Source organism: Shewanella sp. SR43-4, from assembly GCF_014163845.1.
Lineage (GTDB): Bacteria > Pseudomonadota > Gammaproteobacteria > Enterobacterales > Shewanellaceae > Shewanella > Shewanella vesiculosa.
The window spans coordinates 193186-250856 of record NZ_JACJEB010000007.1 but is presented as its reverse complement, the minus strand read 5'-3'; the positions used below and the strand labels follow the sequence as shown (position 1 = coordinate 250856).

Below are 57671 nucleotides of genomic sequence, written 5' to 3'. Positions count from 1 at the left end.
CAAGTTAGGTAGCCCTGGTACTGTTGGCCATATGTTCGAACATCAAGCAGTATTTGTATTTGATGGTGATGACGATGAAGCTATTTTAGAACTGCTTATGATGGCTGACGTCGACGTTGCCGATGTAGAGCTTGAAGATGGCATCATCAGCGTATTTGCGCCAGTGTCAGAGTTTAACAATGCCCGCACAGTGTTAACTGAAGCCTTTCCAGAGATTGATTTTAAGGTAGAGAATTTAGCATTTGTGCCACAAACCATGACAGAACTTACTGGCGAAGACATTGAAAGTTTTGAAAAATTCTTAGCCGCTCTTGATGATTGTGACGACGTACAGAACGTTTATCACAACGCTGAGATTAACGAAGAATAAAACTCGCTGAAACGAGAAACGCTACAAGTCTAGGAACTAGATGACTTAGCCGCGAGCCAAACGTCATCTTCCCTAGCATTAGTGTTTTGAAGCATTAGTGTTTTGAGCAGACCAAACTAAAAAACGCAGCTTAGGCTGCGTTTTTTAATGTCGTTTAATCAACGAATGTACTTAACGTAAGTCCATTTCTTGAACTTTTTCGTAAGCAATTTCTGGTGCAGTTACATCTGGTTTTTCATGTAAATCTGCTTTCAATTGACCTTTACGATGCTTTAGTGCCGCATCGAGTTTTTTAGCAGCGCTTGTTATAGCGGGATACATGACTAAATCAGTACCTTTAGCAGCAATGCGAGTTCCTTCATAGTTAGTTCTAATTTCAACATCATATTCACCATGCTCTTTAGCAATGATGATATCTAGCGAGATAAGCGTGGGGAAATGGCTAGCTATTTTAGCGAATTTTTCATCTACGTGTTGTTTGACAGTGTCTGTAACATCAACATGGTGACCAGAAAGATTTATTTTCATAGATTGTCCTTAAAAGAATTTACTTGCCAAATTTATCGCGTGTCACAACTGCATGCTGACATAAATTATGGTGTTGCACAAATGCAGACTGACATATTTAGACATAGGGCATGTGCTTTGCGTCACAAATACTCAAGTCTATAATGTGTTTTATATCTCCTTGCGTACTTTATCACTGTGCCATTAATAAACGTGCATGGGGTATATCAAATTGACCTAACCCCTACATTGATTAAACATCAGATTACTGATTAAGTATAGACACAATAATGTCACAAAGGTTGCAACTTTTGGCTTGTTCTCACAAGTGATTACAAACCAAACAAATAACCACTAAAAGCAGTTACTTTGTAAGCAACTATACATTTTTTATCTGTTTAGACTTTAGTAAATGAAGTCGAATTAATTTTTTATAAAGGATCCCTATGGCAACGAATCAACTGCAAATCGATATTATTTCTGACGTAATGTGCCCATGGTGCATTGTTGGTTATCGCCGACTTGAACAAGCATTGAGTCAATTTGACGATTTAGAGGTTAAATTGCAGTGGCATCCGTTTGAGCTAAACCCCGCAATGGGGCCTGAAGGGCAACACTTAGGTGAACATATTGCCGAGAAGTACGGCTCAACACCGGAACAAAGTACACAAAATCGTCAACGATTAACCCAAATGGGTGCCGATTTAGGCTTTGAGTTTAACTTTTCTGACGCATCGCGAATTTATAACACGCTACAGGCCCACCAGCTACTTTATTGGGCGGCGGAGTCTGGCAAGCAAACTGAATTGAAACTGGCGTTGTTCAGCAGCTACTTTACTGATCAGAAAAACCCAGATGACATTGAAGTTCTCATTGAAGCAGCCACAAAGGTAGGCTTAGATGCTGATGAGGCACGAGCAGTGCTCACAGACAAACGCTTTGAAACTGCGGTAAAAGAGGAAGAGCAACTGTGGATCAGTCGCGGGATCCAAGCCGTCCCCGCCATTGTGTTTAATCAACAATATTTAGTCTCTGGCGCACAAGATCCCGACACTATTGCTGAATTAATTAGTAAACTGACGACAGAAGACGCTTAAACCGTTTCAATTAAACAAATAAAACCCAGCTTGCGCTGGGTTTTGTGTTTACTGGATAATCACTAAACCTAGTTCAACTTTGTCACTAACAAAGTAGGTGACTCAGAGCTTGGACCTGTTACCGTAAAGCGATAGGTACCGGCGCTTGTGGCATTAAAGTGCATGTTTGCGCCTTTTTTCGCTAAGGTTTTCAACAAACCTTCACTCACAGCGTCATCGCCTGCTATGGCACCAAAATCAATTGTCGACCAATCTGCTGTCGCGATTTTAAATTCATTATCACCGACAGCTAACGCAATATCGACTTGGTAAATAGATGATCCCTGATAGGCCAATGCATCTACTTCGCCCCAGCCATTCATGCCACCTCGAATGTAAACGGTATTACCGACAAACATGTCTGTTTTGTCGATGGTCAAAATAGGGGCATTGCGATTACTCATATCAAAGGTAAAACTGTACATCGCATCTGTTTCAATATTGATGCTTAAATTGCCACCTTTTACAGCCAGTGCCTTGCCAATACTCAGCTGCACTGTGCCATCTGCATCTAAGCTACCATAATCGACGCGATCCCAGTCGCTAGAGGCCATTTTAAAGCCTTTGATTCCAGCGGTAACCATGACTTCAGCACGATATATACTGCCACCTAAATAGACCATTTCATTATCGGTAGACCAGCCATTCATGTCACCGCGTAAATATACTGGGGTGTCTGCAAAAGGCTCTTGGTTATATACCGATAACACAGGGTTCTGCTTGTCTGCCGCATTTAATGAGAACACGTAGGTTGCGTCACGTGATGCTGTAAAGGTCATGTTAGCTCCTTTGGCAGCAAGCAATTCAGCCACGTTTTCATCAACAACGGCCACATCACTAGAAATTGCACCAAAATCAACTGTGTTCCAATCTGCTGATGCCAGTTTAAAATTATAACTATTTGCAGTTAAGGTAATCGCAATACGGTATTCGCCATTACCGACATAAGTGAGCTTATCAACCTCACCCCAGCCATTCATATCGCCACGCACAAATACATCTGTACTGCCAAAAGGGACGACATCTGGTGCGCCTGCTGTAGCATTTGCAGTTAAACCCTCGCCTTGCATTTCGCCTTGTACTTTAACAAACACAGCAGTGGTGTAAGCGGGTACGGTAAATGTGCCTTCACCATCTCCTTGAGTAAAGCTAGCGTTTTGCACCTCGTTGTCTATCGACACTTGCTGCTTTGCATGCAAGCTAAAACCGCTAGCGGTGGCAATGGTCTGAGTTTGCTCTTGGGCACTACCATTAACCATCACCACAATGGCATCAACGCTTGGATCGATATCGGTTAAGCCTGCACCGTCGTCAATGCTCATCACAATCACGCCCTGCTTTTGGTTTTTACCGATATTATGAAAGCCCACTCGGTCGATAATGTCTTGCGCTGTGGTTAAACGGAACAATTTACTTTGGTGACGGATGGCCAAGAACTCGTTGAATACCGATGATGCAAAATCGATTTCAGACATAGATGCAGCAGCATTGGGGTTAGCCGAAATCCCACTAATCACACTCCACTTAGTCTCGTTATCTTGTGCTAACGGTAAACCAACATTCCAATTATTGCTGTTTTTGGTAAAGTCGACCCAGTTAAACCAATCGCCGGCATCATAGGTGTTACGGTCCATCGATTTAGAGCGCAACATGTCGCCACCCATTTGTAAAAAGGGGATACCTTGGCTCATTAATGGAATGGTTGCGGCAATGTTTTGTACCCGAACGCGGTGTTCAAGTGATAAACCAACATCATGTTTGTATTGTAAAATATCCCATAATGTTTCGTTGTCGTGCTTGGACACATAGTTAATGCTGTCGGCAGGGTCTAACGCGTAAGCTGTTGGCTGGCTGTTCCAGCTAAAGCTACTGCCTTTAGCTGAGTTACCGTTAAAGTCTTTTAACACGTAGTTTTGTAAGTTACCTGCCATGGATAAACGTAAGGTGTCTTGATCACGTAAGTAATCATCTTTTTTGTCTGTAGCAAATAATGCCCCACCGCGCACAGCTTCACGGATACGATCGTTAAACGTTCCTACTTCAGAACCCGCCATATTCGCTTGTACAGCTTGCTCAAATAAGCGATTGTCGGCAACCTCACCAAAGTTCCAACCTTCGCCATAGAAATAGTTATCAGGATCAACCGCTTGCACAGCATCACGCGCGGCTAAAATACTGCTTTTGGGCATGTGACCCATCACATCAAAACGGAAGCCGTCGTAACCGTACTCTTTAGCTAAAATAACCAGAGAGTCGGTGACAAACTTATCCATCATACGGTGCTCGGTAGCAGTATTATCGCAACAGGTAGAGGTTTCTATTTTACCGCTGATTTCGTTATATCTGTGGTAGTAACCCGGTACAAGCTTATCAAATACTGAGTTATCCCATAGGCCCGATGCGCTAGTATGGTTATAGACCACATCGAGTACCACACGTAAGCCAAGTTCATGCAGCGCTTGGTTCATGGCGCGCAGTTCTTTAACTCGTGCAATACCCTCTGGGCTTGAGGCATAACTGCCTTCTGGTGCAATAAAGTGATGCGGATCGTAACCCCAGTTAAAACCGTCATAACTGCGTAGCGCGCCGACTAAATCTTGTGCGTCTGCAGAACCAGGTAAGAAGTCAGCTAAAATAGATGCGATTGTCGCGGCTTTATCTTGAGTTTTACAGGCGTTAGCTGTATCGCTAATTTGGGTGCACAATTTGCCGAGTGTATCGGTGATTTCAATGCGTTTTGTAACATCTTCATCGATAGTGGCAATATCCGTTGTTGGTAGCACATGAAAATGTGTTACCCCTGTTTCAGCCAATTGACGTAAATGCTCAACTGGCGCACTCCCCGTCTCGGTAAATGCTAGGTACTTACCACGGTTAGCTGCAGAAGTGCTTTCATCCCGAGCACTGAAGTCACGCACATGACCTTCGTATATCACGATATCTTCAGGATTTTCAACAGTCATTACCGTATGACCGTCCCACCCAGCGGGCTTGAGATCAGCATCGCTTAAATGAATAAACTGACTATAACGGCCATTAGTAGACACATTTAATGAGTAAGGATCGGTGCTTTCTAGGGTTTCTATTTTCTTCGAAATGGGGTGATATACCTTCAGCTCATAGCGATAGTATTGGCGGTCTAAGCTCATGTCACCGCTAAAGGACCAAATACCGCTTGCTGCATTTAAGGTCATTGCGTGGGTTTTAGTGAGTTTTTTAGCGCTGTCAAAAATCTTTACATTAACGGATATTGCCGTTGGTGCCCATACGTTGGCGCTGATATTGCTGCCGTCATAAATCACACCTAAATTAGCCTCGTCGGCGTCATTATCACCTTTGGTATACAAGTCATCGAGCACTTTAGCGACCTGCACATTTGTTGCTGCTATGGGTTTGTTATCACTATCGTAAGCCACCAGCACCAGCTGCTCTTTGGCCATGGCTTTCGCTTCATCGGCAGTAAAGCTAGCTTGGTAGGCTGGCCAACTTGCTAAATGTGGCACTAATACTTTTTGTGCATCACTGAGTTCAGTTTCAATTAACTCTAGTTGCGCCCCATTGATATTACCGTCGTTATCGACCTCAATACCCGCGGTGGCTGAGTGATGTAAGACAAACTTCGCCACGCCGTCGGCAGGCTCATTCCATACAAAAGTGTTTTGATCTAACCAATGCGCACTGGCACCGTCAATAGAAAACCCAACGTCTAAAATAGGATAATCATACACATCTCCTTCACCATGAATAGTGAAGTTAGCCCGATTAAACTGTGCTTCTGGCGCACTATCATCTTCATAGGCTTTAAGGTTCATGGTTAAGTCAGTGTCACCCAGCGCTTTACCCGAACCTTCGGTCCCAACATGGATAATAAAGTTGCCGCAGTCGCTATAGCCATCTTTTAGGTTAATTAGCCAATAAGCACCATAGTTGGGATCGATACCATCGAACGAGTGACCATTGGCCCAGTCGCTTGAGTCATATGGAGGCGCATAGGCATCACAGGTGTCGTTATTCCAAGTGTGGAGTTTATAACCGGGATAATTTGGATTACTGCTGCTGTTATCTTTGTCTTTGATACGGTTGTAATACAACACAGCCTGATTTGGCCCTGCCAACACAACAGGCATAGGTAGTTCAGAATTGTAGCCAACGATACAACTCTCATTTTTAGCATCTGGAAATTTAGGTGCTGGGCAGCTTAGTGGCGGCGGCGCCACACATTCAGTCCCCGCGGCATTAGGCACATTGGGTACATTACAAGTTAATAATACTTCCCCTGGTGCTGACGAATCACCACCACACCCCATCAGTGTGGCCATACTTAGCGCAAATACACTGATCGTCGACATTATTGATTTAGTCATCATGACTTACTTCTCCCTATCGCATGTTGCCCATTGGCAATCGGATAATTTTTATTTGTTTTTATAAGTAACCTGAACTCGAGATAATAAACGCCTTTCAAACAGCCCTTTGTCTTGCTAACTGCGTTGAATTAATTTGCCATAGGCTCGCTATTGACGCGTTAATTTGCCTTGTGAGTAAAACAAATGACAAGTTTGACAGTGAAATCTAGTTAAGGTTTTGATTATTATCGTTATAAATACACACTTCATCCCGAGTTCAGATTAAGCAATAAACCCGCTTGTTGGTTACATGGCATAAGTGAACCCCAAATAAAATTCGCGGCCAAAGTACTGTAAAGTGCCGGTTTTATTTTGGTTACCGAAATAACTTTTAGTCGGTTCATCGGTGAGGTTATTGACTTGAAACAGCAGGCCTAAGCCGTCATTCACTTGATACGATGCTTGATAGTCGATGACGGTTTCTGCGTCAAAGTTCACCACTTGCTCATTAATGGCCACTTGCTCAGACACAAATTCGTCGCGAAAACGCGCACTGACACGAGTTTCAAACCCTTCATAGGAATAAAACAAGGTTGCACTGACCACGTTATTAGACAAGCCAGGTAGGTCTTGAGTTGTGGTGTCGCCACCAAGACTGGTAATAGACTGCACTTCTGATTCGGTATACGAATAGCTGGCATTAAAGCCTAAGCCAGACCATGCATCAGGAAGTGAGGCAAACACTTGGGTGTAAGCCAGTTCTAAGCCGCGAATATAACCGCCTTTGGCATTATTAACGGCGGTGGTATAGGTACCGTTAGTGGTGGCAATTTGTTCACCACTGATCTCATCGACAATGTAATCTGGCACGTTAAAACCATTCGCTTGAAAATCGAAGTTTTCAATGGCAATCGTGTCGATAAATGAGTCTATATTTTTGTAGAATACCGCCGCAACAAAGGCGCCTTCATCAAAATAGTACTCGTAAGACAGGTCATATTGATCGGCATAAAATGGCATTAAAAATGGGTTATTAGTGCTCGAACCATTAATCTTGCCATCGTCAGATACCGACGCACTGATATCGCCCGCTAAGCGGTTAATTGGCGGGCGTGACATGACTTTGGCAGCCGCGACGCGGATTTGAGAGTCATCGGTGATTTTAAAATTTAAGTTAATCGATGGTAGGTAGTCGGTGTAGCTGATACCTTGAACCGTCGACACATAGTTTTGGTTGATAATGCCAATACTGTCAGTAATATTTTGCGCACCGAGGTTAATATCGCCATCAACGTTTTGTAGCATAGTGGCAGATTGATCGGTATCAACCATGCGCAAACCAATATTACCGGTCACTGGCATGCCGCCAATTTCAGTATTGATATTGGCCATCACATAGGCAGATATCACTTTTTCATACACTTCACCACTTTGTAAAACAGTCCAAGAGTAGTTAGTGGTATAGCCTTGAGGATCAACAACCCCGTCAGCATTACCCCAAGTTTGTACCGGTTGTGGAATACCATCAGGGAACCAAGCATTTAATGCTGCGTCCAAATCAATCGCTAAGTAAGAAGGAAAGTAGCTAAAATCACCTTGCCAATCGACAACTGTGGTCATGTCTTCGGTCAGTTTAAGCGGTGGCTCAGACTTTGAAAAAGCACCGTCGTTACCGTATTCAAATACCGAACGATTATTAGAGTAAGTACGATCTGAATAACGGGCACCAAATTCTACACTGGATATAATGTCGGTTTCTAAATCGTATTTAAAATCGACTCGATAGGCTTTCATTTCATCCTCATTCACAAAAGGATAAATACCGTATTTGCTGACCATCACTCGGTCTACATCAGAAAAAGCCTCCGCTTGATTAAAACCAATGTCGGGTAAATCTAGACCATTGAGCAAGTAACTAATTGACACATTTTCATCGAATATCGGTGTGTCGGCATTGGCATCGACGGCCACATTTGACCACAATAACCCATTACGGAAGTCACTTTTGGCTGACGACAACGACACATCAAGATTGACATTGAGCTTATCGGTAACTTGCCAATCCGCATTGACACCAAAACTGTTTACTTCATCAAAATCTTGGTTGTCATCGTTAACAATTTCAACTCGAGTGTAGCTTTTGGAGGTGCGATTAAACGTACCACCAATCACGCTGTTGCCATCATATACAGGGTTGGCGACACTGGCATTGCGACCACCCAATTTTGCTCGAAATCCTCGTGCAAATGATTCGCTGTCAAAACGAGACATAAATGCATCGGCTTTAACCACAAAGTTATCAACGGGTGCCCACTCAATTGCGCCCATGTAACCGTTGCGTGTTTCAACGCCACCTAAATGCTGCATTTCAAACCCTTCGCTGATGTATTCAAAGTCTGGGTTATCAACCGGGCCGTTAGTGTCGTTTGCCAGACCATCTAGCTCTTTTGAGTCGTTGTACGCTAGGCCAATAAATTGGGTGGCAACACTGGGCTGTTCTAGGCGGGCATAACCGACTGCAATACCTAAGGTATCTTCTAAAAACTTACCTTGGTAAGAAAAGCTTAAACGGCTGCCATATTCTTCTGCGCCAAACACTTCACTGGCACGATCGTTATGCATACCCCGGGCATTAATAACAAAGCTATAATCTTTATCGATACTCAGTGGGCTGACGGTTTGTAACTCAACCGTACCTGCAACACCGCCTTCTATAAGCGATGCTTTAGGCGATTTATAAACCGCTGCTGAGCTAATCAACTCAGAGGGATATTGATCAAACTCAATACTGCGCGAACCGCTGGTTGATACCTGCTCGCGGCCATTTAAGGTCGAAAATACAAACCCACCAGACATGCCGCGAATGTTAATTTCTGCCGCCTGCCCACCAGTACGTACTGCAGAAATCCCCGGTAAGCGTGTTAATGCATCTGCCATTGATACATCAGGCAATGCCCCCAAATCATCTGCCGACAACTGCTCTGACACTGTGTCACTAAACCGTTTTGAGTTAAGTGAATCAATGAGACTGCGGCTGTAACCTTTGACCGCAATACGTTCAATCGGCTCGTCACTTGCTGCAAGACTGACTACAGCACTGGTGGCGACAAGCTCACTTGCATTAGCGTCATCGGCCGTCGTCGCAGGCTTATTGACTTCAATACTTTGTTTAGCGGCACTTGGCTGTTCAAGCGGATTAACATCATCATTAGCCATTGCAATATGAGGCATGAACATCACGCTCACACCTGCTGCCACTAAGGCTAATGACAATAAACTGGGTTTGCTTTTGAGCATTGGTTTTTCCCTCACCATATCGACTTATTAGTGATCCAATACTCAGTTATCTCGCGCAGACAAATCTAAATATTAGACATTTATTATTCCGATATACTAGGCATTAGCTTGAATAACACACAACACAATGCATACGTATTCATTACAAATTGATAACATAAGCTTGTTTTAAAACACATAACCAAATAGTCATGTTAACCATGTAAGCAACTGATTTTAAAGTTATCTAACTCACTTTGATGCATAGCGGTTTCGCAACATTGATTACCACGATTTAGTCACATTAGGTGGGTGTTTCAATTTGACTATTCAGATCAAATTAATGGACATTGGGGTACGCTTGGTGTTGAATCAATACAGATGTGTTACCGTTTGGTAAGTACCCGCTGTTCAGCGGTAATACACGCTATATTAAGTTGTTATAAATACCACTTTAATGGGGTTTGGGGAGTACAAAATGGGCTTTAAATTAACGGTAAATTGGCAGTCTTCACCTAGTGAAGAAGGTGAATTTAATCGCGATCATGAGGTTAAGTTTGGCACAGGGCAAAGCATTCAAGCGTCATCTGCGCCAGAATACAAAGGCAATGCGGATAAAGTGAATCCAGAAGAAAGTTTGCTCGCGGCTTTGTCTTCATGCCATATGTTGACCTTTTTAGCGATTGCCCATTTAAAGCGGCTGCCTGTGGCCAGTTATGTTGATAATGCCACTGCTGATTTAGGTAAAAATGAAGCGGGCAAAGTGGCCGTGGTTAAAATGACATTAGCGCCAAAAGTGACATTTGCACAAGGGGTTGACGTTGACGAAGAAACGTTAGCTAAAATACATGAAAAAGCCCATGCAAATTGCTTTATTGCTAACTCATTAGCATGCGAAGTTGAAATAAAACACTAAGTATTTGCTGTGATAAATCAATAATAATAACCCTCTCAGCATTATGCGTGAGAGGGTTATTTTTTACTGTTTTACTTAAACCAATGTGAGGTTACTTGGTTTTAATGTCTGCCGCAGAACCTGTTTTAGGTATAGGTAATCCGCTCAATGGCTTTATAGGTTGCTGTACTAGTTCATCTTTTAAATAACTGATCGCAGCTTCAAGTTGTGCATCTTTACCGCTAAAAGTGGCATAAGGTAAATTATCCACTTCAATGTCGGGTTCCACCCCATGACCTTCAACAATCCAACGACCATCGATGGCATATTGTGGGTATTCTGCTACCCGCGCCATGCCTTTGTCGGTCACCGAATTTCGACCCGATAACCACACTCCAGCGCCTGCAGTTTGTTTACCAATAATAGGCGCAATGTTTAGCGCTCTAATTCCCGCAGAAAAAGTCTCACCATCTGAATAGGTCATTTGATCAGCTAATACGACTAAGTGGCCTCTGAAAGTTTGCTGCATGTTTGCATTCGTGCTGCCATGGGTTGGCTGCCAAAATGCCCACGCACGACGTAACAGTTTTTCGATAATCCAGCTGTCGATATTACCACCACGATTGCGGCGAACATCAATGATTAACCCCTCTTTGTCGTAGTTGGTATAAAACTCGCGAGCAAAGCTTTCAACATCACCGCTGCCCATGGCATACAAGTGCAAATAACCAATGTTACCTTTAGAGGCTTTGGCTACTTTGTCACCGTTATGCTCAACCCAATCAAGGTAACGTAGCTTGGCATCGGTACCAATATCATGGGGCGTTACTATGGTATTGATAGCTGTTTTCCCACGAACTAAACCCAGCAACACTTGCTTATTACCTTGATTACGCAGTAATTGCGTTACATCAGCAATATTAGTGACTTTCTTGCCATTGAGGCTGGCAATCACATCACCTTCTTGAGCGTCCACTTCAATTCGTGCTAGGGGTGATGCCGACAATGGCAACTCAGGGTCGGTTTGATAAATATGGCTTATCACAACACCTTTGTCGGTTTGTGTCAGCCTAGCCCCTAATGCAGCAGCTTTGGCGGCATCGGCGTCTTGAGCAATATCACCACCACGCACCTGTGAATGTAATGAGTTAAGTTCACCCATCATTTGCATGAAAATATCATTCAGCTCATTACGATCGGTCAGCCTATCAACCAAAGGCTGATACTTGGCTTTGGCTGCTTGCCAATCTACACCACGCATTTTCGGGTCAAAAAACGAATCACGATGCATTAACCATGCATCTTCAAAAATTTGCTGCCATTCTTGTGGTGGCGAAATGCTTAACTGCCATTGGTCAGTACTGACTTTGGCGCGTGATACATCGCTGGGCAGTTTGTCTCCGGCATCAACAATCAAAAGGTTTTTAGGGTCAGACTGTTTGCGCAGCATAATTTTACTGCCATCTTTTGATAACGAATATTGGCCGACATCTTCGCTAAAGGTATCAACCTTAATATTGAGCGGATCAAACTTAATCAGTTTTAACTCGCTTTTATCTTGGCTGCCATCCAATAAATACAGCTTATCTTTAGTTGCGATTAAACTATTGTAGTTACCAGCATCTACTGGCACTTGCCATAAGCGTTGGTTTAATCCGTCCCACTCTACTTTGACTTTTGCTGGGGTATCCTGGTCTTTACTGTCGGCTTTTTTAGCGTCTTTGATAACAGTAAGCTCGGTTGGTTTGGCAAACGGAAACGACGCTTTAGCATCTAATGCTAAGGCAAACACTTGCGTGCGTTTATCAAATATCGGCCCCATGTTACGGTCACCCCAAGGCGAGTCTGGGGTGGCTTTAAATTCGCGATTAGACAAGAAATACAACCATTTACCGTCGTGACTAAAACTGGGTGAAAACGACTCGTATTTGTCTGAGGTCAAGGTTTGTGCTTTTGATTCGTTAATGGAATACAACACAATTTGCGGACGCTGTTTACCAATTTCTGCCTTGGTTAGGGCAATAAACTGACTGTCGCCAGACCAGGTAATGTTTTGATAAGGGCCTAACCCCTCGCCGTTTTGGATAATTTTTTGGTTATTGTTGCGGCTTAAATCGTATAACCACACATTGCCCATGTAATCATCATGCACTAAATAACGGCCATTTGGCGATAACGACAAGCTGGTGCGTAAGGTGCTGCCATCTTTAGTGAGCTGTTTCGCGCCAGCTGAACCGTCGGCTGGATATTGCCAAATTTCTTGCTCACCAGATGCATCGCTAATGCCATAAACCCATTTGCCATCATCGCTTAATAGTCCATCGCGTACTCGGCTGTCGGCAGGAGAGTCTATTTGCACTAAACGGCGACCATCGTTACTGGCAATTGCCACATGGCTGCGGGCGGTAATGACCACGTTATCGCCTTGATGCGAAAACACTGTCGAGGTGGCATAATCCATTGGGTCGTTAACCCACAGCTCGCGGCGATGAGTAAAGTCGCTGGTAAGCTCGATGTCTAATGTTGACTCAGTAAAATTCGCTAAGTTGAGTAACTTAATGTCGGCGCCCTGCTGAAATACAATACGACCATTATTAAGTTGGGCATCACGCACTTGCCAGTCGGTATATTTGGTGTGCTGTATAAAATCTTTGCCATCGACTGTCATTGACCAAATATTGTCATTACCGGACTGATCACTAACAAAATAAACTCGACCATTAGATAGCATCGGCTGTTTAACTGAGCCGTCATGGATTGCAGTTAACCGCTGGGCTTCTTGTTTACTGCCTAGCTTATAACGCCAAATCTCACCTTTAGCGCCGCCGCGATATACTTTGACATTATCGCCACTGACTTGCAGACCAAATTGGGTAAAGTACACATACTCGCCTTTATCATCTATGGTGCCTTCAACGGCGTCAGCTAACGGTAAATCAGTGATGGTTAAGGTTTGTGGGTCAACGGTTTTAAGCACCCAAAAGTTAGCTGGGCCAAAGGCGTTATCGGTGGAATACAATACTTCGCCAGATGCGGTCCAGCCTTGTAATCGCACTCGGCTGTTTTCAAAGCTGACGCGTTTAGCTACGCCGCCTTCAATAGGCATCACATACACTTCGGTTGCGCCTTCATAATTGGCCGTATACGCCACCCATTTACCATCTTTAGAAATTGTTGCGTCCAACTCTTCTGCCGCTAAACTGGTTAAGCGACTGGCTTTAGTTTGGTTCTGGTTTTGACTGAGTTCAGTCGTCCAAAGATCGCCTTCGGCAGTAAACACTAAGGTTTGATCGTGTAATGCAGGAGCGCGGTAATAACCTTGATTAGAGGCATTGGCGAATATCATTGATGAACACGCTAAAGTACCTAAAGCCAGCATACAATGCGCAACAGAGCGGCGAAGTTTCATGGTGAGGAGCTTCCTTTATTAAGTCTAATAGACTGTTTTTATTTATCGCTTCACGTTAGCAGAGTTATGGCTGTTTTTGCAGCACAAAAATGTAACCAAAAACGGCTAAGCAGTATTTGCTTAGCCGTTGGGTTATTGAGAGTATTTTCACGAGTGTTATGCGTGAATTATCGAGAGGTTAGCTGCAGTTTAATTTTATGGTATTGCTCATAAAGTGGATGCGACGGATCTGATAGCTCAGGGAAGCGTTGATCGATAGTGAGCATATAACGTTCCGCCTGAATCAGCTTATTGTCTGCCATTAATACGGTTAATCGGGCCAATGCGACATCAGGCGTATCTAAATGAATATCACCTTTTAGTGAACTTTCATCTTGCTGCTTCATTAATTGCACCTCGTTGTTATTAGCAAGCGATTGTAATCCAAGCGAATTTTTTGGCGATTGGGCTTCATTGCCTTTGGGGGCAACAGCTTGTTTTGTATCCGATTGTGCTGGCGCAGCACTGGCGGGCTCGATATTGGCGGCGCCACGACTGAGAGGTTGATTTTCAGCACGCTCGGCACTGCTCGATAAACCTTCTACCACTATCGACTTTTCGGTTGCAGCATCAGCTGAAAGCCTCTTAGTCTGTTGTAATAAAGCAGGCTGTACCGATGAACTAGGCTCAAGGTCGATACCCACTTGCTGTTGTATGCTTGGATTTAACATAAACAATCCAGCCACCAGCAACACTGATGCAGCACTTGAAAATGCCCAGGCATTACGTTGCCACAGTGACTTTGTCGACTTTTTGCCTTGAACAGATACATGAGCTCGCGCCTTGGCTAAAATAGCCTCATCCAGTTCAGCCGATGGCTGCTCTAAAGGTTGCTGATGGTAAGCATCTTTGATTTCTGTTTGTAATGCAGTGAACTCTGCATCATGATCTTGTTGCTGACTCATAATGATGTCTCCTGCCATTGGTTCGCGATACATTGCTTAATACTTTGATAAGCATATCGAATACGACTTTTTGTGGCTTCTAAAGTCACATTAGCAATATCGCTTATCGCGGCAGCGGTCATCCCCATTTCGATATTGAGTAAAAAAGCCTCTTTTTGTACAGGCGGCAGTTTTGCAATGCATTGCTTCATCATATCGACTTGTTGCTGTTGCTGTAATTGCGACTCTGGTGAGGCTTGGTTATCAGCTTCTAGGCTATCCATAGTCTCGTCTTCACCAAGTGGGGCCAGCTTGTCCAGTGGCTTAACCGCACGCACATGATCTATCAATAAGTTGTGGGCAATTTTATATAACCATGTGGTGAATTTAGCCGTTACCTGATATTGCGCTGCAGCAGTAATCACTTTACCCCAAGTATCTTGATATAAATCTTCTGCTAACTGCTGCTGATGTAATTGGCGGACAAAATAACGATACAAAGGTCCTTTATGCTTACGGTACAAGGTTTCAAAGGCATTCATATCGCCGGCCTGATAATCTAACATCAGCTGCTCGTCACTGCCGGCTTGTATGGCAAAAGTCTGTTGCGTAGGCTGTTTCAATGTTGACACTATTTAATCCTTTTAATTATGCACTTATTGATTAAGCCGATTGACACCCGGCGCTAACGCTTGGGAAAGTACACTCGCGGTTTTAAGCATTTGCACAAATTCATGGCGATAACCAAAATGGTCTTGGCCCATAGCTGACTCTGCAAGCGTAATTAACTTAGTATAATCAGTATCGTGGACATAATCATTATGATTAAGTAATTGGCCAAATCCGGCGACGGCGGCAGCAAAGCGAAAATCATCACTGGCTTGGTGTAAATGTGTTAACTGCTGATCACGGCTGATCGAATAAGTTATTAATTGGCTAGCTTGTTCGCCAATAGCTTTATAGCGCAACTTTAAAAATGCCACTTCATTCACAGTACTTAACTGCCCGCTTCGACTTTCATTAGTGTTTTTAGCCCCACTAACCGACTCAGACTGGCTCTGAGCATAACGCAGTGGATCAACTAAGCGCTGATGGCTGTCGTTATAACGTAGTTCATATAAAGCAGTCACAGTATGCCCCGCACCAATTTCGCCAGCATCGACGGCATCATTGTTAAAGTCGCTGCGATTTAACATACGATTCTCATAACCAATTAAGCGATATTCTGACACGACAGCTGGATTAAACTCGATTTGTATTTTGACATCATGAGCAATGGTTAGCAGGGTGGCATGAAGTTGGTCAACAAGGACTTTTCTGGCCTCATTGAGGGTGTCAATATAGGCATACTGACCATTGGCTTTATTTGATAATTGCTCCAATAAATGGTCGTTATAACTGGCAGTGCCTGAGCCTAGACCAAAACCTAGGGTTGATAAGCCAATCCCCTTTTTGCTTTGACTGGCAACGTAATCAACTAATTGTTGATGATCTGTCATACCGAGGTTGAAGTCACCATCTGTGGCCAAAATAACGCGGTTACTGCCGTTTTCGATAAAGTGCTTTTGTGCTATTTGATACGCCAGCTGAATCCCTTGGCTACCGTTAGTGCCGCCTTGCGCACTTAACTGATTGAGTGCGATGTTAATCGCGCTAAAGTCATTACCAGCGACACCGTCTAACACCACACCACTGGCTCCCGCATACACCACAATCGACACTTTATCTTGCGCCGATAACTGCTGACTGAGCATCAGCAGTGCTTGTTTCAATAAGGGCAATTTATCGTTAGATGACATTGAACCAGACACGTCCAAAAGTAACACTAAATTGCTGGCTCCGAGCTTGTCGGGCGCAATGTCATAACCTTTAATACCAATCCGCAGTAACTGAGTATCTTGATTATAAGGTGAAGGAGCAAGCTCTGTTGTCACACTAAACGGCGTATTCTCTCTTGTTGGTGCGGGATAATCATAACTAAAATAATTAACCAGCTCTTCTACTCTGACGCTATTTTTAAGCGGCAACTGACCTTGATTAATCAATTTTCTCGTGGTGCTGTAACTGCCTGTATCAACATCAATTGAAAAGGTTGATACAGGTGTTTCACCCGCAACCATGTTGCCGTTTTGCACTACCGATGCAAACTTATCATTATTGCTTGGCAGCAATGTCATGCTACGACTCTTGGCCTCCAAGGAAGTGACATTGCGATAACCAGCTGGATGATCAATGGATTTTGTGCGTGTTAATTGCCGTTCTTCAGTGACAAGACTGGCTGCTTGTTGGTATGAAACTGGTGATGCATTATTCAAAGCCTGTATCTGCCCCTGTTTGTTTGACGCTTGCTGAAGTGACGATTCAACTTCAATCGTCGCATCTTGCGCCTTAGATTGAGAACCTTCTTTGGGTTCTGGTGCGCAGCCACTAACAATCATGGCACTTATCGTTATGGTTAACACACTGTGCTGTAACCGCTTGCAGTGATAACTTAGGTTATGACTTATTTTAGTGTTCATGCTGTTTCCCTCATCATTTTGCTTTTATCAAGCGCTTTTCATCAACTCATTTGTGATCACTCGATTGGCTATAAGCCGATTGGCGATAATCAAACAAGATGGCGTTTGCGACTAATAACGACGAGATAAGTAAAAAGGGTTATTTAAATGATCATTTCGTCGCGATTGAAACCAGCATCAATAAAAATCTGAGCGAGTGATAACTTGGATGTTCCAGCTTAGTTTTCGTATTTAGAAACTGAGTGTTAGCCTCATAAAACACTGAATTGCAGCCAACAGAGCACGGCTTATGCTATTATCTAGCACCTTTTTTATCGCCTTAATATTGACGTTAATCGCCGCGGTATCCTGATGAGCGAATTAACTAAATATACTAATAGAATAAGTACGTTAAGGAGTTAACATGCAAGCCCTAGTTGCTGTTGTAATGGGTTCGAAAAGTGATTGGCCTACGATGGAAGCCGCCGCTGAAATTATGGATAAGTTACAAGTGCCTTACCATGTTGAAGTCGTTTCAGCTCACAGAACACCTGACAAGCTAATGGAATTTGCAAGTTCCGCTGCCGATAAAGGCTATAAAGTCATTATTGGTGGCGCAGGTGGTGCAGCCCATTTACCTGGCATGATCGCCTCTAAAACTCGTTTGCCTGTGCTGGGTGTCCCAGTACAAAGCAAAGCACTATCTGGCATGGACAGTCTATTGTCTATTGTACAGATGCCTAAAGGGATTGCCGTTGGCACCTTGGCTATCGGTACTGCTGGTGCATTTAACGCCGGTTTATTAGCCAGTCAAATTTTGGCGATTAGCGATGCCGCTTTAGCTGAACGTTTAGAAGCATTTCGTGATGAGCAAACCCGCTCGGTCCTTGATAATCCCGATCCGAGAGAAGACTAATGACTTTGCCAAAAAATCTTTGGGTATTGGGTGACGGTCAATTAGGCGCCATGCTCAGTCATGCTGGCCAGCCGTTAGGCATTAATGTGCGTCCAGTTGACATTATGACGCCATCAGATGCGCAATTACCGCTAGAAGCTGATGACATCATTACCGCTGAACGCGAGCAATGGCCAGAGTCACAGCTCAGTTTACAACTCAGCCAACACCCACATTTTATTAATGGTCCAGTATTTGGTCGTTTAGCGGATCGCTTTACTCAAAAAAGTCTGCTCGATGAATTAGCTGTCGCCACATCACCTTGGCAATTAGTCGATGACAATACCAGCACCGAAGCCCTGCATAAGGCTTATGGTGAGCGGGTATTATTAAAACGTCGCACCGGCGGTTATGACGGTAAAGGCCAACATTGGTTAAAACAGGCAGAATCGACAACCATCCCTGCCGATTGGCGCAACGAAGCAATTGCCGAACAAGCGATTAACTTCGATGAAGAAGTGTCGATAGTTGGTGTTCGCACTCAAGATGGCCGCTGTTTGTTCTACCCACTAACACTTAACTTGCACCAAGACGGTATTTTAATGGCCTCTATCGCGCCATTAAGCCGCTTAGCACCTTTGCAAGCTGAAGCGGAAGACATGCTAAGCAAGGTCATGCATGGTCTTGAATACGTCGGTGTAATGGCAATGGAATGTTTCCGTGTTGGTGAACACTTAATGGTGAATGAGTTAGCACCGCGAGTGCATAATTCTGGCCATTGGACCCAAGCGGGTTGTCATATCAATCAGTTTGAATTGCATTTACGGGCTTTATGTAACTTACCTTTGCATCAGCCACAAGTGAATTTTCAATGCGTGATGGTAAACCTTATCGGCGTTGATAAAGACGATCGCTGGTTAAGCCTGCCTAATGCGGAGCTGTTTTGGTATAACAAAGACGTTCGCATGGGGCGCAAAGTGGGTCATTTGAATCTGTCTGTGCATAATAACCCTATGCTGACTGACAGTATCAATCAGCTTAAAACGTGGATGCCACAACAGTATCAAGCACCATTAGATTGGATTTTAGCTGAGTTTGCCAAGTAAATTTTGCCCGGGCAATTTGCCAAGCGCTTGGCAATAAACACGTTAATCAAAAAGGAGCCTAGGCTCCTTTTTTGTGTCAGATTTTTTTAGCGGCAAACACAACTACACGCACACTCGGGTTAACTCTTGATCAAGCTTGTTAGCGGTGACTTTTTGCTGTTGCGCCCGCTCGGCAATCACAGTTAAATGGTCATGAACATCTTGGCTTAAACTCGACATTTTTGCCGCGCGTTGATTAATTGAATTAGTCGATGCTTGCTGGCCCAAAATACTATCAGCAATGTTGCTAGCGACACTGTCAAGCTGGGTAAATACCACTTCAATATTATCAAATGCTTGAGTGACTCGCTGACATTGTTGCAGGCCGACTTGGCTTATCTGCTGGCTTTTACTGATGCCATTAACCGCATTATTAGCTTTAATTTGCAGTGCTTCCACTATGGTTTGTATTTCGACGGTGGACTCTTGGGTGCGCGAGGCTAATGCACGCACTTCATCAGCAACCACAGCAAAACCTCGGCCTTGCTCACCCGCACGAGCGGCTTCGATAGCGGCATTAAGCGCCAATAAGTTAGTTTGCTCTGCAATACTTTTAATCACCTCAAGTACGCTACCAATTTTCTGACTGTCTTTATTGAGTAGATCTAAGTCGTTCACCATAACATCAATGCCATTGGTGAAATCAGTCATACTTTGGTGATTGGCGATGGCGTCTTGATTACCAGACTGTAATAACTGGGTCAGGTTAACTGAGGTCGATTTAAGTTCATCAGCACTTAAGGATAAGTCATCTGCGGTTTGAGTAATGGCGTTTAAAGATAAGGTGATATGTTCGTTCTCACCATGACTATTGCTAATCGACTGCTCGGCTAAACTCATTCGCTCAGTGAGTACCTGTGAGCCATGGTGAAAAGTTTGTACATCTTGTCTAATCTCAGCTAAAACGACTTTTAAGCCTTCAATAAAGGCACTGAACTGGTTAGTAATGTGACCGAGTTGATCATCAATCGGATCGACTAGGCGCTTCTGTGGTGCGGTTTCAGTACTCACGACCAAGGCTAAATAATCTTGAAGTGCCGCTAAACGCTGGTTAATCGCTTGATTAAATAACAACCAGCCAAGCCATGACTGGATCACTAAAGTGCACCCTAGCAAGATTAACACCGTAGATTGATCAACTGGCGCTGACATAAAAAAAATCGCCAACATTGCTAGCATCAGGCATAACGCCGGAAGTAGCACCACTTTTAACTGCAATTTATTATTATTTTGGTTTTGCATATTGGGATCCGCAATATCGTTGACAACATTTTACACAATGCAGGATATTGACGATTTAACAAAATGTAAACACAACTATTACAATCGAGTGTATTTAAGGAGTAAGTGGATGTTTTACGCACAATAAATAGCCTCACAAGGAGGCTATATGGTTAATCAAAAAATAATCGCCACAACCATGACGAATCTAAATTCTCTTTGCATTGATGATATTGCGCAGCATAACGTTTTGAACGTTGATCGACTTTATTCGCTACCGGGACTAACCATTTTTTGGCTTTATAGCTGCCACGTTTATAACCGCCCCAGCCTTCATGGTAATTTAAGTATTGGTTTTTAGCATCCCACTTGGATACACCATTAATTTTATTTGTTTTGTAGATAAACCAACCCATAAAATCCATCGCATCGTCAAAGTCGCTGCGGCTAGACCAACTGTTACCTGTTTCACGAACATAATCGTTCCAAGTCATGGTTTTGGCTTGCGCATATCCATAAGCGTCACTGGCACGTCCTGTGGGGATAAAACCTAAAAAGTATTCCATTGGTGGTGCAGCATTATGCTTGAAAGAACTTTCTTGATACATCATCGCTAAAGGAACATGTACAGGCACGCCCCATTTTTCACGTGTATTAACCGCTGCGTCATACCACGAACGATGTTCTTTAAAAATAGAACATAAATTATCAGGCTCTTTTGGAGGCGAAGTGGCACAGCCCGCTAATGACAGAGATAAAACAACGCTAACGATACCTAAAAAACACTTCATAACACCTCTACCAGCACCTAAGATATTGATTCTGGATTTAGTTTTACATCAATTAAAAATCAATGCAATTATGCTTAGCGTTTCATTTCACATTGATGAAATTCGGTTTGCCAAACTATTGGCTGCCAATAGCCTTGATTTTGACCAATATAGATTTTATCGGTATTGAATTTAGCCGCTATATGGTATTGCTGCTCGGCAACGACATTAACCGAAAGCATTTTTACCTTACGAGCTGATAATGACACTTTCAAATCTGGTGAGTTAATCAGTTCTGCCACAGTAAATGTATGTTCGCCTGGCGATAATAGATAATTCGGTCTTGAAATAACTGGCACGCCGTCTAAATGAGTGACCACGACACGATATAAATTAGCACTGTTGTCGGGCTCTACATAGCTCGACACAGTACCACATTCAACCATATCATCTGGCGATGAGGCACAGCCCTGAATAGCCAATGCCGCGCCCGCAACCAGCAGTGCTCGCCAAGATGAATAAAATTGCATCGCTTATTTCGCCTCAAAAGTGCCAGCAGGAACAACATCATTAAAATAATTTTGTAAGAAAACCGCAAAATTATCTTGTGGTTGAGCCTCTAAACTTTGTAATTCAAGTAAAGATTTTTTCGCCTCATCCTCATAAGATTTTGTAATCTCATCACTTAATGGGTAATGGCTTAAAAACTCGTGGTAATCATTAGCCAATTGTTTAACCCACACGCCGTGATCGGTACCTTTAAGGACGACCTCATTCATCACTCGCCCTGATAACGTTTTGTTTGGGTTATCAATGGCTTCTGACCAAGTATTCAATGCAGTTTTGTAGGCATAGCTATCATCGCCGTCGAGCAGCTTAGCGATAGTGTCTAATTGTGCAAAGAGTTCATGCATCCATTGCGTTAATCCAATATTTTTGCCATTACGCTGTAGTTCAAGTCCTGGCTTGCGGCCTTCTAATACGACGGCTTTTAAGTTAGCGGCAATTTCAGCCTCACCGACCTCATCAGTATTTTCAGAAGGAGATAATAGGCAATACAACAGGAACAGATCAAGAAAACGCACTTGAGTGGCGTCAATACCAACAGGGCTAAATGGATTAACATCCAAAGCGCGCACTTCAATATACTCAACCCCTGCACGCGATAAAGCTTGTGAAGGTTTTTCACCTTTTTTGGTCACACGCTTAGCGCGTATGGGGGCGTAAAACTCATTTTCAATTTGTAATATATTGCTGTTGAGTTGGCGATACTCTCCATCGACATTAATGCCGATTTTAGCAAAACTTTTCGAGGGCATCTTAATCGCAGCGCCCACACCCTCAAGGTATTCAGGCAATGAGTTGTAACTAATATTCAGCGTGTCTTGTTCTTTATTGGTATAACCTAAATCACTCATGCGCAGTGACGTTGCATAAGGCAGATACAAGGTGCCTTTACCGGTTTTTTGAAACTCAAAATCGACATCTTGATCTTTAATAAACGAACTGCATAATGCCGGCGTCGAGCCAAACAAATACGGTAATACCCACACTAAACGACGATAATTTCGAATAAGGCCAAAGTAGGATTCAGAGATAAAATCTTCAAGGCTAATATTTTTACTGCAACAAGCGCTGCCATTGCCATTAGCAATTTTGTCGTCATACAGGCGTTGCCATAAATCTTGCGACACAGAAAAATTAAAATGCACCCCGGAAATAATTTGCATTAACGCACCATAGCGATGGGTTAATCCTTTGCGGTATAGCGTTTTCATTTTACCGTTATTGGAACTACCATAACGTGCAACCGGAATATCACTGACGTCACCGACGTAACATGGCATGCTGACAGGCCACAATTTTTGACCGTTTAAATTGCGCACACTATATGCATGGGTTTGGGTTAACCCATCTAATAACTCATCAACACTGTGGCTTACCGGCGTAATAAATTCTAATAAAGCTTCACTATAATCGGTAGTGATACGCGAATGAGTAAGAGCAGAACCAAGCGCTTTTGGGTGTTCGTCTTGTGCTAGATGGCCATTTTCATCAATACGCAATGCTTCACGTTCAATACCACGTGACATGCCCAATAAAGCCTCACGGCCTTGAGTGTCGCTTAAGTGTTCGACTTTTTCATTGAAAGACTTCAATTTACTACTCTCTTTTATGGATTCGCATTGCGAGTAAACAGCTGGACCTGATAATAAACGAGATTATTACTGAAAACGCGAAAAAAGTGTAACTCAGTATAATTAGCGTGTTTATGAGGGTGAAATTAAAAACGGCAACACTCTATGTCACCGTTAATGGATCCTTAAACATTCTCTGCTATTCACTCATTAACCGACACAGAATGATATTACGATTAAAGCATACGATAATTTTAAAATAGCTTGGGCTATATCTATATAGGGTTAACATTAACTTATTTCAAGGCGACTGTTAACCCTATTAGGAACAAGTGTTCAACTAGTCAGCAAGCGTGACCATTTCAACCTGATATCCTAGCGCTTTTAGTTGCGGTTCAACTGTGGTTTTATCTCCCACCACCAACATAACCATATCGTTGATATTAAGTAACTTACTGGCCAATTTATTTAGTTCATCCGTCGAAATACTGTTGACGATTTGGTCTTGCTCAGCCGTAAAATTTTGAGCTAACTGATAGCGTTGGATCATTCTTAAAAAGCCCGCTTTTTGATACGGTGTTTCGTATTCTAATGCTTGGCTTTGGGCAATTGAACTGCGCATAAAGGCACTTTCTTCGTCTGTCATACCTGACGCTTGGTAAGCGTTAATTTCTTTGACAAACTCAGCCAAAGATAAGCCTGTGACATCACTTCTCACACTGGCATAAGCCATAAATTTACCGGTATCTTCACCACCACTAAATTGAGTGCGAGCACCATAGGTGTAACCTTTATCTTCACGTAAATTTAGATTAACTCGACTATTAAACGCATCACCTAATGGATAGTTCATCAAATAGGCTTTAAAGAAATCACCGGTAGCATCATAGGGTAACGACACCTGACCAATATTAATAACCGATTGAGCCGCACCCGGTTTATCAATCAGATAAACGATATTTTTAGGGTGGGCTGGCAATGCAGGTAATGCAGCAAAGTGCGTTGCCTCACCTTGCCACTGAGCAAACATCGACAACTTCGGCATGATCTGCTGCTGGCTTAAGTCTGATACCACCACCATCTGAGCATTACCGGCACGGTACTGCTGATGATAAAACTGCTTCACATCATCAAGAGTTAACGCTGATATGGTGTTAATCGTACCATCACTGCTAATGCCCAACGGACTATTTTCACCATACAACAAAGCAGAAAAACCCGTGCTAGCGAGATAGTTAGCATCGGACAGCTGATGTTGTAAGCCTTGCAATTGTTGTTGCTTAACCCGTTCAAAATCAGCGGCAACAAAACCAGGACTAAACAAACGCTCCTTAACCAGTGCCAGCGTAGCATCAAGATTTTCGGTCAAACTCGACACCTTGATATAACTTTGTGAATCACTGGAACCGAAGCTAATGGATGACCCAAGCATATCAAGCGCGCCAGCTAAATCTTCACTGCTTCGCAGCTCGCTTGACTCATTAAGCATAGATGCAGTTAATTCTGCTAAACCGGCTTTGTTAGCTGGGTCTAATCGATGACCACCATCAAGATAAATAAGCAGTTCAACGGTTGGGGTTTCATCACTTTCAGTGCCCATCACTTCGATGCCATTGGCAAGCTTGCTGTCCCACAATTGCGGAACGGTTAACAAAGGTGCTGCAGCAGATGAAGGCATTTTATTGCGATTAAATGAAGACTTTGCAAAAGTGATGTCGGTTAATCCTGTGACCGCTTCTTGTGCAATAGGCATAGTGGTTGGTATAAAATTGTCTGCATGAGCAATCAATTGCGTTTGCCCTTCAGGGACAATACTCATCACCACCATGGGTTTGTTTTTAATGTAAGTATTGAAAACGCGCATCACATCGGCTTTGGTGACGTTAGCATAACGAGCTAAATCAGATGCCACCATGTCAGGCTGACCAAAGAAGGTTTGGTTCGCAGCAAGGGTGGACACTTTACCGGCCACACTCTGCATACCAAAAATAGTATTTGCTTCGAACTGCACTTTCACTTTTTGTAAGTCATCGTCGGTTACGCCACGTTGTTCAAACTCATTGATAGTCTGATTAATTCGAGTTTCAAGATCGGCAAGACTGCCACCTTTAGCGGGATTGGCCACTGCATAAAGTGATAACTGACAGGCCAGCTCTTGGCATGGATGACTGACCGCAGCTTGCACTGCATAGCCATCTTTAACTAAATTCTTATAAATCAGTGATGTTTTACCGCCGCCAAGAATATTAGCCAGTAAATCGAGGGCTGCCTCGTCTTTGTGCTGCGCATAAACGGTTGGAAACCCGACGTAAATAAGCGGTAGGTGTACTTTATCTTCCATCGAGATATAGCGAGTTTTATCCAATGTGACCATGGTTTTCGCTTCAGGCTTGACGACTGGTCCCGCTGGAATTTCCCCAAAATATTTATTCACCCACGCCAATGTTTGCATTTCATCAATGTCACCACCAATGGTTAAGGTGGCATTGTTAGGTCCATACCAACGTTGGAAAAAATGTTTAACGTCATCGACTGTGGCGCGATCTAAATCGTCTGGCCAACCAATAACAGGCCATGAATAAGGATGGCTAGCGGGATAGAATGCTTGGTTAAAACGTTCATTCAAACGACCATAAGGGCGGTTATCGATGCGCTGTGCGCGCTCATTTTTAACGGTTTCACGTTGCACCTCAAATTTTTCGCTGGTGAGCGCTGGCAGTAAAAAACCCATACGATCCGACTCTAACCACAGCATTTTTTCTAACTGGTTACTCGGAACCGTTTCAAAGTAATTGGTTCTATCAGTATTAGTACTGCCGTTTAATGTTCCGCCCGCTTCGGTCACCACTTTAAAATGTTGTTCATCCTCAACGTGCTGTGAACCTTGAAACATCATGTGCTCAAATAAATGGGCAAAACCACTGCGCCCTGCTAGTTCTCGCGCCGATCCCACATGATAAGTCACATCGACATGAGCCAAAGGATCTGACTTATCTTGATGTAAAATAACCGTTAAACCATTGGCTAACTGATATTTTTTATAGGGAATACTCACTTGGTTTTCTTGCGGGGTCGCGATTTCGATTAAGGTGACACCTTGGGGTAAACTCGATGCTTGCTGAGCGTTGTATGCACAACCACTCAACGCTGCGCTGATGGCAGCAGCCAGTATCCATTTATTTACATTTAGTTTCAAAACTGATTCCTTCCTTTTATAACAAATATAACCATGACGGTTACACAGATAATGGCTATCAAAAATCGACCGAATACATCACCAGTAACACTATGAGGCTATAACGGATAAGCTTACCGACAAACATAAAAAATGATGCCGGCACAATAGGAATTTTAAGCCATCCAGCCAGTAAACATAATAAATCACCAATTATTGGTAACCAAGATAACAGTAACGCCCACGTACCATATTTTTCTATCCACGCAAGCGCATAACGATATTGTCGGCTTTGAATATCTTGAGGATTTTTGGCTAATCGCCCTGCTCGACCAAGACCATAACTGGTTATCGCCCCGAGTGTATTTCCGATACTAGCCAGTATCAATAATTCAAGCCATGAAGAGGGGGTTTGATTAAGTAAAGCTACCAGTAAGACTTCAGAGCCACCAGGCAGTAAGGTGGCGGCTAAAAACGCACCGCTGAACATTAACCATAAATTTGTCATCAATAGACCTTAATACGCATTAATAGTTTCATTATGTTCACTATTCAATTTATTTTTATTGGACCTTTAATATGTATATAAGCCCAACATATCTCGCTCAAGATCCAGTGTATCAATATTAAAATGATGTATCTTAGGCCAAGATATTGGCCTGAACACCCTAGTGGTAAAACGATGAATTACGCAAAAAACGCAAGCTTTTCTGACTCAACTGACAAAATTAAAGTCGTTATCATGCAAATACGTTAATAGGGAGTGAAATACTTAAAGTTATAATAACAAATTTATTTATTCTTATAAGTTATAATAAAATAACGTTGTTTGTCATTCGATCACTTCATACAATACGATTAATATTTATTAACCTTAACGAATTTAATTGATCGTTATTAAGCGTTAACACCGGCTATTTTTTTAAAGACTAGCCAGTAATATCGCACGATGTCGCCAATAAAGGGGTTAACTTTTTAGTAATTCATAACTCATTAATAAACATAATGAGTCTCGCACAACGACCTTGTCTACTCAAATTGAGTAGCGCCATAATGACATAATTTGGAACTTTCATGATATTGCAAACCCTCAAACGCATCCCTTTTTGGCAGAAAGTCATTGCTGGCTTTGTTTTAGGCACACTCACAGGTGTCGGATTAGGCGAATCGGCGATAATGTTAAAACCGCTGGGTGATTTGTTTATTAGTGCCATTAAAATGCTGGTCGCGCCTTTAGTATTTTGTGCCATTGTGGTCAGCATTACCTCTCTAGGCTCGCAGGGTAATTTAAAGCGTTTAAGCTTTAAAACGTTAGCCATGTTTATGTTTACCGGCACAATTGCTTCATTTATTGGCTTAACGGTCGGCAGTCTGATCGATATGGGCGGCAATCTTGCTTTAGCCACAACAGAGGTACGCGAGCGTGATATTCCAGGCTTCGCCCAAGTGTTGCTCAACATGATCCCAGTCAATCCGTTTGCATCATTAGCTGATGGCAATGTGTTGCAAATCATCGTATTTGCCGCGCTAGTTGGTATTGCCATTAATGCAGTCGGCGAAAAAGCCGCACCGTTAAAGAACGTTATTGAAGCTGGTGCTGAAGTGATGTTTCAATTAACTCGTATGGTGCTAAAACTGACACCAATTGGCGTATTTGGCCTAATGGCGTGGGTTGTAGGTGAGTATGGTTTGAGCACATTATTACCATTAGGTAAGTTTATTATGGCGATTTATATTGCCGCACTCATCCATATCATTTTTGTTTACGGCGGGTTAGTAAAGTTTGCTGCAGGGTTAAGTCCTGTGCAGTTTTTCCGTAAAGCCATGCCAGCGCAAATCGTAGCCTTCAGTACTGCATCAAGTTTCGGAACCTTACCTGCCAGTACCCGTTGTTCAGAGGCGATGGGCGTATCAAAACGATACAGTGCGTTTGTATTACCCTTGGGCGCAACAATGAACATGGACGGTTGTGGTGGTATTTACCCTGCGATTGCCGCCATTTTTATTGCACAAATTTACGGTATCCCGCTCGACATGACTGACTATATGTTAATTGCAGTCACGGCAACGGTTGCTTCTGTCGGTACCGCAGGTGTGCCAGGTAGCGCGATGGTGATGTTAACTGTGACATTAGGCGTAATAGGCTTACCACTTGAAGGTATCGCCTTTATTGCGGCTATTGACCGTATTATTGACATGATCCGCACGGCAACGAATGTCACTGGCGACATGATGACCGCGGTTGTTATTGGTAAGAGCGAAGGTCAGCTTGATGTTGAACAGTTTTACTCGGATGACAAGCCAATTGAACAAACAGCTTAATAACACCGAAAACAATATTGTATAAATGAATAAGCCAGCACTTTATCGTGCTGGCTTATTGCTATTAATTGCAAAGACAAATCTCTCTTCGTACGACTAAATACCACAGTAACCGCTTTAAAGATTAAAACAGCTAAGCAAAATTAGACCATTAAAATCCCACCATCCCCATAATAATCAACAGTAAACAGACGAATCAAATCAACTTAGTAGACTCACTAAACAGCCTAAAGCCATTAAGATTTAGGCTGCATTTCGATGAGTCTGCTTAAGCAGAAAATAGACGCTTTAGCCCAAAACAGCCAATAACACACCAGCAGCGACAGCACTGCCCAAAACACCGGCAACGTTAGGTCCCATCGCGTGCATCAGCAAGAAGTTTTGGTTGTTAGCCTCTAAACCAACTTTATTAACCACACGGGCAGCCATTGGCACAGCAGAAACCCCAGCGGCACCAATAAGTGGATTAATTTTTCCACCAGAAAGCTTACTCATTAATTTAGCCATCAATACACCAGAAGCGGTACCAATGCTGAACGCAACCGCCCCCAGGATTAAAATACCTAACGTTTCGATACGTAGAAATTGATCCGCAGATAACTTAGATCCAACGGCTAGACCTAAAAAGATCGTTACGATATTGATTAACTCGTTCTGAGCTGTTTTTGATAAACGATCAACCACGCCAGATTCGCGCATTAAATTACCCAAGCAGAACATGCCAATTAAGGGCGTTGCCGCGGGTAAAAACAAAATGGTTAAACCAAGCACCATCAGTGGGAAAATAATTTTCTCTTTCTTACTGACCTCACGCAATTGCTCCATTTTGATTTCACGCTCGGCTTTGGTCGTGAGCAGTTTCATAATTGGCGGCTGAATAAGCGGCACGAGTGCCATATATGAATATGCAGCAACAGCAATTGCCCCTAACAATTCTGGCGCGAGTTTAGAGGCTAAGAAAATCGCCGTTGGACCGTCTGCACCACCAATAATCGCAATGGCTGCAGCATCTTGCATACTAAACTCAAACCCAGGCACCCAATTTAAGGCAATAGCACCGAGCAAGGTGGCAAAAATACCAAATTGTGCAGCCGCACCCAGTAGTAGCGTTTTAGGGTTAGCAATTAGTGCGCCGAAATCAGTTAATGCACCGACACCCATGAAGATGAGTAACGGGAACACCCCAGTCTCGATCCCAACATGATAAGCGTAAAATAATAAACCACCTTCATCAGTAAAGCCGGCATTAGGAATGTTGGCTAATATTGCCCCAAATCCAATGGGTAATAATAATAACGGTTCAAAACCTTTCATTATTGCTAAAAATAATAACAAACAACCAACAGCCATCATTAGCAGCTGGCCACCAGTAAAGTTAGCGATACCCGTTTCTGCCCAAAAGGCCAATAATCCTTCCATCTCGACCTCTTATGCTAATGATAACAATGCTGAACCTACGGTTACACTGTCACCTTGTTTAACTACTAACTGAGTGACAACACCATCTTGTTGAGCGCGAATTTCAGTTTCCATTTTCATTGCTTCAAGGATGATGATCACTTCACCGCTTGTTACCGCTTGACCATTGCTCACTAGCACTTTAAAAATATTACCCGATAATGGCGCAGCCATAGTGCACTTAACCTCGCCTGCAGGCGGTGAGGCAATTTGAGTTGGCGTTGCAACTGCTGGCGCGGCTGAAGCGGAAGCTGGCGCAATGTGACTTATTTCCCCTCCTTCGCTGACTTCGACGACAAAATGCTGACCTTCTACATTGACGCGATACGTTGCAGGGCCGCTATCGACTTTAACGTTAAGATCGTCGGCGCTTGGTATAGGTTCAAATGCATCCGGATTACCGCGATTTTTAAGAAATTGCAGACCAATTTGATTGAACAAGGCGTAAGTCATTACATCATCGTCAACGTCTGCAGCTAACGAGATACCTTGATCTGCAGATATTTCAGCTAATTCAGTACGTAGTTTGTCGAGTTCGGGTGCAATCAAATCTGCCGGCCGACAAGTAATAGGCTGCTCGCCTTTTAACACTCTTGCCTGAAGCTCAGCATTAACCGGCGCTGGCGTCGCACCGTATTCGCCTTTGAGCACGCCTTCGGTTTCTTTGGTCATGGACTTATAACGCTCGCCCATTAATACGTTAATCACCGATTGCGAACCAACAATTTGTGATGTTGGGGTGACTAATGGAAGAAATCCTAAGTCTTCACGCACCCGCGGGATCTCCTCAAGCACGGCATCCATTTTATCAGCAGCGCCCTGCTCTTTTAATTGATTTTCCATGTTGGTTAACATGCCACCAGGCACTTGAGCGCGTAAAATACGTGAGTCGATACCTTTTAATGCACCTTCGAAACGCACATACTTTTTACGCACCTCACGAAAGTAAGCGGCAATCTCTTCTAGCAACACCATATCGTAACCGGTTGCTCTGTCAGTATCTTCAACCATAGCCACTAAGGTTTCTGTGGCGCTGTGGCCGTAAGTTTGGCTCATTGAAGAGATAGCGGTATCGAGCACATCAACACCCGCTTCAATGGCTTTTTGATATGTAGCCGTGCTCAGGCCCGTTGTTGCATGACAATGCATCGACACCATTAGGTCGGTTTGCGATTTTAAACGGCTGATCAGATCGTAAGCTTGCATCGGTTTAAGTAAACCAGCCATGTCTTTAATGCATAATGAATCAGCGCCCATATCTTCTAAACGCTTTGCCATATCGACCCAAGTATCAACAGAATGAACTGGGCTAGTAGTGAAAGAAATTGTTCCTTGAGCATGACCGCCAACATTTTTAACCGCTTTAACCGCGGTTTCAAGATTACGCACGTCGTTCATCGCATCAAAAATACGAAATACATCGACACCATTGGCATGCGCTCGTTCGACAAAACGCGTAACAACATCATCGGCATAATGACGATAACCTAATAAATTTTGGCCTCGAAGCAACATTTGCTGCGGGGTATTAGGCATAGCTTTTTTGAGTTCACGAATGCGATCCCAAGGGTCTTCACCTAAATAGCGAATACAAGAGTCAAATGTGGCCCCTCCCCATGACTCAAGAGACCAAAAGCCTATTTTGTCTAACAGTGGTGCAATAGGTAACATATCGTCAATACGTAAACGTGTTGCGAGTATTGATTGGTGTGCGTCACGCAGGACAACATCGGTTAATGCTAACGGCTTGATCATAATGACTCCAAAATTATTTTGCGCGGTATTGATGTATCGCAGAAGTGATAGCGGCAACCAACTTAGGATCTATCCCAACGGTTTTTGCACAACCTGTCGTTGCTGGCCCAGTGACAGGCTCCTCGATAGGTGCAGGAAAAAGCTTGGCAACAATGCCAATACCAATAATTAAAATACTCAAAAAAATAAATACTAAGCCCATGCCCATTACCATAATGCCAAGTGCATCAGATAACTGCTCTGATATCGATGTCATGTGTCCTCACTTTTTCTAGTAAACATCAAACTATCGCGCTGGCTATTATGTATCGTGCGCTAATGCGCGATCGCGGTGCAATATCACAAACCTGCACCAAGACAGGAACACCGTTAACGATTACATAAAGCGCATCAACTATTCAATAAAGCATAAATATTCATATTGAACGCGTATTCAATGAAGTTGTATTTTCATGGTAAAATAGCAAACTGAGATTAAAACCCAAAAAACCGTCACAAAATATAAACAAATTAGCGCCACAATGCTATCTTTTTGTAAATTGGTCTTACCAAATTAGTGATATTAGATGAGGTTGGATCAATAAATCTCAATAAATACAGGCATAATTTATTAAATCATCAATGAATTTCGCTTAATAAGCTTTAAATTAGTAAAACCATGATAAGAACAACGATATGAGTCATATTTTATTGATTTAACAGCTTGATAAAATGAATAACAAATCACGACTTGGGAGATAAGTGAATAAAGATGTAAATATCAGCTTTTGTTGATAAAGGGCTTAGGCGTGGATAAGAAAATAGTCTAAAAATGAACCATAAAAAAAGCCCTGCAATAATGCAGGGCTTTTTTATTATGGTGCGCGTGGGAGGAGTCGAACCTCCGACCGCCTGGTTCGTAGCCAGGTACTCTATCCAGCTGAGCTACACGCGCAAAATCGTTACAACATGCCATTCATCAGTATCGCTGTAGTTAGCATTAAACTGCTAACTATACTTAATGAATGGCGGAGAAGGAGGGATTCGAACCCTCGATGGGATTTAAAGCCCATACTCCCTTAGCAGGGGAGCGCCTTCGGCCACTCGGCCACCTCTCCGCAATATATGGTGCGCGTGGGAGGAGTCGAACCTCCGACCGCCTGGTTCGTAGCCAGGTACTCTATCCAGCTGAGCTACACGCGCATAAATTGGGTTTTAGTGAAACATGAATGGTGCGCGTGGGAGGAGTCGAACCTCCGACCGCCTGGTTCGTAGCCAGGTACTCTATCCAGCTGAGCTACACGCGCATTCATGTTTAACACTATAATAGATAATGGTGCGGATGGGAGGAGTCGAACCTCCGACCGCCTGGTTCGTAGCCAGGTACTCTATCCAGCTGAGCTACATCCGCATCGTATATCTATCGTAAGAAATGGCGGAGAAGGAGGGATTCGAACCCTCGATGGGATTTAAAGCCCATACTCCCTTAGCAGGGGAGCGCCTTCGGCCACTCGGCCACCTCTCCGTTTCTTGGCGCACATATTACTGTTTGATGAAAATAAGTCAAACCCTTTTTAGGAAACCTAACTTCATTTGGAGTGTTTTTAAGCACATTGGGGATAATAGACTCAAATAGTCACAAAAACAGTGGTCTTTTCAGTGAAAATTGATTTAAATAATCTTCCTTCATCTCATTATCTCGCTGTTAAGTCTGTTAGAAATTTAGCGATAAAAAACTTTTTTTACAAACGACATTATCAGCATATCAATTAACTAACTTAGACGAGGTTTTGAAGATTAAAATTTCGCCAGGCCATTTGTCATAATTAATGTGACCATAATGATTAACATGAACGGTTTAAGTATTTTTTATGTAGTTGATAATCTGAACGATAATTGACCACTTAATGCCAGAACAACTAGGGTAAAACCTTTGAGATAGATTAATGCTGACTCAACACAATAAAACCAAGCGATTTCCAATGCTCATATTAGAGTGTCAGTAAGATACTTCAACAAGATCTTAATCAAAGCCATGGAGGCTGTTTTTAATATCACTCGCGTAGAGCTAATACTTCAATCTCGTCTGGAGGGTAAGCCAAGAGACAAAGCATTTTGCTTTGCAACATAGAATAGGCATCCTGCTATTGGATCACTACGATAGCGGATTAGGCTCGTCGTTGAAGAAAGGGCAACTAACACGCCTGAGCGCTCCTGTATTTAGTCTTCGCCCGTGTATCGATGAATGTGCTATCTATTATCAATATAATCACTCTGCTGTGGTACACAGATGCGAGTAAGCCTTAACTTAAATAATATGCAGCGCTTTGACTAACCATACTGGATATAAACTTAACCGCCCTGTTTAACCGCCAGAAATATCTCACATGCAGAAAACAAAAAAGTCAGCAAATGCTGACTTTTTGATATCGATCAAATATGCTCGAACTTAGTAATTACCACCTTCAGAAGGGGTACCTGACTTCTCAGACTGAATACGTTGATAGATCTCTTCACGATGAACAGATACTTCTTTAGGTGCATTGACACCGATACGTACCTGGTTACCTTTAACACCTAACACAGTAACTGTGACTTCGTCACCGATCATTAATGTTTCGCCTACACGACGAGTCAAAATTAGCATTCGACTGCTCCTTTAAGTTCAATCTGCATAACACGCTTTATCCGTAATATGCGCTCATTATAAGGTCTGCTTTACATAAAATCATAGTATCAATTTCTGAATACGTCGGTTTATAAAGCATATTCTCTTAAGAAATCATAAAACTTGATGATTTTCATCTTTTGAAACGAGGTTAACCGTCAATTAATCACATTCACGATACGACTCGCTGGTTAAACAATCCAATACGGCAAACCAACAACAAAAACGCTAGCAATGGAAAACAAATACCAAATCAGAGTACTACACTTGAGCACAAAAAAAAGCATTGTCTGACACTGGTAATCCTTTTAAACGCTTTTACTGTTAGCAAGTTAGTTCACTATGCCAAATCTACTGATAGCACTCAAGTCATAAAGCTTCATATAGTAGACTTTATGACTCAATTGCCGATAAATCGTTAATTTACAGATTTAATTAGCTTAAACGTTCGTTTACCCAAGGTGCAACCAAGGCTAATGCAGCGGCTAAATTCTCAGGCTGAGTACCACCCGCTTGAGCCATATCTGGGCGTCCGCCGCCCTTACCGCCAACCTGCTGTGCGACCATTGCCACTAACTCACCCGCTTTAACTTTTTTAGTTAAATCATTGCTGACACCAGCAATTAAATTAACTTTACCGTCTTTAGACGTACCTAAGACAATAATCGCAGATTTAAGCTTTTGTTTCAGCTCATCTTGTAAACCACGAAGTGAACCAGGATCAATGCCATCAAGCTGCTTAACTAACAACTTAACCCCATTGATGTCGACTGCATCACCCGCCATATCGGCACTGGCTGCTGCAGCTAACTTATCTTTTAACTGCGACAAATCTTTTTCTAATTGCTTCACTTTATCTAACTGGGCTTTTAACTTAGCCACTACTGAAGCACTGTCTGATTTAAGTAATTGCGCAGCTTCATCTAATACTGCTTGTTGATCGGCAATATAAGCCATTGCTGCGATACCTGTGACAGCCTCAATACGACGCACACCGGCAGCAATACCGCCCTCAGAAGTGATTTTAAATAACCCAATATCACCAGTACGGCCAACATGAGTACCACCACATAGCTCGATAGAGAAATCCCCCATAGTCACCACGCGGACTTGGTCATCGTATTTCTCACCAAATAATGCCATAGCGCCTTTTTCTTTGGCTTCGTCAATGGCCATTTCAGTGGTGCAAAGTTCATGGTTACGGCGAATTTGAGCATTGACTAGATCTTCAACCGCTTTTAACTCTGAAGCTTTAACCGCTTCAAAATGAGCAAAGTCAAAACGTAAGCGCTCAGGGTTAACTAATGAGCCCTTCTGAGACACATGCGAGCCTAACACTTGACGTAATGCAGCATGCAGTAAGTGAGTGACGGAATGATTTAACTGAGTACGATGACGTAAATTTTTATCCACTTGCGCAATTAACTGCTGACCAATAACTAATTTGCCTTGGCTTAATTGACCTTCATGACCAATAGCAGGGCCAAACTTTTGCGTGTCGTTAACAATAAACAGTAAACCTTCAGCTGTCAGTTGACCTTTATCGCCCACCTGTCCACCTGACTCTGCATAGAATGGCGTATTATCTAGCACAACAACGGCATCTTGACCGGCAACCACAGTATCAACCGCTTTACCGTCAACATATAAACCAATCACATTAGGCTGACCAGTTAACTCGGTATAACCACTGAATGCGGTTTCGGCGTCGATAATTAATTGGCTATTATAATCTGCGCCAAAGTTACCTGCGGCTTGTGCGCGACTTCTTTGCTCCGCCATTGCGACTTCAAAGCCTGCTTCATCAACATTAATATCACGTTCACGACAAACATCAGCGGTTAAATCAACTGGAAAGCCATAAGTGTCATACAGTTTAAATACCGTTTCACCATCTAAAGTATTACCTTGTAGCGTATTTAGCGCACTATCCAAAATCACCAAGCCACGCTCAAGTGTACGAGCAAACTGCTCTTCTTCTGCTTTTAAGGCTTTTTCAACAATGGCTTGTGTTTGTTTTAAACCATTAGCTGCATCACCCATAACGCTAATGAGTGTTGGGACTAACTTATAGAAAAATGCATCGGTAGCACCAAGCTTATTACCGTGACGAACTGCGCGACGAATAATACGACGCAATACATAACCACGGCCTTCGTTTGATGGCATAACCCCATCGGCAATTAAAAATGCACAAGAACGTATATGATCAGCAATAACCCGTAATGATTTATTTTCTAAATCAGATACACCAATAATTTCAGCCGTTTTTGCGATGAGTTGTTTAAAGATATCGATTTCGTAGTTTGAATGCACACCTTGCATAATTGCTGCAATACGCTCAATGCCCATACCTGTATCAACCGAAGGTTTAGGCAATGGCAACATTTCACCGTCGGCTTGACGGTTATATTGCATAAATACAATATTCCAGATTTCAATAAAGCGATCGCCGTCTTCTTCAGGCGTACCAGGACGACCACCCCAGATATGATCGCCATGATCATAGAAAATTTCGCTACATGGGCCACAAGGTCCGGTATCACCCATCTGCCAGAAGTTATCAGACGCAAACGCGCCACCTTTATTATCACCAATACGGATCATATTTTCAGGTGCAACACCAATTTTTTGCGTCCAAAGTTCATAGGCTTCGTCATCTGTTTCATAAATGGTGACACATAAGCGATCTTTTGGCAGCTTGAGGGTTTCAGTTAAAAAGGTCCATGCAAAACGGATCGCATCTTCTTTAAAATAATCGCCAAAACTGAAATTACCCAACATTTCAAAAAAAGTGTGGTGACGAGCGGTATAACCCACATTGTCTAAATCGTTATGTTTACCACCAGCACGAACGCAACGTTGTGATGTTGTTGCTCGGCTATAGTTGCGCTTATCCATACCGAGGAACACATCTTTAAACTGATTCATACCCGCATTGGTAAATAACAGTGTTGGGTCGTTAGTGGGAACGAGCGAGCTGCTATCAACAACCTGATGTCCGTTATCTTCAAAGTACTTTAAAAATGCACTTCTTAACTCTGCTGTAGTCTGAAACATGAAATGGCCCTGAATAGAGAAAATACAAAAGTAACGAGCTTGATATGCAAGCTAGTAAATGTAGGCATTATATACTGAATTTGTCGAAAGAAGCGAGTTGAGTCAGTTGATTATAATCTCGACAAAATCGATAGAATAACGATCTACTGGCCCGATAACGACGGAGATAGCGAACTCACTCCACTGATTATTTAAGCGGAATATGCATTTCTATCTTGTCTATAAATAAGCTCGTTGATCATAGCTAGGACATAATTTGACTAATCAATCTGATAAGCAACCAAATCAAACGCATAAGAAACCAAAATAGTTAACATTTTGGCGAGTCTGGTAATCAGCAGAATCGTGATGTGATAAGAAATAATGTGATTAAAAAGGATGTGATTAAAAAGGATGCTATTTAGCCTAACCGACATTTGATAGAGCAACTTGTCGCCGTACATTTCTCAATGTACCCAACTTTACTTAAAAATGATTCAATCACCTTAACATTAGCAAACACAAATAAATGCTTACCAAGGGCTTTAAAGGCTTTAGATATTTTGTTTGCTTAAAGCGGTGTTGACTATAGCTGGCATGATTAGCCATTGCGCATAACAAGTGTCACTTAAAAGGCGCTGAGTTTGCCATTATCTGCAACATTTAGACTGGATGGCTTTTAAAATATGGTGAGTGTAAAAGATGGTGAGTGCGTGTAACGAGGCGACTCTATGGCGGGAATTTTCGCGGCGCGCAGAAGCGCTACCGCGATAAATATGACTGGCTAATTTAGAATACTTCACCTGTTTCAAGGTCAATATTCTCATCACTTTCAGTGGTTGAGTCTGATGAGTTAGCACCACCATTCAATAACATGCCACGAAGAGTGGTATTAATTTCATCGGCAATAGCTGGATTTTCAGTCAAAAATTTACCAGCATTGGCACGGCCTTGACCAATTTTTTCGCCTTTGTAGCTGTACCAAGCACCGGCTTTATCAACCAGCTTGTGTGCAACACCTAAGTCAACTAGTTCGCCGGTACGGTTAATACCTTGTCCATAAAGGATCTGGAATTCAGCTTGCTTAAATGGAGCTGCAATCTTATTTTTAACCACTTTAACGCGAGTTTCATTACCGATGACTTCATCGCCATCTTTAATCGCACCGGTACGACGAATATCTAAACGAACAGATGCGTAGAATTTAAGTGCATTACCACCTGTGGTCGTTTCTGGGCTACCAAACATTACACCAATTTTCATACGAATTTGGTTAATAAAAATAAGCAGTGTGTTTGATTGCTTAAGGTTACCAGCAAGTTTGCGCATCGCTTGGCTCATCATACGAGCGGCAAGGCCCATATGCGAATCACCAATTTCACCTTCAATTTCTGCTTTTGGTGTTAATGCTGCAACAGAATCGACAACGATTACGTCTACCGCACCTGAACGCGTTAACGCATCACAAATTTCTAGTGCTTGTTCGCCTGTATCTGGCTGTGAACAAAGTAAGTTATCAATATCTACGCCTAGCTTTTTGGCATAAATTGGGTCAAGAGCATGTTCAGCATCAATAAACGCACAGGTTTTACCTTCGCGTTGCGCTGCGGCAATCACTTCAAGAGTTAATGTGGTTTTACCTGATGACTCTGGGCCGTAAATCTCAACGATACGTCCCATTGGTAAACCACCCGCACCAAGTGCGATATCCAATGAAAGCGAACCGGTAGAGATAGTTTCAACATCCATTGTGCGATCTTCGCCCAACTTCATAATTGAGCCTTTACCAAATTGCTTTTCAATTTGGCTTAATACGGCGGCTAGCGCTTTCTCTTTGTTTGGATCAACCTTCATTATAAAACCCTCTTAAGGCATTCAATACGTTTAGTAAAATGCTATTTTGACTTAGGTGAAATGATGTAAACCATTTCATTATGTTCATCAGTATACTGTATAGTCATACAGTATCAAGTGCTGAGGGCAATTTTTTTTAAACCTTAGCGAATTGCCTTTTTACATCAATATTTTATCTCCATATACTTTTTTGTTTGAATCTATTTATACCCTAGGGGCAAATATTGTTAAGATTAGCCTCATAAGATTTACGTCCTAAGATTGATTAATAGTGAAGTGTTCATAATGACAGTGATTGATACCAGCGATTTAGAAAAACACACCCCGATGATGCGTCAGTATTTAGGCTTAAAAGCGGCCCATCCTGATATGTTATTGTTTTACCGAATGGGTGATTTTTATGAGTTGTTTTACGATGATGCTAAGCGCGCTTCTGAAATGCTGGGGATTTCACTTACTGCTCGTGGAAAAAGCGGCGGCGATCCTATCCCAATGGCTGGAATCCCCTATCATGCTGTAGAAGGCTATTTAGCTAAACTAGTCAATATCGGCCAGTCTGTAGCCATTTGTGAGCAAATTGGTGATCCTGCGACATCAAAAGGCCCAGTTGAGCGCCAAGTCGTACGCATTGTGACCCCAGGTACCTTAACGGATGAGGCTTTACTTCAAGAAAAACACGACAATTTACTGGCGGCGCTTTATCAAGGTAAAAACGGTTTTGGATACGCTACCTTAGATATTTCATCAGGTCGTTTTGTGGTTGCTGAATTACCTACTCGTGAAGCCCTAGAAGCTGAATTACAACGTACTAATCCTGCCGAGTTGCTCTACAGTGAAGATTTTACTGACATGTTATTAATCAATAATATGAAAGGTATTCGTCGCCGTCCAGAGTGGGAATTTGATTATGATACTTGCGTAAATTTACTGCTTGGTCAATTTGGTACCAAAGATTTACATGGCTTTGGTATTAGTGATGCACGCTTGGCATTACAAGCTGCAGGTTGTTTAATGCAGTATGTCAAAGATACGCAAAAGATGGCACTGCCACACATTAATTCGATTGTGCGTTTTAACCAATCTGAATCCATTATTTTAGATGCCGCGACGCGACGTAACTTAGAATTAACGCAAAACTTATCTGGTGGGCGTGAAAATACCCTGTCGTGGGTACTCGATAATACTGCCACACCTATGGGCAGTCGCATGTTACAACGCTGGATCCATGAGCCACTTCGAAATAGACAAACGATTCAATATCGCCATAACGCCGTAAGCGAGTTGATTGAGCAAGATATATATCACCCCCTACATGAGCAGCTGAAGGTTTTAGGCGATATTGAACGTATTATGGCTCGTTTGGCACTGCGTAGCGCCAGACCTCGTGATTTTTCACGTTTAAAGCAAGCGCTAGCACTGCTACCTGAAATTCAACAAACATTAGCCGTATGCCAACAACCAAGATTGACAGCTTTAATTCAATTATTGGGTGAGTTTCCAGAACAACACGATTTATTAGCACGCGCAATTGTTGATAATCCGCCAGTATTAATTCGTGACGGTGGCGTAATCCGAACGGGCTACAATAATGAATTAGACGAATGGCGTAAGTTAAGTGAAGGCGCAAGTGATTATTTAGTCGAACTTGAAGCTCGCGAGAAACAGCAAACTGGAATTAACACTTTAAAAGTAGGTTATAACCGCGTCCATGGATACTACATTGAAGTCAGCCGTTTACAAGCTGATAGAGTGCCACTGAGTTATCAACGTCGCCAAACCCTTAAAGGCACCGAACGTTATATCACTCCAGAATTAAAAGAATACGAAGAAAAGGTACTCTCAAGCCAGGGCAAAGCGCTCGCACTTGAAAAACAACTGTGGGAACAGCTCTTTGACTTATTGCTACCTAAATTACAAGAGTTACAACAGTTTGCCAGCGCAGCGGCTGAATTAGATATATTAAGTAATTTTGCCGAGCGTGCAGAAACCCTTAATTATCAATGTCCACAAATGACGCAGGATATTGGTATTCATATCAATGCTGGACGCCATCCTGTGGTAGAGCGCGTCAGTCAAGCGGCTTTTATTGCTAACCCTGTGGTATTAACACCTAAACGGCAAATGCTTATTGTAACTGGCCCTAATATGGGCGGTAAATCAACCTATATGCGTCAAGTGGCACTGATTACATTAATGGCACACATAGGCTGTTTTGTTCCTGCTGACTCAGCTCAAATTGGTGAAATCGATCGGATATTCACCCGTATTGGCGCATCAGACGATTTAGCATCTGGTCGCTCCACCTTTATGGTTGAAATGACCGAAACGGCTAATATTTTGCATAATGCGACCGCAAACAGTTTAGTGTTAATGGATGAGATAGGCCGCGGTACTTCAACCTATGATGGTTTATCGCTGGCATGGTCTGCTGCAGAATATCTCGCGAAAAATGTCAGTGCACTGACATTATTTGCCACTCATTATTTTGAACTCACCCAACTGCCAGAGCTGTTACCATCAGTAATGAATGTGCACCTAGATGCAATAGAACACGACGACACCATTGCCTTTATGCATTCAGTGCAAGAAGGTGCGGCAAGTAAAAGTTATGGCTTACAAGTCGCGGCGCTAGCCGGGGTTCCCGCTGCGGTCATTAAGGCGGCAAAACAAAAGCTACATCAACTTGAAAATAGGGATATGAGTTCACCACAACATAATCAGGCTCAAGTGAGTATGAATTTATTACCACCAATGCCAGAGCCATCAGCAGTATTGGAAAAGTTAGCACTAATTAACCCTGATGATTTGACCCCTAAACAGGCATTAGATTATTTATATGAATTGAAGCGCTTAAACGACGTGAGCTAACAAATAGTGCTAGTTATTATTCGCGACGATAACAACGGTGGAAGTCTGCAAAGACTTCCATTTGATATTTACGATTAACTGACGCAAACCCGCTACTAATTAGCTGTTAGCAATATACTGCATCAAAAGGATAAACGTACCGAGGGAGTGAGACAGGCATAAAATAGGCTATAGACAATATGATTGTCTTTCTAACAAGTTACTGAACTGAGCTTAAATTGTCATATCGAATAGTGAGCAATCGATCACAATCACATCAATCACGTTGGTATTGATTGTCGGGATAAACCTAAACACATGAGCAAAAAGTAATCTCTCATATAGGCTTTACCCGCATATCAACAATAGCTTAAGTTAACGTTATCCAAAATTTAGCTATCACAAATGATTCAAGTTAAATTAATTAATCACCAGTAACTGAGTTATGACAGTAAACGTTCACTGTCCATTAGTCTCTGAATAATGCTTCAACAGAAAGCCCTTGAGCGCCCAATAAATCTTTTAAACGTTTAAGCGCTTCCACTTGAATTTGACGCACACGTTCACGTGTTAAACCAATTTCAGCACCAACATTCTCTAACGTTGAAGGTTCATATCCAAGCAAACCAAAGCGTCTCGCCAGTACTTCACGTTGTTTAGTATTAAGCTCATTTAACCATCCAACTATCGAATTCGATAAGTCTTCATTTTGCACCCGATAATCCGGGCCTACTGAATCGTCATCAGCAATAACATCTAATAAAGCCTTCTCATTATCGCCGCTCAGTGGTGTGTCGACAGAAGTAATTCGTTCATTTAGTTTCAACATGCGACTGACATCACCCGTCGACACATCTAACTTTTCTGCAATTTCTTCAGCAGTCGGTTCGTGGTCAAGTTTTTGCGCCAGCTGTCTTGCGGTGCGTAAGTAAACATTTAATTCTTTAACTATATGGATAGGCAGGCGAATGGTGCGGGTTTGATTCATAATTGCCCGTTCAATTGTTTGTCTGATCCACCAGGTCGCGTAAGTAGAAAAACGGAAACCACGCTCTGGGTCGAACTTTTCCACCGCTCTAATTAAACCTAAATTGCCTTCTTCAATAAGATCGAGCAACGCTAATCCGCGGTTGTTATATCTTCTGGAAATTTTAACGACAAGACGGAGATTACTTTCTATCATGCGGTTGCGAGATTTTTCGCAGCCTTTGAGGGCTTTACGTGAAAAAAATACTTCTTCCTCTGCTGTTAGTAGCGGGGAAAAACCTATTTCACCTAAATATAATTGAGTGGCGTCTAAATTTTTCTGTAAGTCATCTTGGACTTTTTCTTCAATATCGAGTTGTTGCACCAAATTAGCATCATCGGTTGCAACTTCTGGTGGTTGTTTAGCTAGATCGACAAGACATTCTGCTGAAGCAGTATTATTTTTGCGGCTCATAATTGCTCTCCCAAACCTAATTTATGTTATTTAATCTACTGCACTCGCTTATCCTCCGTTATTTATGTTGCTAAACAATTACTGTTTAGGTAGATATCGTAATGGGTTGACAGACTTACCATGAAAGCGCACTTCAAAGTGAAGCATAACTTGATTAGTCCCAGTACTGCCCATTTTTGCAACTGTTTGACCTGCCGTCACATATTGCCTTTCCTTAACCACTATCGTGTCAGCATGCGCATAAGCACTTAAAAAATCATCATTGTGTTTGATAATCACTAAATTGCCATATCCGCGCAGTGCATTACCTGCATATACGACTTTCCCATCTGCAGCGGCTTTAATAATATCACCGCGATTACCTGCAATCTTAATACCTTGATTGCCTTGTTCTGAAGCCGAAAAATACCCGATTATCCGACCTCTAACTGGCCAATGCCATAATTGAACTTGTTGTGGTAAATTTGCGACAGAACCACTTGTATTTTGGTTAATTGTTTGTTGGGTAGTTGTTACAGAATACGCAGGCTTGACTTTGTGATCAAGCTCTTTTTTCGTTCTGCTTGAAACAGCTGCTGTGCCTGGCTTTGAAGTGACTACTGACTTTATTGTTTCTGATTTTGAACCAATTGAACTGGCAATATATGGCTTATTAATGGCTTGAGTTTGAACAGAAGCAACCTGAGTTTGAGGGGTACGAACAGTTGGCGTTGGACGATTACTTTTGGCTGCTAAATGAAGTATTTGGCCAGGGTATATAGTATAAGGAGCCGATAAATGGTTCAAGCGAGCAACTTCGGCAAAATGGCGTCCAGCTCCCCAAGCGATTGAATAAAGGGTGTCGCCTTGCTGTACTTTATATTTATCGGTTTTTAATGACCCTTTATGGTAACGAGGTCCATGATTTTTTGATGATAAACTGTCAACCGGCGCAGGACGATCTGCTTGAAAGCTGCATCCTGTGAGCATAATTGCTAAGACCATAAAGTTTGGCCAACCGGTATTCATCAAACAAAATCCTTACAGAGAAAAATACATGATTGTTAAGCTAAAACAAGCTTATTCCAAACGAACATCAGGTTCACTAACCAAAACTCAACAGTGTCGAATTGACTACGCCAAATCTCCGTTAATAAGCGGCACAAATTTAACCGCCTCGATAATCTCAGATTGGAATGACTGTCCAATACGGGTAATTTTGAGTAATTGTTGGATGTCTTCTCCAACAGGAATAATTAAAACTCCATGTTCAGCTAATTGTTCAAGCAAGGCTTGAGGCACTGTTGCCGCAGCAGCAGTCACCATAATGCCATCAAATGGACCGCGATTTGGCCAACCTTGCCAACCGTCACCGTATTTAAATGACACATTATGTAAATCGAGACGCTTTAAACGTTGCCGAGCTTGTATTTGCAATGCCTTTATTCGCTCAATAGTACAGAGCTCAGGAATTAATGACGCTAAAACGGCAGCTTGATATCCTGATCCTGTACCAACTTCGAGCACTTTTTGAGGTTGGTGCTGCATTAACAGCTCTGTCATTCGAGCAACGATATAAGGCTGTGAAATAGTTTGTCCCTGCCCTATAGGTAACGCGGTATTTTCATAGGCTTTATGAGCTAGCGCACCATCAAGAAACATCTCTCGTGGTGTAGTCGCGACAGCATGCAATACTGCAGGATCTTTAATCCCTGCCTCCGCCAACTTTTTGGCCAAATTAAGTGCTGATGTTGACGCTACCCGGGTCATATTTTTATTATCCAATCGGCTAATCCATCAAGTTGATTGTATGCTGTTAAGTCAACGGTTAGCGGAGTTATCGAAACATAACCTGCTGCGACTGCACCAAAATCAGTTCCATCACCCGCATCTTGTTCACTGCCAACTGGCCCGAGCCAGTATATATCTTTACCCGCTGGATCTTGGGTTTTTATCATACCTTCAGCTTTATGCCTGGCCCCCAAACGGGTGACTTTAATCCCTTTAATTTGTGTTAAAGGCAAATCAGGAACATTAACATTTAAAATTTGATCGCGGCTAATTGGGTGAGACAATAAACCTTTTACGATTTTCACGGCATAAATTGCAGCGGTATCATAGTGAACGAGTGATTTACCAGCCAGTGATATAGCAATAGCAGGTAAACCTAAAAAACGCCCTTCCATGGCTGCTGCAACAGTACCAGAATATAAGGTATCATCGCCCATATTCGCTCCGGCATTAATACCAGAAACCACGATATCGGGCTCGACATCACACAGCTGCCTAATCGCAAGATGGACACAGTCTGTGGGTGTGCCATTAACAGAAATACTGCCGTTATCTAAGTTATTAATTCTTAATGGATTAGTCAAGGTTAATGAGTTACTTGCTCCCGAGCAATTACGATCAGGTGCAACTGTTAATACTTGCGCAAACTCACTCAGTGCCTGGCTTAACGCAATAATACCGGGGGCGTTAACACCATCATCATTACTGACTAAAATATTAATCATTCATTAACACTCTTCATTTGTTTTAGCTTGTTGATCTGCAACCATCACTTTTCGCTGTGACTCTTGGACATCTTGATAATCAACCAGTTCACGAAGCACTGATGTAGCATAACTCCCTGCTGGTAATATAAATTCAAGTGTTAGCGTATCGGCGTCAAATTGCCATTTCATTCCTTGAGGTTCAAGCAATAAGGGCCGTCTTTCTTGTGTCAAACCCGCTTCTTCGAGCCCCTGAAGATCAGCTGAAAATTCGGCTAACGGCATCATTTCTACTGCTAATGCATCACCTTGTGCTAATGGTGTTCCCCTGCCCCACAATGGTGCTGCAAGTTGAATATCTTTTTCTGCTAAACGAGTTGTCAGAACGGCATCCCAAGCTTCCACAGTAAAATAGCTTTTACTGCCGGCTAACATCACACAATCGCCTATTAATGTCTCGATATGATGATTGGCGAGACGAAATGACACCACTTGGTTAAATATATTGGAACGCACAGCCGATAAATACATGCTGCGTTTGTGACGATCTTTTATATTTCGACCACCACTGAGCATTTGTCGGCCTAAGATAAGGTTTTTACCATCATGGCCAAAACGTTGTTCACCAAAATAATTAGGCACACCCAGTTTAGCAATCTGCTGTAAACGCATGTCAACATCGGTAGCATCAGTAATATTTCGTAATGTCAGCACAAACCGGTTGCCAAGTAATGCGCCTATACGCAGTTTTTTGCTATGACGGCTACTCGATAAAATCGTTAGCTTTTCATCATTTAGCTGAGCCCACTCTGGTGTTTCTTTACCAGGAATGCGGATCCCGAACCATTGTTCAGTAATGGCATTTTTGTCTTTTTGGCCAGCATAAGTCACTTCTTTTGGATGAACCTTAGCAAATTTAGCTAATATCTCAGCAACATAAACCGTATTCATGCCATTTTTGCGCACGTGGAGCATATGATGTTCACCTTCGCCAGTTGGCGTAAAAGGCAAAATTTCTTGGACAATAAAATCACTGTTATGGGTACGTAAATCAGCTTGGCTTATTGGTTTACCAAATAGGTAATGTAATTCTTTCATGTGACAGAACTCTCTATATATTTTTAGGTTATTGGCTCTTCATCAACACAACAGCTTCAACGGCAATGCCTTCTTTACGCCCAGTAAAACCAAGTTTTTCGGTGGTCGTCGCTTTTACATTAATATTATCGATATCGGTTTGTAAATCGACACTTAAACACTGACGTATCGCTTCAATATGAGGCGCCATTTTAGGTGCTTGCGCAATAATAGTCACATCGAGGTTACCTAAAACAAACTGCTTTTGCAGTGCAAGTTGATAGCAATGTTTCAATAACTCTCGGCTATCTGCACCAGCAAAATTAGCATCGGTATCAGGAAAATGTTTACCTATGTCGCCTAATGCCATCGCACCTAATATGGCATCGCTAATAGCATGCAGAACGACATCACCATCAGAATGAGCTATCAGCCCACTTTCATAAGGCACCGTCACCCCGCCTAAAATAAGCGGGCTGTCACCGCCAAATTTGTGTACATCAAAACCATGACCGATACGAATATTCATTTCAAAACCTTACGTTAACTGACTATCAGGTGATATTAACGACTCGAGCTAAATCTGTTAAATTTATTGTTGTGACATAAACAAAACTGCCAATTGTAAATCATCTGGATGAGTCACTTTAATATTATCCACCCGACCACTGACCAACCCCGGCATAACACCAGCCCATTCCATAGCACTGGCTTCATCTGTAATAGGGGCCTGCGCCGCTAATGCTGCTGATAAATGGCGGCGTAAAATTGATGCGGGGAAAAATTGTGGGGTGAGCGCATGCCATAACAAGGTACGATCGACAGTATTAACAATATGACCACTGGCATCACTGCGCTTCATGGTGTCACGAACCGGTGCCGCCAAAATAGCGCCTTGAGGGTAAATGTCTACCGACTCAATTAATCGACTGATATCGGTTAGGGTAACACAAGGCCTGGCGGCATCATGGACTAGCGCCCAAGCGTCTGGATGATGACTATAAACATAGTCTAATGCGGCTAAAACTGAGTCGGCACGCTCTCCACCACCCACAACTTGGATTAACTTAGGATGCTGAGATTGCGGTAATTGGCTGAAATAATGATCTTGTGGATGCAATGCAACAATGACTTGTTCTATTTCAGGATGAGCGAATAATGTATCTAATGTATGAGCGAGAATACTTTGTTGACCAAGCATTAAATATTGCTTAGGTTTGTCAGCACCCATGCGGCTACCAATACCTGCAGCAGGTACAATAGCGATAATAGAACGAGGATTGTTGCGCATATTAGCAGTACCAAGATTGAAAGTAATATGATTGAGGGTTATACCTGCAGTACCACATAAGGTTAACGATTAAATTGGTTGCGTTCACGCAGCTCACTGCCTACAACTCGATAAAACGTCTCGCCTTCTTTAACCATACCTAACTCGTTACGGGCACGTTCTTCAATGGCTTCTGTGCCACTTTTTAAATCAATAATTTCTTCTTTAAGGATTTGATTTCGAGCAACAAGCTTGTCATTACTTTGTTCTTGCGCCGCGATTTGCGTTTGCAAGACGACATATTCTGAAAAGTTGTTATCGCCCTGCCAAAGCCGGTACTGTAAAAGTGATAATAAACAAATCAATAAAAATATTAGTTGTTTCATAATATTAAGTTATGTCGAAGTAACCCCTAGAAAATATGACTGTTATAGTACAACAAAAAAGGCCACCAAGTGGTGGCCTTTTTAAGCTAAAGCAAAAATATTATGCTTGGCCTTTGACTTCTTTAAGACCGTTATACGGTGCTTTTGAACCTAAAGCTTCTTCAATACGCAGCAATTGGTTGTATTTAGCAACACGGTCACTACGACTTAGTGAACCGGTTTTGATCTGACCTGCCGCGGTACCAACAGCTAAATCAGCAATCGTTGAATCTTCTGTCTCGCCGCTACGGTGAGAGATAACAACCGTAAAGCCTGCATCTTTAGCCATTTTAATTGCAGCCAAAGTTTCAGTTAATGTACCGATTTGGTTGAATTTAATCAGGATAGAGTTAGCAATACCATTATCGATACCACGCTTAAGAATTTTGGTATTGGTTACGAATAGATCATCACCGACTAATTGGATTTTATCACCCATTAGTTTAGTTTGGTGAGCAAAACCATCCCAGTCAGACTCATCAAGACCGTCTTCGATAGAAACGATTGGGTAACGTTGCGTCAAACCTTGTAAGAAGAAGTTAAATTCTTCAGAAGTAAATTTCTTACCTTCACCTTTAAGATCATAGATGTTTGCTTCTTTGTCGTAAAACTCAGATGCAGCACAATCCATCGCTAAGGTGATGTCTTTGCCTAACTCATATCCGGCGTTGGCAACAGCAACTTTGATTGCCGCTAGAGCCGCTTCGTTAGAGGCTAGGTTAGGCGCAAACCCACCTTCATCACCAACAGCAGTTGAGTGACCGTCAGCTTTTAATACTTTAGCTAGGCTGTGGAATACTTCAGCGCCCATACGTAAGCCTTCACGGAACGTCTTAGCACCAACAGGCTGGATCATAAACTCTTGGATATCAACGCTGTTATCTGCATGCTCGCCACCATTGATGATGTTCATCATTGGAAGAGGCATAGAGTAAACACCTGGAGTACCGTTTAAGTCAGCAATGTGAGCATATAAAGGTACATGTTTAGCCGCAGCAGCCGCTTTAGCAACAGCAAGAGACACTGCTAAAATCGCGTTCGCGCCAAATTTTGCTTTGTTCTCTGTTCCATCCAAGTCAATCATGATTTGGTCAAGTTCAGCTTGAGCCAATGCATCTTTGCCTTTTAACGCTTCTGCGATTGGGCCATTCACAGCGGCAACAGCCTTAAGAACACCTTTACCTAGGTAACGCGCTTTGTCGCCGTCACGAAGTTCTAAAGCTTCGCGACTACCGGTCGATGCGCCAGATGGCGCTGCAGCCATACCGATAAAACCGCCTTCTAAATGCACTTCTGCTTCAACCGTTGGGTTACCACGAGAATCCATAATCTCGCGACCAATCACTTTAATAATGTTAGCCATAATTCCCTCGTACTTTGTGTAAGTAAATTAAAAAATTAAAAGAAATAAAAAGTTAATACCAATAAAAATACATACAACACTAAAAACAGTAGACTTATTGGTATATAACTTTCAGTTCTGTAATTTAAATTCGAATATCACTTAGGATAAATCGAATTAGACTTTGCATCAACTTAGTTTTGACGACTGTGATACAAGATTGAGGCTATTATTTGATCTAACGCAAGTATCGTGCATAAAAAAGCCGCTAATGCATGCATTAGCGGCTAGTTCATTAAGCGATATCGCGTTTTTGATACGCATAAGAAGCGGCAATAAACCCTTCAAATAATGCATGACCGTCGCGTGGGGTTGAAGTGAATTCCGGATGGAATTGACTTGCCACAAACCATGGATGATTTGGTAGCTCGATCATCTCAATCAATTTACGATCAGATGATAAACCACTAAACACTAAACCGGCCTTTTCAAGACGCTCAATATAGTTGTTGTTGACTTCGTAACGGTGACGATGACGCTCAACGCAAGTTGTAGCCTTGTAGGCTTCAGCGGCTTTAGTTCCTTGTTTCAAATGACATAACTGAGCGCCTAAACGCATAGTGCCACCTAAATCAGAAGACTCATGGCGCGTTTCAACATCACCTTCTTCGTTAATCCACTCGGTAATTAATCCCACTACTGGATGAGGTGTTTGCGAGTTAAATTCAGTTGAATGTGCACCTTCTAAACCTGCCATATGACGAGCAAATTCAATTAATGCCACTTGCATACCTAAACAAATACCAAAATACGGTAGGTTGTTTTCACGGGCAAATTTGGCAGCAAAAATCTTACCTTCAACACCCCGTTCACCAAAGCCGCCTGGGACTAAAATACCGTCCAGCCCTTGTAATACTTCTTCGCCTTTAGCTTCAACGGTTTGTGAATCAATGTACTTAATGTTCACTGTCACGCGTTTTTTCAAGCCTGCATGTTTTAAGGCTTCGTTAACCGACTTGTAAGCGTCAGGTAATTCAATATATTTACCAACCATACCAATAGTCACTTCACCATTTGGATTGGCTTCTTGATAAATAACATTTTCCCACTCAGACAAATCAGCTTCGTTACATTCTAAATTAAAACGTTTGATGACCAAGTCATCTAATCCTTGTGAACGCAATAGCGCTGGGATTTTATAGATGCTATCAACGTCTTTTAACGAAATAACTGCACGTTCTTCAACGTTACAGAATAACGAAATTTTGGCTTTTTCATTCGCAGGGATAGCACGGTCGCCACGGCAAACCAACACATCTGGAGCAATACCAATAGAACGTAACTCTTTAACAGAGTGTTGCGTAGGCTTAGTTTTAATTTCACCCGCAGCGCCTAAGAATGGCACTAAGGTTAAATGCATAAATAGAGTGCGTTCACGTCCTAGCTCTGCACCTAATTGTCGAATAGACTCAAGGAAAGGTAATGATTCGATATCACCTACCGTGCCACCGATTTCCACAATCGCCACATCATGGCCTTCTCCACCGGCTAACACTTTTTCTTTAATCGCGTTAGTAATGTGAGGAATAACCTGAATGGTTGCGCCTAAATAATCACCACGGCGTTCTTTACTAATCACTTCTTCGTAAATACGCCCAGTGGTAAAGTTATTACGACGATTCATTTTAGTGCGAATAAAACGCTCGTAATGACCTAAGTCAAGATCGGTTTCAGCGCCATCTTCAGTCACGAATACTTCACCGTGCTGAGTCGGGCTCATGGTACCCGGATCGACGTTAATATAGGGGTCAAGTTTCATAATGGTTACATTGAGGCCACGCGCCTCTAAAATTGCTGCGAGCGAAGCCGCTGCAATGCCTTTACCTAGTGATGAAACAACGCCACCAGTAACGAAGATATACCTTGTAGTCATGCTGAACCTGAGAAATTGTGTTGGAATAAACGTGCTTGTAAGAAAGCACTAGGACGGGGCGATATTATAGCAAAGCCACCTCGTTTCGACAAACTTAAACGCGCTAATTTTAGCTTAATTTATGTTTTCGTGTTGTTTTACACGATTCCAGTAGTGGTCTAATTGCTCTAAGCTGTGTTGCTCTATTGGTTTTCCACTTAGGGCAACACATTGTTCAACCCCTCTGAATCGCCGTTCAAATTTATGATTGGCTTGACGCAATGCTTGCTCGGGATCAACCTTTAAGTGGCGCGCAAGATTGACCACTGCAAACAATAAATCGCCCATTTCATCGACAATTCTCGGTTGGTAAAAATCAGGATCTTGATGTCGTTGATTAACTTCTACCAGTACTTCATCGATTTCTTCATGTATTTTAGCCACCACAGGATCAAGCTCGGCCCAATCGAACCCCACTTTTGCCACTCGATGTTGTATTTTTCGTGCTCGACTGAGTGCCGGTAATGCGTGAGGAATATCATCTAAAGCGGAATGCAGTTGCTTTTGCTGACGTTCTGAGGCTTTTAATCTATCCCAGGCTTGGCTTAAATCATCGGTATTGGTGATTGCCGCAGGTGCTTGGGTTTCTGGTTGGCCAAACACATGGGGATGACGACGAACCAACTTATCACTAATACGCTCAATCACTGTGGCAAAGTTAAACATGCCTTGCTCTTGGCCTAATTGGCAATAAAACACCACCTGAAATAATAAATCACCCAGTTCATCAGGTAATTCCTGCCATGCTTTGCGCTCAATAGTATCCACTACTTCATAAGCTTCTTCTAAGGTAAAAGGCACTATAGTTGTAAAGTCTTGGGCAAGATCCCACGGACATCCTGATTTAGGGTCGCGCAATTGCTGCATAATGGTCAATAACGATTGAATATCTGCCACGATAGTGTCCTCTTTGAAATAAGTAAAAAGGCACCTTCGTTAGAGGTGCCTTGATCGCGATAATGTGATTATCTATGTCTTGATTATCTGCGAATTACCGTCTGTTAACTAAAGTCTACGCGACTCAATCACGCCATCAACTTGGGATAACTTGGCGAGGATCCGTGATAAACCGTCTAAGTTGTACAACTCAAGTTCAACTTCTACCGTTGCGGTTTGAGTTTTCACGTCTGATGATGAACTCATGGCCATCACGTTAGACTTTTCAGCAGCCAGTACTGTGGTTAAGTCACGTAACAAACCACTACGGTCATGTGATAGCACCCTAACGCGGATTCGATAACCACCAGAGTAGTTCTCGCCCCAAATCACATCGACGCTACGTTCAGGATGAGCACGCATTAACTCTTTGACTTGCTCGCAATCGCTGCGGTGCACTGAAATTCCCCGCCCCATAGTGATGTATCCAAAAATCTCATCACCAGGTACCGGCTGGCAACAACGAGCGATATGACTCATTAAATTACCCACACCATTAACTTCAACTTGGCCTTTGCTCGATTTTTTAGGTTTATGTGACGCTTTCTTGATGATGTCTTCAAGTAAATTTTCGTCTGTGTCAGCGACCTTACGAATTTTGGTGTCAGTGAAATTAACCACTTGGTTTAAGCGCAAATCGCCGCCACCGATGGCTGCCAACATGTCATCCATTGAATTTAAATTAAAACGTTCTACCGCCACCGCGGCATCTTTGATTTTTAAGCCAACGCGGGCCAATTCAGATTCAAGCATCTCCTTACCCGCAGCAATATTTTTGTCGCGATCTTGTTGCTTAAACCAGTGTTGAATTTTTGAGCGTGAACGTGACGACTTGATATAGCCTAAATTAAGATTGAGCCAATCACGTTTAGGGTTAGGCGTTTTTGAAGTGATAATCTCAATCCGCTCGCCCGTTTCCACTTGGTAAGTGAAGGGAACTATGCGGCCATCAACCTTAGCGCCGATACATTTATGCCCCACCTGCGAGTGAATATAGTAAGCAAAATCAAGCACGGTTGAGCCTAAAGGTAAATCAACCACTTCACCACTTGGGGTAAATACATAAACTCGATCTTCAAATACTTGGCTGCGGACTTCATCAACTAAATTACCGCTTTCGGCGACATCTTCTTGCCACTGCAGAATTTTACGCAACCAGTTAATTTTTTCTTCGTAACCCGTTTGCTTACTGTTACTCGCACCTTCTTTGTATTTCCAATGCGCCGCGACCCCAAGCTCGGAATCTTGATGCATTGCTTCGGTACGAATTTGAATTTCTACTGTTTTACCTTCTGGGCCCACTACTACAGTATGAATCGATTGATATCCATTCGGTTTTGGATTAGCGACATAATCATCAAATTCACGAGGAATATGGTGCCAAAGATCATGCACAACCCCTAATGCACCATAGCAATCTTGTAATCTTTCAGTGACGATGCGTACGGCACGAACGTCAAAAAGCTCATCAAACTTGAGATCTTTGCCCTTCATTTTGCGCCAAATACTGTAGATATGCTTAGGACGACCGTACACTTTGGCGCGAATATCATCACTGTCTAAGCGTTGTTGTAATTGAGTCACAAATTTGTCGATAAACACTTCACGATCAAGGCGTTTACCATCTAATTGTTTGGCAATGTCTTTGTAAACCGTTGGATGCAAATAGCGAAAAGATATATCTTCCAGCTCCCACTTGAGCTGACCAATACCTAAACGATTAGCTAATGGTGCATAAATATCGGCAATTTCGCGGGCTAACAATACTCGAGTTTCTTCATCGGCGTTTTTAACCGCACGAAGCAAACATACACGCTCAGCCAATTTGATGACCACAGCGCGCACGTCTTCAACCATAGCCAATAGCATTTTGCGGATGTTATCGATTTGCGGTTCTGCATCACGGGAGTTTTGACTGACTTTTAACGCGCCGATAGCATTCATGGTGACAACACTGGCAACAAGTTTTGCAAGATTTTCACCGTATTGCTCTACAATTTGCTCTTCATTGAGCACACCTGCATCGAGTAGCAGAAACAACACCGCTGCTTGGAGGGTTTCGATGTCCATATTCAGCGGCGCTAAAATCTCAATCATTTCGCGAGCGCGCGCAAGCAACTCTGTATGAGCCAGCTTGTTTTTAACCGGTAAGGCCTCAACTTGCTGGATCAATAATAATAATTTCTGAGCATCATCTTTGTCGTCGAGATATCGAGCGACCCACTCATCTAATTGGAATGCCTGCGTGTTAAAATGTGCTTCGCGAACAGATACCATGAACCCTTCCTTAGCCGCATGACCGACTGACAGACATTCAACCATATTGCCACATGTAAAACTGTGTTTGTATGGCGCTAACAATAACTAAACGACCTATCTTGAAGCTCTACAAACGTTTGTCAATTTAATCGCGTTTAGTTGAACAAATTTTTAGCATACCTAAGTTCCGATATCGCTAAAACGGCCTGTTTATTTATCTAATTCAAATAACACCATGGCTTCAATATGATGTGTTTGTGGAAACATATCCACTAATCCGACTTTAGCAATACGATAACCATTAGCTAATAATACACTACTGTCGCGAGCTAAACTTGCCGGATTGCATGAAACATAGACCACTTTCTTAGGTTGCATTTTCTGTAACCATTGTAAACTTTCGAAGGCACCGGCTCTGGCAGGATCAAGTAACAGTTTATCAATTTTCCCCAGCCAGGGTTGCGTCGATAAATCAGCACTTAAGTCTGCATGATAAAAAGTGACGTTATCCAGTTTATTGCCGATGGCATTTTGTTTAGCTTGTTGTACCATTTCAGGCACACCTTCAACAGCGACAACCTCAGCAGCCTTCAATGCCAAAGGTAAGCTGAAATTCCCCACACCACAAAACAAATCTAAAATGCGCTCGCCTGGCTGAGGGTCTAACCACGCAATAGCTTGATCTACCATGCTCTGATTAATCGCGCCGTTAACTTGCACAAAATTACCCGGGGTAAACGAACAACGCACCGACTCCTGCGCAAGGTGGTAATAAGGTAACGTCACCGCATCATCAGTTTGTAACAAGGGATATAATTGGGTCAATTGACCGGCATCATCTTGCAATAATAAGTTAACTTGATGTTTCTCAGCAAAACCCGTTAACCAACGAATATCTGACGCGGGTAACACTTTCGTCACTCTTAATACTGCAAAATTACCGTTATCCGCTTGAGTGAGTTCAACGTGCCCCAAACTTGACCGCGCTTTGAGTTGATTTAAATTCACCGCAAATGGCGTAATTAGTGCCGATAAAGACTCTGCTAATACAGGACACTGCTGAATAGAAACAATTTTATTGCTATTGGCTGCGCGAAACCCCAGCTGCAGCCGGCGAGTGTTTTTATCAAATAATGTTGCCAGTCTGGCGCGTCGACGGTAATGCCAACTGTCACCCACGATAGGAGCTGCGACAACATCGGTCTCAACCGCTGAAGCAGTCGATGATTTACTCATAAGGTCGACTAAGGTCGTTTGTTTATGTTCGCGCTGAGCTTGTGTGTCCATGTGCTGTAAATCACAGCCGCCACATTCATAATAATGCGGACAATGAGGTTTGACTCGATGAGCAGATGCAAGCTCAATCGCGATTAACTTAGCTTTAGAGTAGCTTTTCTTTTGTTCCACAAATTGCACTGTTGCCGTTTCGTCAGGCAACACACCAGGAATAAACACCACTTTGCCTTGATGCTGCGCTATACCTGCACCTAAATGGTCAAGTTGAGTCACACTGAGGCTTAGTTTTGTTGATAATTGCTTAGATTTGTTCGGTTTAGCTTGGAAAAATTGTGCCATTTCGGCCTCAGGTATTGAATAAAAAACTAGTCAAGAGTGCGCCATCTCTGGCAATCTAGACGCAATAATCGCGATTAAGTAACAGGGACATACCTAACAAACATGAAAAGTGCCAACAATATGACCAAATACAGCCTACGCTCTTGGGTTCTGGTACTTGCGTTAGCACCCACTATTGTCGTGGGTATTCTACTTGGAAGTTATTTCACGATAAACCGCTTTTATGAATTGGAACAAACCTTAATTGAAAAAGGCAGTAACATTGTCGAACCGT

General features: G+C 42.6%; 40 protein-coding genes and 6 tRNA genes (2 of these 46 only partly in view). 8 read left to right on the top strand and 38 right to left on the bottom strand.

Annotation, left to right across the window (positions count from 1 at the left end; all coding sequences use genetic code 11):
• Positions 1–370, top strand: the 3' portion of a protein-coding gene (locus tag H5123_RS10495; protein ID WP_124017554.1) for a YebC/PmpR family DNA-binding transcriptional regulator. It extends 353 nt beyond the left edge of the window; only the last 370 of its 723 coding nucleotides appear in the window; its start codon lies beyond the left edge, outside the window; it ends in the stop codon at positions 368–370.
• Positions 371–541: 171 nt separating this feature from the next.
• Here the strand turns inward: H5123_RS10495 and hpf are convergent, their stop codons facing one another.
• Positions 542–898, bottom strand: a complete 357-nt coding sequence (gene hpf, locus H5123_RS10490; RefSeq protein ID WP_011636558.1) for a ribosome hibernation-promoting factor, HPF/YfiA family — start codon at positions 896–898, stop codon at positions 542–544.
• Between the two features lie 425 nt (positions 899–1323).
• On the opposite strand from hpf, the gene H5123_RS10485 reads away from it, so the two are divergent.
• Complete coding sequence (locus H5123_RS10485; RefSeq protein ID WP_182697919.1) at positions 1324–1974, top strand: DsbA family oxidoreductase; 651 nt, start codon at positions 1324–1326, stop codon at positions 1972–1974.
• Between the two features lie 68 nt (positions 1975–2042).
• Here H5123_RS10485 and pulA read toward each other — a convergent pair whose 3' ends face one another.
• On the bottom strand, positions 2043–6380 hold the full coding sequence (pulA, locus tag H5123_RS10480) for a pullulanase-type alpha-1,6-glucosidase (RefSeq protein WP_182697918.1): 4338 nt from the start codon (positions 6378–6380) through the stop codon (positions 2043–2045).
• A 285-nt stretch (positions 6381–6665) separates the two neighbouring features.
• Positions 6666–9656: a TonB-dependent receptor gene (locus H5123_RS10475; protein ID WP_182697917.1), complete on the bottom strand. Its 2991-nt coding sequence runs from the start codon at positions 9654–9656 to the stop codon at positions 6666–6668.
• Between the two features lie 457 nt (positions 9657–10113).
• On the opposite strand from H5123_RS10475, the gene H5123_RS10470 reads away from it, so the two are divergent.
• Entirely contained in the window at positions 10114–10551 is a 438-nt protein-coding gene (locus H5123_RS10470; protein ID WP_124017558.1) for an OsmC family protein, read from the top strand.
• A 91-nt stretch (positions 10552–10642) separates the two neighbouring features.
• Here the strand turns inward: H5123_RS10470 and H5123_RS10465 are convergent, their stop codons facing one another.
• The 4 genes from H5123_RS10465 to H5123_RS10450 form a co-directional block, all read right to left on the bottom strand.
• Complete coding sequence (locus H5123_RS10465) at positions 10643–13939, bottom strand: S41 family peptidase (RefSeq protein ID WP_182697916.1); 3297 nt, start codon at positions 13937–13939, stop codon at positions 10643–10645.
• A 167-nt stretch (positions 13940–14106) separates the two neighbouring features.
• Positions 14107–14883 (bottom strand): hypothetical protein, encoded by a 777-nt coding sequence (locus H5123_RS10460; protein WP_182697915.1) that lies wholly within the window; start codon positions 14881–14883, stop codon positions 14107–14109.
• Positions 14880–15428: a sigma-70 family RNA polymerase sigma factor gene (locus H5123_RS10455; RefSeq protein ID WP_182697933.1), complete on the bottom strand. Its 549-nt coding sequence runs from the start codon at positions 15426–15428 to the stop codon at positions 14880–14882. Before H5123_RS10455 ends, H5123_RS10460 begins: the two co-directional genes overlap by 4 nt.
• Before the next feature lie 90 nt (positions 15429–15518).
• On the bottom strand, positions 15519–17381 hold the full coding sequence (locus H5123_RS10450; RefSeq protein ID WP_259395626.1) for a VWA domain-containing protein: 1863 nt from the start codon (positions 17379–17381) through the stop codon (positions 15519–15521).
• Positions 17382–17784: 403 nt separating this feature from the next.
• Between H5123_RS10450 and purE the strand changes: the two genes are divergently transcribed.
• Both purE and purK read left to right on the top strand, forming a co-directional pair.
• Positions 17785–18276 carry a 5-(carboxyamino)imidazole ribonucleotide mutase gene (gene purE / locus H5123_RS10445; RefSeq protein ID WP_182697914.1) on the top strand — a complete coding sequence of 164 codons (492 nt, stop codon included), beginning with the start codon at positions 17785–17787 and terminating at the stop codon, positions 18274–18276.
• Positions 18276–19361, top strand: a complete 1086-nt coding sequence (gene purK, locus H5123_RS10440) for a 5-(carboxyamino)imidazole ribonucleotide synthase (RefSeq protein WP_182697913.1) — start codon at positions 18276–18278, stop codon at positions 19359–19361. Before purE ends, purK begins: the two co-directional genes overlap by 1 nt.
• Positions 19362–19463: 102 nt before the next feature.
• On the opposite strand, the gene H5123_RS10435 is transcribed toward purK, so the two are convergent.
• The 6 genes from H5123_RS10435 to H5123_RS10410 form a co-directional block, all read right to left on the bottom strand.
• Entirely contained in the window at positions 19464–20642 is a 1179-nt protein-coding gene (locus H5123_RS10435) for a methyl-accepting chemotaxis protein (RefSeq protein WP_182697912.1), read from the bottom strand.
• 152 nt (positions 20643–20794) lie between these two features.
• Complete coding sequence (locus tag H5123_RS10430) at positions 20795–21412, bottom strand: hypothetical protein (protein ID WP_124017565.1); 618 nt, start codon at positions 21410–21412, stop codon at positions 20795–20797.
• Positions 21413–21486: 74 nt separating this feature from the next.
• Positions 21487–21921: a hypothetical protein gene (locus tag H5123_RS10425; RefSeq protein WP_182697911.1), complete on the bottom strand. Its 435-nt coding sequence runs from the start codon at positions 21919–21921 to the stop codon at positions 21487–21489.
• Positions 21922–21924: 3 nt separating this feature from the next.
• Positions 21925–23568, bottom strand: a complete 1644-nt coding sequence (gshA, locus tag H5123_RS10420) for a glutamate--cysteine ligase (protein WP_371696918.1) — start codon at positions 23566–23568, stop codon at positions 21925–21927.
• Between the two features lie 301 nt (positions 23569–23869).
• Entirely contained in the window at positions 23870–26725 is a 2856-nt protein-coding gene (locus tag H5123_RS10415) for a pitrilysin family protein (protein WP_182697909.1), read from the bottom strand.
• A 58-nt stretch (positions 26726–26783) separates the two neighbouring features.
• On the bottom strand, positions 26784–27212 hold the full coding sequence (locus H5123_RS10410) for a YqaA family protein (protein ID WP_182697908.1): 429 nt from the start codon (positions 27210–27212) through the stop codon (positions 26784–26786).
• A 566-nt stretch (positions 27213–27778) separates the two neighbouring features.
• Here H5123_RS10410 and H5123_RS10405 point away from each other — a divergent pair.
• Positions 27779–29026 carry a dicarboxylate/amino acid:cation symporter gene (locus H5123_RS10405; RefSeq protein WP_182697907.1) on the top strand — a complete coding sequence of 416 codons (1248 nt, stop codon included), beginning with the start codon at positions 27779–27781 and terminating at the stop codon, positions 29024–29026.
• Positions 29027–29314: 288 nt separating this feature from the next.
• On the opposite strand, the gene H5123_RS10400 is transcribed toward H5123_RS10405, so the two are convergent.
• The 12 genes from H5123_RS10400 to recA form a co-directional block, all read right to left on the bottom strand.
• Positions 29315–30445 (bottom strand): sodium ion-translocating decarboxylase subunit beta, encoded by a 1131-nt coding sequence (locus H5123_RS10400; RefSeq protein WP_124017570.1) that lies wholly within the window; start codon positions 30443–30445, stop codon positions 29315–29317.
• A 9-nt stretch (positions 30446–30454) separates the two neighbouring features.
• On the bottom strand, positions 30455–32239 hold the full coding sequence (oadA, locus tag H5123_RS10395) for a sodium-extruding oxaloacetate decarboxylase subunit alpha (protein WP_182697906.1): 1785 nt from the start codon (positions 32237–32239) through the stop codon (positions 30455–30457).
• 13 nt (positions 32240–32252) lie between these two features.
• On the bottom strand, positions 32253–32495 hold the full coding sequence (locus tag H5123_RS10390) for an OadG family transporter subunit (RefSeq protein WP_124017572.1): 243 nt from the start codon (positions 32493–32495) through the stop codon (positions 32253–32255).
• 601 nt (positions 32496–33096) lie between these two features.
• Positions 33097–33173 (bottom strand) — tRNA-Arg (locus H5123_RS10385).
• Between the two features lie 71 nt (positions 33174–33244).
• Positions 33245–33336: transfer RNA gene (locus tag H5123_RS10380), tRNA-Ser, on the bottom strand.
• Positions 33337–33344: 8 nt separating this feature from the next.
• Positions 33345–33421, bottom strand: a tRNA-Arg gene (locus tag H5123_RS10375).
• Positions 33422–33448: 27 nt separating this feature from the next.
• Positions 33449–33525, bottom strand: a tRNA-Arg gene (locus tag H5123_RS10370).
• Positions 33526–33552: 27 nt separating this feature from the next.
• Positions 33553–33629: transfer RNA gene (locus H5123_RS10365), tRNA-Arg, on the bottom strand.
• Positions 33630–33651: 22 nt separating this feature from the next.
• Positions 33652–33743 (bottom strand) — tRNA-Ser (locus H5123_RS10360).
• Between the two features lie 924 nt (positions 33744–34667).
• On the bottom strand, positions 34668–34865 hold the full coding sequence (gene csrA, locus H5123_RS10355; protein ID WP_011636538.1) for a carbon storage regulator CsrA: 198 nt from the start codon (positions 34863–34865) through the stop codon (positions 34668–34670).
• A gap of 456 nt (positions 34866–35321) precedes the next feature.
• The gene (gene alaS / locus H5123_RS10350) at positions 35322–37946 is read right to left on the bottom strand and encodes an alanine--tRNA ligase (protein ID WP_182697905.1); all 2625 of its coding nucleotides are present in this window, start codon (positions 37944–37946) and stop codon (positions 35322–35324) included.
• A 768-nt stretch (positions 37947–38714) separates the two neighbouring features.
• A complete protein-coding gene (recA, locus tag H5123_RS10345) occupies positions 38715–39779 on the bottom strand; it encodes a recombinase RecA (protein WP_182697904.1) in 1065 nt (354 codons plus the stop codon).
• Positions 39780–40064: 285 nt separating this feature from the next.
• Between recA and mutS the strand changes: the two genes are divergently transcribed.
• Positions 40065–42647, top strand: a complete 2583-nt coding sequence (gene mutS / locus H5123_RS10340; RefSeq protein WP_182697903.1) for a DNA mismatch repair protein MutS — start codon at positions 40065–40067, stop codon at positions 42645–42647.
• A 448-nt stretch (positions 42648–43095) separates the two neighbouring features.
• On the opposite strand, the gene rpoS is transcribed toward mutS, so the two are convergent.
• From rpoS to rlmD, 13 genes are all read right to left on the bottom strand, one after another.
• The gene (gene rpoS / locus H5123_RS10335) at positions 43096–44067 is read right to left on the bottom strand and encodes an RNA polymerase sigma factor RpoS (RefSeq protein WP_124017576.1); all 972 of its coding nucleotides are present in this window, start codon (positions 44065–44067) and stop codon (positions 43096–43098) included.
• A 78-nt stretch (positions 44068–44145) separates the two neighbouring features.
• Positions 44146–45078 (bottom strand): peptidoglycan DD-metalloendopeptidase family protein, encoded by a 933-nt coding sequence (locus H5123_RS10330; RefSeq protein WP_404948306.1) that lies wholly within the window; start codon positions 45076–45078, stop codon positions 44146–44148.
• Positions 45079–45180: 102 nt separating this feature from the next.
• Positions 45181–45816 (bottom strand): protein-L-isoaspartate(D-aspartate) O-methyltransferase, encoded by a 636-nt coding sequence (locus tag H5123_RS10325; RefSeq protein ID WP_124017670.1) that lies wholly within the window; start codon positions 45814–45816, stop codon positions 45181–45183.
• A complete protein-coding gene (gene surE / locus H5123_RS10320) occupies positions 45813–46562 on the bottom strand; it encodes a 5'/3'-nucleotidase SurE (RefSeq protein WP_182697901.1) in 750 nt (249 codons plus the stop codon). The genes H5123_RS10325 and surE overlap by 4 nt, the downstream gene beginning before the upstream one ends.
• Positions 46563–46565: 3 nt before the next feature.
• A complete protein-coding gene (gene truD, locus H5123_RS10315; RefSeq protein WP_182697900.1) occupies positions 46566–47639 on the bottom strand; it encodes a tRNA pseudouridine(13) synthase TruD in 1074 nt (357 codons plus the stop codon).
• 28 nt (positions 47640–47667) lie between these two features.
• Positions 47668–48147, bottom strand: a complete 480-nt coding sequence (ispF, locus tag H5123_RS10310; RefSeq protein ID WP_124017580.1) for a 2-C-methyl-D-erythritol 2,4-cyclodiphosphate synthase — start codon at positions 48145–48147, stop codon at positions 47668–47670.
• A gap of 63 nt (positions 48148–48210) precedes the next feature.
• Complete coding sequence (ispD, locus tag H5123_RS10305) at positions 48211–48909, bottom strand: 2-C-methyl-D-erythritol 4-phosphate cytidylyltransferase (RefSeq protein ID WP_182697899.1); 699 nt, start codon at positions 48907–48909, stop codon at positions 48211–48213.
• A 62-nt stretch (positions 48910–48971) separates the two neighbouring features.
• Positions 48972–49274, bottom strand: coding sequence for a cell division protein FtsB (gene ftsB, locus H5123_RS10300; RefSeq protein ID WP_124017582.1), 303 nt, complete (start codon positions 49272–49274; stop codon positions 48972–48974).
• Between the two features lie 100 nt (positions 49275–49374).
• Positions 49375–50676, bottom strand: coding sequence for a phosphopyruvate hydratase (gene eno, locus H5123_RS10295; protein WP_124017583.1), 1302 nt, complete (start codon positions 50674–50676; stop codon positions 49375–49377).
• A gap of 274 nt (positions 50677–50950) precedes the next feature.
• Positions 50951–52588, bottom strand: coding sequence for a CTP synthase (locus H5123_RS10290; RefSeq protein WP_182697898.1), 1638 nt, complete (start codon positions 52586–52588; stop codon positions 50951–50953).
• 114 nt (positions 52589–52702) lie between these two features.
• A complete protein-coding gene (gene mazG / locus H5123_RS10285) occupies positions 52703–53524 on the bottom strand; it encodes a nucleoside triphosphate pyrophosphohydrolase (protein ID WP_182697897.1) in 822 nt (273 codons plus the stop codon).
• 108 nt (positions 53525–53632) lie between these two features.
• A complete protein-coding gene (gene relA, locus H5123_RS10280) occupies positions 53633–55840 on the bottom strand; it encodes a GTP diphosphokinase (protein ID WP_182697896.1) in 2208 nt (735 codons plus the stop codon).
• Between the two features lie 192 nt (positions 55841–56032).
• Positions 56033–57397 carry a 23S rRNA (uracil(1939)-C(5))-methyltransferase RlmD gene (gene rlmD, locus H5123_RS10275; protein WP_182697895.1) on the bottom strand — a complete coding sequence of 455 codons (1365 nt, stop codon included), beginning with the start codon at positions 57395–57397 and terminating at the stop codon, positions 56033–56035.
• Between the two features lie 102 nt (positions 57398–57499).
• On the opposite strand from rlmD, the gene barA reads away from it, so the two are divergent.
• Positions 57500–57671: the 5' end (the start) of a two-component sensor histidine kinase BarA gene (gene barA / locus H5123_RS10270; RefSeq protein ID WP_124017588.1), read on the top strand. The gene runs 2687 nt beyond the window's last position; 172 of the gene's 2859 nt are visible here — the first part of the coding sequence; its start codon is at positions 57500–57502; its stop codon lies beyond the right edge, outside the window.

Coding starts and splice junctions, on each gene's coding strand:
- H5123_RS10470 (WP_124017558.1), top strand. CDS start 10,114: ATGGGCTTTAAATTAACGGTAAATTGGCAGTCTTCACCTAGTGAAGAA.
- H5123_RS10485 (WP_182697919.1), top strand. CDS start 1,324: ATGGCAACGAATCAACTGCAAATCGATATTATTTCTGACGTAATGTGC.
- purK (WP_182697913.1), top strand. CDS start 18,276: ATGACTTTGCCAAAAAATCTTTGGGTATTGGGTGACGGTCAATTAGGC.
- alaS (WP_182697905.1), bottom strand. CDS start 37,946: ATGTTTCAGACTACAGCAGAGTTAAGAAGTGCATTTTTAAAGTACTTT.
- H5123_RS10460 (WP_182697915.1), bottom strand. CDS start 14,883: ATGAGTCAGCAACAAGATCATGATGCAGAGTTCACTGCATTACAAACA.
- H5123_RS10325 (WP_124017670.1), bottom strand. CDS start 45,816: ATGACCCGGGTAGCGTCAACATCAGCACTTAATTTGGCCAAAAAGTTG.
- rpoS (WP_124017576.1), bottom strand. CDS start 44,067: ATGAGCCGCAAAAATAATACTGCTTCAGCAGAATGTCTTGTCGATCTA.
- H5123_RS10425 (WP_182697911.1), bottom strand. CDS start 21,921: ATGCAATTTTATTCATCTTGGCGAGCACTGCTGGTTGCGGGCGCGGCA.
- rlmD (WP_182697895.1), bottom strand. CDS start 57,397: ATGGCACAATTTTTCCAAGCTAAACCGAACAAATCTAAGCAATTATCA.
- H5123_RS10435 (WP_182697912.1), bottom strand. CDS start 20,642: ATGCAAAACCAAAATAATAATAAATTGCAGTTAAAAGTGGTGCTACTT.
- H5123_RS10450 (WP_259395626.1), bottom strand. CDS start 17,381: ATGAACACTAAAATAAGTCATAACCTAAGTTATCACTGCAAGCGGTTA.
- truD (WP_182697900.1), bottom strand. CDS start 47,639: ATGAAAGAATTACATTACCTATTTGGTAAACCAATAAGCCAAGCTGAT.
- purE (WP_182697914.1), top strand. CDS start 17,785: ATGCAAGCCCTAGTTGCTGTTGTAATGGGTTCGAAAAGTGATTGGCCT.
- H5123_RS10400 (WP_124017570.1), bottom strand. CDS start 30,445: ATGGAAGGATTATTGGCCTTTTGGGCAGAAACGGGTATCGCTAACTTT.
- hpf (WP_011636558.1), bottom strand. CDS start 898: ATGAAAATAAATCTTTCTGGTCACCATGTTGATGTTACAGACACTGTC.
- pulA (WP_182697918.1), bottom strand. CDS start 6,380: ATGATGACTAAATCAATAATGTCGACGATCAGTGTATTTGCGCTAAGT.
- ftsB (WP_124017582.1), bottom strand. CDS start 49,274: ATGAAACAACTAATATTTTTATTGATTTGTTTATTATCACTTTTACAG.
- csrA (WP_011636538.1), bottom strand. CDS start 34,865: ATGCTAATTTTGACTCGTCGTGTAGGCGAAACATTAATGATCGGTGAC.
- H5123_RS10405 (WP_182697907.1), top strand. CDS start 27,779: ATGATATTGCAAACCCTCAAACGCATCCCTTTTTGGCAGAAAGTCATT.
- relA (WP_182697896.1), bottom strand. CDS start 55,840: ATGGTATCTGTTCGCGAAGCACATTTTAACACGCAGGCATTCCAATTA.
- ispD (WP_182697899.1), bottom strand. CDS start 48,909: ATGCGCAACAATCCTCGTTCTATTATCGCTATTGTACCTGCTGCAGGT.
- recA (WP_182697904.1), bottom strand. CDS start 39,779: ATGAAGGTTGATCCAAACAAAGAGAAAGCGCTAGCCGCCGTATTAAGC.
- eno (WP_124017583.1), bottom strand. CDS start 50,676: ATGGCTAACATTATTAAAGTGATTGGTCGCGAGATTATGGATTCTCGT.
- surE (WP_182697901.1), bottom strand. CDS start 46,562: ATGATTAATATTTTAGTCAGTAATGATGATGGTGTTAACGCCCCCGGT.
- H5123_RS10455 (WP_182697933.1), bottom strand. CDS start 15,428: ATGTTAGATTATCAGGCCGGCGATATGAATGCCTTTGAAACCTTGTAC.
- H5123_RS10290 (WP_182697898.1), bottom strand. CDS start 52,588: ATGACTACAAGGTATATCTTCGTTACTGGTGGCGTTGTTTCATCACTA.
- mutS (WP_182697903.1), top strand. CDS start 40,065: ATGACAGTGATTGATACCAGCGATTTAGAAAAACACACCCCGATGATG.
- H5123_RS10430 (WP_124017565.1), bottom strand. CDS start 21,412: ATGAAGTGTTTTTTAGGTATCGTTAGCGTTGTTTTATCTCTGTCATTA.
- H5123_RS10475 (WP_182697917.1), bottom strand. CDS start 9,656: ATGCTCAAAAGCAAACCCAGTTTATTGTCATTAGCCTTAGTGGCAGCA.
- H5123_RS10390 (WP_124017572.1), bottom strand. CDS start 32,495: ATGACATCGATATCAGAGCAGTTATCTGATGCACTTGGCATTATGGTA.
- H5123_RS10410 (WP_182697908.1), bottom strand. CDS start 27,212: ATGACAAATTTATGGTTAATGTTCAGCGGTGCGTTTTTAGCCGCCACC.
- oadA (WP_182697906.1), bottom strand. CDS start 32,239: ATGATCAAGCCGTTAGCATTAACCGATGTTGTCCTGCGTGACGCACAC.
- ispF (WP_124017580.1), bottom strand. CDS start 48,147: ATGAATATTCGTATCGGTCATGGTTTTGATGTACACAAATTTGGCGGT.
- H5123_RS10465 (WP_182697916.1), bottom strand. CDS start 13,939: ATGAAACTTCGCCGCTCTGTTGCGCATTGTATGCTGGCTTTAGGTACT.